General features: G+C 44.1%; 52 protein-coding genes and 1 tRNA gene (1 of these 53 running past the window's edge). 15 read left to right on the top strand and 38 right to left on the bottom strand.

What is annotated here, in order from left to right; all coding sequences use genetic code 11:
- Nucleotides 1-165: the 5' end (the start) of a BLUF domain-containing protein gene (locus H6F41_RS10560; protein WP_190403445.1), read on the bottom strand. It extends 912 nt beyond the left edge of the window; 165 of the gene's 1077 nt are visible here — the first part of the coding sequence; it begins with the start codon at nucleotides 163-165; the stop codon falls past the left edge of the window.
- A gap of 252 nt (nucleotides 166-417) precedes the next feature.
- On the opposite strand from H6F41_RS10560, the gene rpiA reads away from it, so the two are divergent.
- Entirely contained in the window at nucleotides 418-1131 is a 714-nt protein-coding gene (gene rpiA, locus H6F41_RS10555; RefSeq protein WP_190403444.1) for a ribose-5-phosphate isomerase RpiA, read from the top strand.
- A gap of 34 nt (nucleotides 1132-1165) precedes the next feature.
- Here rpiA and cbiT read toward each other — a convergent pair whose 3' ends face one another.
- The 6 genes from cbiT to H6F41_RS10525 all read right to left on the bottom strand — a co-directional run bounded on the left by cbiT (nucleotide 1166) and on the right by H6F41_RS10525 (nucleotide 6961).
- Entirely contained in the window at nucleotides 1166-1765 is a 600-nt protein-coding gene (cbiT, locus tag H6F41_RS10550; protein ID WP_190403443.1) for a precorrin-6Y C5,15-methyltransferase subunit CbiT, read from the bottom strand.
- 137 nt (nucleotides 1766-1902) lie between these two features.
- Complete coding sequence (locus tag H6F41_RS10545; protein WP_190403442.1) at nucleotides 1903-3822, bottom strand: ribonuclease J; 1920 nt, start codon at nucleotides 3820-3822, stop codon at nucleotides 1903-1905.
- 246 nt (nucleotides 3823-4068) lie between these two features.
- Entirely contained in the window at nucleotides 4069-4968 is a 900-nt protein-coding gene (gene dapA, locus H6F41_RS10540) for a 4-hydroxy-tetrahydrodipicolinate synthase (protein WP_190403441.1), read from the bottom strand.
- A 5-nt stretch (nucleotides 4969-4973) separates the two neighbouring features.
- The gene (locus H6F41_RS10535; protein ID WP_190403440.1) at nucleotides 4974-5999 is read right to left on the bottom strand and encodes an aspartate-semialdehyde dehydrogenase; all 1026 of its coding nucleotides are present in this window, start codon (nucleotides 5997-5999) and stop codon (nucleotides 4974-4976) included.
- A gap of 169 nt (nucleotides 6000-6168) precedes the next feature.
- A complete protein-coding gene (locus H6F41_RS10530) occupies nucleotides 6169-6441 on the bottom strand; it encodes a DUF3143 domain-containing protein (protein WP_190403439.1) in 273 nt (90 codons plus the stop codon).
- 37 nt (nucleotides 6442-6478) lie between these two features.
- On the bottom strand, nucleotides 6479-6961 hold the full coding sequence (locus H6F41_RS10525) for a J domain-containing protein (protein WP_190403438.1): 483 nt from the start codon (nucleotides 6959-6961) through the stop codon (nucleotides 6479-6481).
- Between the two features lie 194 nt (nucleotides 6962-7155).
- Between H6F41_RS10525 and H6F41_RS10520 the strand changes: the two genes are divergently transcribed.
- The 3 genes from H6F41_RS10520 (at nucleotide 7156) to H6F41_RS10510 (ending at nucleotide 10218) form a co-directional block, all read left to right on the top strand.
- On the top strand, nucleotides 7156-8058 hold the full coding sequence (locus H6F41_RS10520) for a phosphatidate cytidylyltransferase (RefSeq protein ID WP_190403437.1): 903 nt from the start codon (nucleotides 7156-7158) through the stop codon (nucleotides 8056-8058).
- 145 nt (nucleotides 8059-8203) lie between these two features.
- A complete protein-coding gene (locus H6F41_RS10515; protein ID WP_190403436.1) occupies nucleotides 8204-9430 on the top strand; it encodes an ABC transporter permease in 1227 nt (408 codons plus the stop codon).
- A 32-nt stretch (nucleotides 9431-9462) separates the two neighbouring features.
- Nucleotides 9463-10218 carry an ABC transporter ATP-binding protein gene (locus tag H6F41_RS10510; protein ID WP_190403435.1) on the top strand — a complete coding sequence of 252 codons (756 nt, stop codon included), beginning with the start codon at nucleotides 9463-9465 and terminating at the stop codon, nucleotides 10216-10218.
- A gap of 87 nt (nucleotides 10219-10305) precedes the next feature.
- Here the strand turns inward: H6F41_RS10510 and H6F41_RS10505 are convergent, their stop codons facing one another.
- The 4 genes from H6F41_RS10505 to patD all read right to left on the bottom strand — a co-directional run bounded on the left by H6F41_RS10505 (nucleotide 10306) and on the right by patD (nucleotide 16291).
- Nucleotides 10306-12273, bottom strand: a complete 1968-nt coding sequence (locus tag H6F41_RS10505; protein WP_190403434.1) for a S9 family peptidase — start codon at nucleotides 12271-12273, stop codon at nucleotides 10306-10308.
- A 15-nt stretch (nucleotides 12274-12288) separates the two neighbouring features.
- On the bottom strand, nucleotides 12289-13818 hold the full coding sequence (locus tag H6F41_RS10500) for an NADH-quinone oxidoreductase subunit M (protein ID WP_190403433.1): 1530 nt from the start codon (nucleotides 13816-13818) through the stop codon (nucleotides 12289-12291).
- A gap of 54 nt (nucleotides 13819-13872) precedes the next feature.
- Entirely contained in the window at nucleotides 13873-15744 is a 1872-nt protein-coding gene (locus tag H6F41_RS10495) for an NAD(P)H-quinone oxidoreductase subunit F (protein ID WP_190403432.1), read from the bottom strand.
- Between the two features lie 163 nt (nucleotides 15745-15907).
- Nucleotides 15908-16291 (bottom strand): heterocyst frequency control protein PatD, encoded by a 384-nt coding sequence (gene patD / locus H6F41_RS10490; protein ID WP_190403431.1) that lies wholly within the window; start codon nucleotides 16289-16291, stop codon nucleotides 15908-15910.
- 150 nt (nucleotides 16292-16441) lie between these two features.
- Here patD and ftsH point away from each other — a divergent pair, with 150 nt between their 5' ends.
- The 4 genes from ftsH to H6F41_RS10470 all read left to right on the top strand — a co-directional run bounded on the left by ftsH (nucleotide 16442) and on the right by H6F41_RS10470 (nucleotide 21780).
- A complete protein-coding gene (gene ftsH, locus H6F41_RS10485) occupies nucleotides 16442-18328 on the top strand; it encodes an ATP-dependent zinc metalloprotease FtsH (protein ID WP_190403430.1) in 1887 nt (628 codons plus the stop codon).
- A 246-nt stretch (nucleotides 18329-18574) separates the two neighbouring features.
- A complete protein-coding gene (locus H6F41_RS10480) occupies nucleotides 18575-19465 on the top strand; it encodes a bestrophin family protein (protein WP_190403429.1) in 891 nt (296 codons plus the stop codon).
- Between the two features lie 490 nt (nucleotides 19466-19955).
- The gene (locus H6F41_RS10475; protein ID WP_190403428.1) at nucleotides 19956-20915 is read left to right on the top strand and encodes an orange carotenoid-binding protein; all 960 of its coding nucleotides are present in this window, start codon (nucleotides 19956-19958) and stop codon (nucleotides 20913-20915) included.
- A 97-nt stretch (nucleotides 20916-21012) separates the two neighbouring features.
- The gene (locus H6F41_RS10470) at nucleotides 21013-21780 is read left to right on the top strand and encodes a fatty acid desaturase (RefSeq protein ID WP_190403427.1); all 768 of its coding nucleotides are present in this window, start codon (nucleotides 21013-21015) and stop codon (nucleotides 21778-21780) included.
- 71 nt (nucleotides 21781-21851) lie between these two features.
- On the opposite strand, the gene H6F41_RS10465 is transcribed toward H6F41_RS10470, so the two are convergent.
- Nucleotides 21852-22781, bottom strand: coding sequence for an energy-coupling factor transporter transmembrane component T family protein (locus tag H6F41_RS10465; protein ID WP_190403426.1), 930 nt, complete (start codon nucleotides 22779-22781; stop codon nucleotides 21852-21854).
- Between the two features lie 107 nt (nucleotides 22782-22888).
- Here H6F41_RS10465 and H6F41_RS10460 point away from each other — a divergent pair, with 107 nt between their 5' ends.
- Nucleotides 22889-24187 carry a TldD/PmbA family protein gene (locus tag H6F41_RS10460; RefSeq protein ID WP_190403425.1) on the top strand — a complete coding sequence of 433 codons (1299 nt, stop codon included), beginning with the start codon at nucleotides 22889-22891 and terminating at the stop codon, nucleotides 24185-24187.
- 70 nt (nucleotides 24188-24257) lie between these two features.
- A tRNA-Arg gene (locus H6F41_RS10455) sits at nucleotides 24258-24331 on the top strand.
- A 116-nt stretch (nucleotides 24332-24447) separates the two neighbouring features.
- Here H6F41_RS10455 and era read toward each other — a convergent pair.
- The 19 genes from era to H6F41_RS10360 form a co-directional block, all read right to left on the bottom strand.
- Complete coding sequence (gene era, locus H6F41_RS10450; protein ID WP_190403424.1) at nucleotides 24448-25356, bottom strand: GTPase Era; 909 nt, start codon at nucleotides 25354-25356, stop codon at nucleotides 24448-24450.
- Between the two features lie 91 nt (nucleotides 25357-25447).
- Nucleotides 25448-26005: a ribosome maturation factor RimM gene (gene rimM, locus H6F41_RS10445; RefSeq protein WP_190403423.1), complete on the bottom strand. Its 558-nt coding sequence runs from the start codon at nucleotides 26003-26005 to the stop codon at nucleotides 25448-25450.
- A 49-nt stretch (nucleotides 26006-26054) separates the two neighbouring features.
- Nucleotides 26055-26738 carry a ribonuclease III gene (gene rnc, locus H6F41_RS10440; RefSeq protein WP_190403422.1) on the bottom strand — a complete coding sequence of 228 codons (684 nt, stop codon included), beginning with the start codon at nucleotides 26736-26738 and terminating at the stop codon, nucleotides 26055-26057.
- On the bottom strand, nucleotides 26735-27679 hold the full coding sequence (locus tag H6F41_RS10435) for a pentapeptide repeat-containing protein (protein WP_190403421.1): 945 nt from the start codon (nucleotides 27677-27679) through the stop codon (nucleotides 26735-26737). Before H6F41_RS10435 ends, rnc begins: the two co-directional genes overlap by 4 nt.
- A 164-nt stretch (nucleotides 27680-27843) precedes the next feature.
- Nucleotides 27844-29580, bottom strand: coding sequence for an ABC-F family ATP-binding cassette domain-containing protein (locus H6F41_RS10430; RefSeq protein WP_190403420.1), 1737 nt, complete (start codon nucleotides 29578-29580; stop codon nucleotides 27844-27846).
- A gap of 103 nt (nucleotides 29581-29683) precedes the next feature.
- Nucleotides 29684-30322, bottom strand: coding sequence for a class I SAM-dependent methyltransferase (locus H6F41_RS10425; protein ID WP_190403419.1), 639 nt, complete (start codon nucleotides 30320-30322; stop codon nucleotides 29684-29686).
- On the bottom strand, nucleotides 30319-30771 hold the full coding sequence (locus H6F41_RS10420; RefSeq protein WP_190403418.1) for an acyl-CoA thioesterase: 453 nt from the start codon (nucleotides 30769-30771) through the stop codon (nucleotides 30319-30321). The genes H6F41_RS10425 and H6F41_RS10420 overlap by 4 nt, the downstream gene beginning before the upstream one ends.
- Nucleotides 30772-30825: 54 nt before the next feature.
- Complete coding sequence (gene aroF, locus H6F41_RS10415) at nucleotides 30826-31857, bottom strand: 3-deoxy-7-phosphoheptulonate synthase (protein WP_190403417.1); 1032 nt, start codon at nucleotides 31855-31857, stop codon at nucleotides 30826-30828.
- A gap of 169 nt (nucleotides 31858-32026) precedes the next feature.
- Nucleotides 32027-33538, bottom strand: coding sequence for a threonine ammonia-lyase, biosynthetic (gene ilvA, locus H6F41_RS10410; RefSeq protein WP_190403416.1), 1512 nt, complete (start codon nucleotides 33536-33538; stop codon nucleotides 32027-32029).
- 1070 nt (nucleotides 33539-34608) lie between these two features.
- Complete coding sequence (locus H6F41_RS19365) at nucleotides 34609-34776, bottom strand: HNH endonuclease (RefSeq protein ID WP_408962540.1); 168 nt, start codon at nucleotides 34774-34776, stop codon at nucleotides 34609-34611.
- Nucleotides 34740-35123 (bottom strand): hypothetical protein, encoded by a 384-nt coding sequence (locus H6F41_RS10400; protein ID WP_190403415.1) that lies wholly within the window; start codon nucleotides 35121-35123, stop codon nucleotides 34740-34742. Before H6F41_RS10400 ends, H6F41_RS19365 begins: the two co-directional genes overlap by 37 nt.
- A 424-nt stretch (nucleotides 35124-35547) precedes the next feature.
- Nucleotides 35548-35745, bottom strand: coding sequence for a DUF2283 domain-containing protein (locus H6F41_RS10395; protein ID WP_190403414.1), 198 nt, complete (start codon nucleotides 35743-35745; stop codon nucleotides 35548-35550).
- 29 nt (nucleotides 35746-35774) lie between these two features.
- A complete protein-coding gene (locus H6F41_RS10390) occupies nucleotides 35775-35972 on the bottom strand; it encodes a type II toxin-antitoxin system HicA family toxin (protein ID WP_190403413.1) in 198 nt (65 codons plus the stop codon).
- A gap of 3 nt (nucleotides 35973-35975) precedes the next feature.
- A complete protein-coding gene (locus tag H6F41_RS10385; RefSeq protein WP_190403412.1) occupies nucleotides 35976-36218 on the bottom strand; it encodes a DUF1902 domain-containing protein in 243 nt (80 codons plus the stop codon).
- Between the two features lie 93 nt (nucleotides 36219-36311).
- Nucleotides 36312-36581 carry a hypothetical protein gene (locus tag H6F41_RS10380; RefSeq protein ID WP_190403411.1) on the bottom strand — a complete coding sequence of 90 codons (270 nt, stop codon included), beginning with the start codon at nucleotides 36579-36581 and terminating at the stop codon, nucleotides 36312-36314.
- Between the two features lie 5 nt (nucleotides 36582-36586).
- Nucleotides 36587-36859, bottom strand: a complete 273-nt coding sequence (locus H6F41_RS10375) for a BrnT family toxin (protein WP_190403410.1) — start codon at nucleotides 36857-36859, stop codon at nucleotides 36587-36589.
- 101 nt (nucleotides 36860-36960) lie between these two features.
- Nucleotides 36961-39561 (bottom strand): bifunctional aconitate hydratase 2/2-methylisocitrate dehydratase, encoded by a 2601-nt coding sequence (acnB, locus tag H6F41_RS10370; protein WP_190403409.1) that lies wholly within the window; start codon nucleotides 39559-39561, stop codon nucleotides 36961-36963.
- 143 nt (nucleotides 39562-39704) lie between these two features.
- Nucleotides 39705-41324: a sensor histidine kinase gene (locus H6F41_RS10365; protein ID WP_190403408.1), complete on the bottom strand. Its 1620-nt coding sequence runs from the start codon at nucleotides 41322-41324 to the stop codon at nucleotides 39705-39707.
- Entirely contained in the window at nucleotides 41317-42705 is a 1389-nt protein-coding gene (locus H6F41_RS10360) for a TldD/PmbA family protein (RefSeq protein ID WP_190403407.1), read from the bottom strand. Before H6F41_RS10360 ends, H6F41_RS10365 begins: the two co-directional genes overlap by 8 nt.
- Before the next feature lie 640 nt (nucleotides 42706-43345).
- On the opposite strand from H6F41_RS10360, the gene H6F41_RS10355 reads away from it, so the two are divergent.
- A complete protein-coding gene (locus tag H6F41_RS10355; protein WP_190403406.1) occupies nucleotides 43346-43966 on the top strand; it encodes a rhomboid family intramembrane serine protease in 621 nt (206 codons plus the stop codon).
- A 39-nt stretch (nucleotides 43967-44005) separates the two neighbouring features.
- Here the strand turns inward: H6F41_RS10355 and H6F41_RS10350 are convergent, their stop codons facing one another.
- Both H6F41_RS10350 and H6F41_RS10345 read right to left on the bottom strand, forming a co-directional pair.
- A complete protein-coding gene (locus tag H6F41_RS10350) occupies nucleotides 44006-44383 on the bottom strand; it encodes a response regulator (RefSeq protein ID WP_190403405.1) in 378 nt (125 codons plus the stop codon).
- 226 nt (nucleotides 44384-44609) lie between these two features.
- Entirely contained in the window at nucleotides 44610-45761 is a 1152-nt protein-coding gene (locus H6F41_RS10345; protein ID WP_190403404.1) for a UDP-sulfoquinovose synthase, read from the bottom strand.
- A 338-nt stretch (nucleotides 45762-46099) separates the two neighbouring features.
- On the opposite strand from H6F41_RS10345, the gene H6F41_RS10340 reads away from it, so the two are divergent.
- Nucleotides 46100-47149: a hypothetical protein gene (locus H6F41_RS10340; protein WP_190403403.1), complete on the top strand. Its 1050-nt coding sequence runs from the start codon at nucleotides 46100-46102 to the stop codon at nucleotides 47147-47149.
- A 139-nt stretch (nucleotides 47150-47288) separates the two neighbouring features.
- Nucleotides 47289-47930: a hypothetical protein gene (locus H6F41_RS10335; protein ID WP_190403402.1), complete on the top strand. Its 642-nt coding sequence runs from the start codon at nucleotides 47289-47291 to the stop codon at nucleotides 47928-47930.
- 31 nt (nucleotides 47931-47961) lie between these two features.
- Here H6F41_RS10335 and H6F41_RS10330 read toward each other — a convergent pair whose 3' ends face one another.
- Both H6F41_RS10330 and ppsA read right to left on the bottom strand, forming a co-directional pair.
- Complete coding sequence (locus tag H6F41_RS10330) at nucleotides 47962-48252, bottom strand: hypothetical protein (RefSeq protein WP_190403401.1); 291 nt, start codon at nucleotides 48250-48252, stop codon at nucleotides 47962-47964.
- Nucleotides 48253-48336: 84 nt separating this feature from the next.
- Entirely contained in the window at nucleotides 48337-50775 is a 2439-nt protein-coding gene (gene ppsA / locus H6F41_RS10325) for a phosphoenolpyruvate synthase (protein WP_190403400.1), read from the bottom strand.
- A 304-nt stretch (nucleotides 50776-51079) separates the two neighbouring features.
- Here ppsA and H6F41_RS10320 point away from each other — a divergent pair, with 304 nt between their 5' ends.
- Entirely contained in the window at nucleotides 51080-52792 is a 1713-nt protein-coding gene (locus tag H6F41_RS10320) for a diflavin flavoprotein (RefSeq protein ID WP_190403399.1), read from the top strand.
- A 133-nt stretch (nucleotides 52793-52925) separates the two neighbouring features.
- On the opposite strand, the gene H6F41_RS19265 is transcribed toward H6F41_RS10320, so the two are convergent.
- Complete coding sequence (locus H6F41_RS19265; protein WP_190403398.1) at nucleotides 52926-54917, bottom strand: hybrid sensor histidine kinase/response regulator; 1992 nt, start codon at nucleotides 54915-54917, stop codon at nucleotides 52926-52928.
- A 146-nt stretch (nucleotides 54918-55063) separates the two neighbouring features.
- Between H6F41_RS19265 and H6F41_RS10310 the strand changes: the two genes are divergently transcribed.
- Nucleotides 55064-56254 (top strand): NAD(P)/FAD-dependent oxidoreductase, encoded by a 1191-nt coding sequence (locus H6F41_RS10310; protein ID WP_190403397.1) that lies wholly within the window; start codon nucleotides 55064-55066, stop codon nucleotides 56252-56254.
- A gap of 85 nt (nucleotides 56255-56339) precedes the next feature.
- Here H6F41_RS10310 and hpsJ-A read toward each other — a convergent pair whose 3' ends face one another.
- Both hpsJ-A and H6F41_RS10300 read right to left on the bottom strand, forming a co-directional pair.
- Nucleotides 56340-57167, bottom strand: a complete 828-nt coding sequence (gene hpsJ-A, locus H6F41_RS10305; protein WP_190403396.1) for an HpsJ-like protein, cyanoexosortase A-associated — start codon at nucleotides 57165-57167, stop codon at nucleotides 56340-56342.
- 73 nt (nucleotides 57168-57240) lie between these two features.
- Nucleotides 57241-57671 (bottom strand): cyanoexosortase A system-associated protein (locus H6F41_RS10300; RefSeq protein WP_190403395.1); only part of this gene is annotated, 431 nt, incomplete at its 5' end.

The following is a 57671-nucleotide window of genomic DNA, read 5'->3' as shown; positions in this document are numbered from 1 at the left end:
ATCTTCATCGCCTTCTAGGATTTGAAAGAAAATCCCACCGCAGCTCAATAAAATACCCGTAATACCATCTCTCGAATTATTAGTCTGTGATACTTTTGCGATCGCATCAATATCCTTTTTAGAAAGCGCTCGTGAGAATTTACTGATATAAGACAGCCTTTTCATAACGTTGCTATGTTTCGCTATACGCGGTAATTACTGCACCCAACCCCAAGAACTCACATAAACTCAGAATCGCCAAAATCGCGACCAGAATCGTTACCCAAATACTTTTTTGTTATATCTCGATTACATCATAGATCAAATGTATTTTACAACACATTTTCTCTTAGCAGTTTCGCATCTCCTGTTCACAGGGTGCGATAGGATTAAATTTATTGCTTTTGAATTTGCCAAGTTTATAAATAAGTATTTCCTATGAGTATTTCTGCTGAAGATATTAAAAAATTAAAACAAGAAGTGGGCATTGCCGCCGCACAAAGAGTAAAGTCGGGCATGGTAGTGGGCTTAGGTACTGGTTCAACTACTGCTTTTGCGATCGAAGAGCTAGGACGACGCATCGCCGCAGGTGAACTTACCGACATTGTTGGTATTCCTACTTCTTTTCAAGCTTCAGTGTTGGGTAAAAAATATGGAATTCCCATCCGCAGTTTAGATGATGTCGATCGCGTTGATGTAGCGATTGATGGTGCTGATGAGGTTGATCCCCATAAAACTTTGATTAAGGGTGGTGGCGCAGCCCATACTCGTGAAAAAGTTGTTGATTCTCTGGCAGCATTATTTATCGTTGTTGTTGATGAATCTAAACTAGTCGATAAGCTCGGCTCAACTTTTGCTGTCCCCATTGAAGTTTTGCCGATGGCAGTTGCCCCTGTAACTAGAGCTGTAGAAAAGCTTGGTGGTAAGACCGACCTCCGCATGGGTGTTAAAAAGGATGGGCCCGTGATTACCGATCAAGGCAATATGGTTTTAGATGTCACCTTTGCAGAAATAGCCGATGCCGCAGAACTAGAGAAAACTCTAAACAACATTCCGGGTGTGGTCGAGAATGGTCTCTTTGTGGGTGTTACTGACCTAATTTTGGTTGGTGAATTTAAGGACGGTAAACCTCAAATTCGTGAGATATCCTAATCAAAAAAGGGCGCGTTGCGCCCTTTTTTGATTTTTAAATTTTTTCGCCACTAATGATAAACATAGGACTAACAGCCGCAAAGACTTGGCGATTGCCGCGAGTCTCTAAACGGTTAACAGAGGACTGTACTACTTCAACATTTCTAGCTTGTAATTTGGCAAAACTCTCAGAAATCGCATACAAGCCTTCCAAGCTATTTGTCGTTGCGATCGCTCTGCCATCAGATTTTAAACGCTCCCAACAATATTCCAAAATTGCTGACACCGAGCGGCCACCCTCAATGCAAATGCGATCGGGCTGTGCAGTCAGTCCCGTCAAACATTCTGGCGCACTACCGACTTTAATTTCCACATTATCTACGCCAAATTTCCTGCAATTCTTGGCAATCAATCCTGCGACATCTTCATCACGCTCAATCGCCACAATTTTGCCATTAGGGCAGAGCAAGCCCGTCTCAATCGGAATTGTGCCTGTACCTGCACCAATATCCCAAAGTACCGAATCAGTGTTCAATCGCAACTGTCCAATGATTAATAGGCGAGTCTCACATTTGCTCATGGGAATACCAGGCAGTCGCTCGAACAATTCGTCGGGGATGCCAGGGGTTACATAGGACCAGATGGATTCAGACATGAGCTTGGCGCACACAATGATTAGACATGATCAATATAGCGCTTTTCCATCAAAAATTTCTAATGCTATAGCAAAACAGAGGCTGTGTCGCCCGCATAGCAGGCGGCACAGCCTCCGTTTTTAGCTTGCTTTAAAGTTTAAACTGTTGCCGCAGTACGCTTGCGTCTACCTGCACTAGTTGTAGTTGCTGTTGCAGGAACTGCGATATCAGCAGTAGTGGTGGCAGCGCCATTGCCGTTACCATTGTTACTGCCATTTTCTACTACTTTCTTAGTCGGAATCACCTTGACTGCACCTGACTTGAGAGTTACTCCCATGGCATTAGGTTTCGCCGCAGGTGCAGGTGCAGACTGGGTAGAGTTGGGTGGTGTTTGCAATAGGAAGACGATCATTGGCTTGCTCTGCATTTGTTGACGCAAAACACGGGTAAGGTCACGCTCAAGTTGACCGCGCAGACCAATCCAATCAACTTCGAGAGAACCAACGTTGCGGGCAAAGTTACCCCAAGAATTAGCGAGGGAATTATCGATTGCCTTTGCCACAGCAGCAATAATCTGTGAGCGTTCCATTGGTAGAACGACACCGCTAAGTTGAATGTCTGGAGTCGTGGATAGCTTGCCGTCAAGACCAACGGATACAGCGATCGTGAAGATGCCATCCCCTGATATTTGTTGACGATCGCGCAAGACATCGCCCTTGACCATACCATCGCGGGAAGAGTCTACTAGCTCTACACCCGAAGGAACTTTATCGACTACCTTCATGTAGTCTTGGCAAACTTCGACGACATCGCCATTCTCGGCTATGACGATATTCTCACTAGGAATACCCATAGCTTCCGCCATCTTCGCGTGCTGCTTCAGCATTCTCAATTCTCCATGGGCAGGGAAAAAGAACTTAGGACGCACCAGGGCAAGCATCATTTTATGTTCTTCTTGAGAGCCATGTCCTGAAACGTGAATGCCTTTATCCTTGCCGTAGATCACATTAGCACCGAGGGCAATCAAGCGGTCAATGGTACGAACAACAGGAATAGTGTTACCAGGAATTGGGTTTGCCGAGAAAATAACCGTATCTCCTTGACGGACTTCTAATTGGCGATGACTGCAATTAGACATGCGGGTGAGAGCGGACATTGGTTCACCTTGCGAACCAGTGGTCAAAATCAGAATTTGATCATCGCGATAATGACGCAGATTTTGCAAAGGTTGAAATAGATCATCACGGCACTTGATGTAACCAAGGTTACGGGCATGGGCGATCACGTTGAGCATAGAGCGTCCCACCACGCCAACGACGCGACCCTGCTTGTCGGCAATGTCTAAAATCATGTTGACCCGATGAACTGAAGAGGCGAAGGTTGTGATAATCACGCGCCCCTTTGCCATCATGATGTACTTTTCAAGGTTAGGATATACAGCTCTTTCTGAAGGTGTAATTCCTGGCAATTCGGCGTTAGTGGAGTCACTAATCAGAGCTAGCACGCCTTTTTCGCCATGTTCTGCGAGACGCGCAAGGTCAAAGAATTCGCCATCAACGGGAGTATGGTCAATTTTGAAGTCGCCAGAGTGAATAACCATGCCCGCAGGTGTATTAATTGCGATCGAGAAACTATCAGCAATCGAGTGGGTGTTGCGAATAAATTCGACGAAGAAGTTAGTTCCGACCCGCACGATGTCACGGGGCATTACACGGCGCAACTCAGTACGGTTGAGAACTCCTGCTTCCCGTAGCTTGTCTTCGAGCAATGCCATTGCTAGTCTTGGCCCATAGATCACAGGAATTTCAAATTGCTTCAAATGGAAGGAAATTGCGCCAATATGATCTTCGTGCCCGTGGGTGACAATCATTCCCTTGATCTTATGCTTGTTTTCACGTAAGTAGGTCATATCAGGCAATACGACGTTTACTCCAGGCATCATGTTGTCAGGGAATGATAATCCGCCATCAAGGAGCATGATTTCATCGTTATATTCAAATACCCATGTGTTTTTGCCAATTTCATGCAATCCACCGAGAGCAATAATTTTTAGAGAAGGAGAGTTAGATGTCGTCATAAGTAATTTGTTTGGTAAGTAAAAAAATAAAAGGGAAGAATTTAACTGAATAAGGCAAATGGCTCAGTTCAATTTTTAATGGAAAACTTTGTATACATAGATATTTCAGAGAGAAACTAAAATTGCTAGAAAGGTGTAATCTCCCCCATAGGTCGATGATTAGCAATATGAATAGATTGCTTGGCAGATTGCTTGGCAATGCATTTTCTAGATATTCTCTAAAAATCTTGGTTTAAAAAATCCTAATCAATCCGAAGCAAGAATGCCCACCTGTTGTAAGACAGCTTTAAGTTTTGCTTCAAGTTCATGACTACCAGCAACTAGAGGCGATCGCACTACACCAGTGTCTAATCCTAATAAACGTAAAGCTAGCTTTAGCGGAATTGGATTGCTGGTTAAAAACAAAGCCTTAAACAGAGGAAAAAGCTGAAGGTGAATCTGTAATGCCTCTTGCACTTTGCCTGCGGCAAAAGATTGCATCATAGTTTGCAGTTGGTTACCAACTAGATGCGAAGCGACGCTAACTACTCCCTTTGCACCCACTGCCATCAGTGGCAGTGTTAGAGAGTCATCTCCTGAATAGATCGCAAATTCGGCGGGTGTGAGGGCGCGAATTTGACTAGCTTGATCTAAGTCACCTGTAGCTTCCTTGATTCCGATAATACTAGGAATTTCGGCTAGCCTTGCCACGGTTTCAGGTTCCAATTTGCAACCTGTGCGGCTAGGGACATTGTAGAGAAGGATCGGCAGTTCTGGTGCAGCTTCGGCAATTGCTCGAAAATGCTGGTACAAACCTTCTTGTGGTGGCTTGTTGTAATACGGTGTTACTTGCAGTGTACCATCTAATCCAAGATGTGCGGCTTTTTGAGTCGCTGAAATTGCTTCGGAAGTAGAATTAGAACCTGTGCCTGCCATGATTTTGGCTTTACCTGCGATCGCAGTTTTTAGCACTGAGAACAACTTATATTCCTCGTCCCAACTAAGGGTGGGCGACTCTCCCGTTGTACCGCAGACAACGAGGGTATCGGTTCCTGTCTCCACTAAATGAAGAGCAACCTGTTCTGCTTTTGCATAGTCAACATTCCCCTCTCTATCGAAGGGAGTAATCATTGCCGTTAGTAAACGTCCGAAATCGATTTCACTCATACATATTATTTAATTGTCAGTAGATCCTTGGCAATCAGCAGTTCAGCGATTTGCACAGCATTCAGGGCTGCACCTTTACGAATTTGATCGCCACATAGCCATAATTCCAAACCATTAGGGTGAGAAATATCTTGTCGAATCCGCCCCACCAGTACATCATCTTTGCCACTAGCGTCGATAGGCATAGGGAAGTAGTTTTTACTAAAGTCTTCCACTAGCTTTACCCCAGCCGAACTAGACAGAATCTCTCTCGCTTTGTCTGGACTAAAGGGATGGGCAAACTCTAGATTAATAGCTTCAGAATGAGCCCGCAGTACGGGAACCCGTACACAGGTTGCTGAGATGCGGATACTTTGATCGCCAAAAATTTTGCGAGTCTCGTTCACCATTTTCATTTCTTCCTCGCAATAGGAATTGTCTGTCATTGGTGAATTATGGGGAAATAGATTGAAAGCGAGGGGATAGGGCAGAACTTCAGGGACAGCAGGCTCACCATTGAGAATTGCCTGTGATTGGATTCTGACTTCTTCCATTGCTCTCGCACCAGCACCGCTAGCGGACTGATAGGTTGCGGCGATGATGCGCTGGATAGGCTGTACTTGATGCAATGGATAAATTGCTACCGCCATCAAAATAGTTGTGCAGTTAGGATTGGCAATAATCCCCTTGTGCTGTGCGGCCGCCTCAGGATTAACCTCTGGCACAATTAGCGGTACATCGGAATGCATCCGAAAAGCACTGGAGTTATCAATCGATACGGCTCCTGCCTTTGTGGCAATTGGTAGCCACTGCTTGGAGATGCTACCCCCTGCCGACGCAAGTACAATATCCACATCGTCAAAGGATTTTGCTGTAACTACTTCAATGGTCAAGTTTTGTCCAGCAAACACAACCGACTTGCCTGCCGAGCGCTCTGAAGCCAAAAGCTTGAGTTTGTCTAGGGGAAAATTTCTTTCTTCTAGCAAAGCTAAAAGTTCTGTGCCAACTGCGCCTGTTGCTCCGAGAATGGCAACGTTATACTTCTTACTCAATGAACCTCCAAAATAAAAACGTCAAATTGGGTTGGGAAACTTGTGATCAGATGTGATCAGACTATGCAATGACTTATGTGTAGCTTCATCATCTACGTCTTGATCCTGTCTGCAATACGATGATTATGATCATATTAACAAACTTTCAGAATATTGCTAATTTTTTTAATTATGGCCCTGTAAAAATAGCATCTTCTACATCTTGGCGGCTCAAGGAATAGGGAAACGCCCGTTGGATTTCTTTACCGCCGTAGGCATCTTGAATGTATCGAACTCGAATATCTTCAACATCCATAATAATCTCGGCTTGCCAAGATGGTCTCGTCACCCGCCAGATATTCGGATTTGATTTGTCTTGATCACAGCCTTGCTCATTTAACCATGTTTCAAGGGCTGGCAGGGGATGGTTATAGAGGGGAGTAGTGGGTGCGGGGAGCGCCATAGGGACGGTGTTGATGGGAGTTAATGAGGATGAAAATTTAGGTGGTTGCGAAAAAGATTACTAAATTTGCGATCGCATCAGGAAAAAGGCGATCACCGCGTAGCCATGCGACTAAAATGACTAGAACTGTACAGGCAACTAGCGTAACACCTATTAGCAATAGTGCAAATAGTTCACCACCAGATAATGGTCGCTCACTGGGCAAGCCATCATCATCAATAGTTTGTAGATTCTTAGGGTTTTTTAGAGGTGAATTGGCGTTGTTATTTAGAGCGTTGTCATAGGTTGCATACTGAAATCGAGAAAACTGAATGCGGCGATCGTAGGCATTGCGACGTTCGGCATTGCTGAGCGTCGCATAGGCTTCATTAAGTTGGCGAAAGTTCTCAACGGCTTCATCTTTGGGGAGTTGGGTCGTATCGGGATGATAGATTTTGCTGAGGTCACGATAGGCGCGACGAATGTCAATTTCACTTGCCCAAGGTGTAAGCCCTAGAATGGCGTAGTAGGTTTTCGGCATAAATTCAACATAACTTCTACATAGCATTTACATACAGATACAATCTACAGGCAAAGTTTATTGCCACGATTCATGTAATTCGCAAATTTGCATAACGATTTTGCAGTTTCAACTGTTGATGGGATTATATTTACCCTAGTGAGTGCTTAGGATTTGCTAGTTCTCATATTCACCTTCTCTGCGACATTATTTTCATGCCTTGGACTCGGATTATCAGCGCTTTAATAGTCATTCCCCTCGCACTGGCAGCGATTGCCTTTGGAGGATGGGCTTTCACCGCAGCATTTGCGTTGCTGATAGTTTTTGGTGAGCGGGAATATTTTGCCCTAGTCCGCGCTAAAGACATTGTGCCTGCTAGTAAAATTACGATTTCTGTCAGTCTAGCATTGCTAATTGTTTCGCAGTTGCGGGTTGAGCTTGCCGATGCGGTCATCCCAATCGCAGGGACATTTATTTGCTTTTATCTACTCTTCCAGCCACGCATTGCCACAATTTCCGATATTTCCGCATCAATATTGGGTTTGTTTTATGGGGGCTATCTGCCAAGCTTTTGGGTGAGAATCCGAGGAATCGGCGATGGGATTCCTTTTGAAGTGAGCGATCGCTTGCAGCAATTCGATTTCTTTAATCAGTTACGCAACCTCGACCAATTGTCATGGTTAAGGATTACTTTCCCTGTATCGTCTGGCTGTATCTATGTGCTGATGGCATTTTGTTGTATTTGGGCATCGGATGTGGGTGCTTATATCTTTGGCAAGGTACTAGGACGAACGCGCCTGTCAGACATTAGCCCGAAAAAAACCGTTGAAGGTGCGATCGCAGGTCTTTTGTGTTGCTGTGTGACTGCGGTAATCTGGGCATTTAGCTTGGGATGGGCACAGTGGTGGGTGTCAGGCGCGATTTTAGGTCTATTAATTGGTATCGCAGGTTTGTTGGGAGATCTCACAGAATCAATGATGAAACGTGATGCAGGGGTTAAGGATTCAGGGCAAATTATGCCCGGACATGGTGGCATTCTCGATCGCGCCGATAGTTATGTGTTTACTGCACCCTTGGTATATTACTTTTTGACTTTGATTTTGCCGATTGCGCATTGATTTGCAATATAAAGAGCTAAAACCTGTGGCGCACGCGCAGCGTGCGCCACAGGTTTTAGCTCTAGTTTTTAATTCTGTCTAACTACCTATAATAGGAATCATCGCTAGTCTTCTGAGCGTTTACCAACTAGGCAACTATTAAACAATGGATACTTGGGAAAGCTTTCGGATGGCAGGAAAAACCCTTGCCGCTAATCGTTTACGCAGCACTTTAACAATGTTGGGCATCATCATTGGTAATGCTTCAGTCATTTTGATGGTAGGTGTCGGTCAGGGGGCGCAGCGCTATGCTTCGGAGCAGTTCCAATCCCTTGGGACTGATGTAATTTTTGTGATTACGGGGACTGACAATGCAAGGCGGAATGTAATTGCGCCACCAAATCGGCTTGTTTTGGCGGATGCGGATGCGATCGCAGAACAAGTCCCGACGGTGCGGAGTGTTGCTCCACAGATCAATGGTTCCGAGTTGGTAATTGCAGGCAACAACACCAAACGCGCCACTTTAATTGGTACGACCAGCGACTACACGATTGTGCGTAATGCAGATGTGAGTGCGGGGCGATTTTTTAGCAAAGAGGATGTGAATCGTAATGCCAGAGTATTGACAGTGGGGGCAGCGATCGCCAAGGAATTGTTTCCCAATGGCACAGCAATCGGACAAACGCTGAGAATTCGTGGCACTGGCTATGAAGTAATTGGAGTGATGTCTGAGAAGGGGGCATTTTTGGGGACGAACCAAGATGACACCATCTTTTTACCAGTTACCACAATGACTAGCCAACTTACGGGTAAAACCTCGCCCTATGGTATTGCCGTGCAGGTGATCAATGTCTCAGCCAAAAGTAATGCCGATGTTGACGCGGCTCAGTTCCAAATTGCCAACCTGCTCCGACTGCGCCACCGAACTTCAGACATCAATGCCGATGATACATTTACGGTTCGCACCCAACAGGATGCGCTCGAAATTGTTGGCAATATCACCAATGCCCTCACAGTCATGTTGGCGGCAATCGCGGGTATTTCGCTGTTAGTGGGAGGCATCGGCATCATGAATATCATGCTGGTGTCGGTGACGGAACGCACACAGGAAATCGGACTCCGTAAGGCGATTGGGGCTTCGCCCAGCGATATTCTCACCCAGTTTACGATTGAGGCAGTAATCCTGTCATTGCTGGGTGGGGCGATCGGCACAGGCATCGGTGTGGGTGGCATTTTGTTGATCGCAGCGGTTTCGCCTCTGCAAGCAGGGGTATCTCTGGGAGCAATTGGCTTAGCCGTTGGCGTTTCTGGGGGGATTGGGCTATTTTTCGGTATTTTCCCAGCGCGACAAGCTGCCCGCCTTGATCCCATTGTGGCTCTGCGAAGTATTTAACAACTGATTAATAACTAAATTAATAACTGCCCATGATTACCACTAATGCGATCGCAACTTTAGCCACAACTGCCGATGAGAGGCGGGAAATTGTACGGCTGAATAATGTCTGTAAGTTTTACGGTGAAGGCGATACGCTCGTCAAAGCCCTCGATGATGTCAGCTTTGTGATTAAAGAAGGCGAATATTGCGCGATCATGGGGGCATCGGGTTCGGGCAAGTCCACCTGCATGAATATCATTGGCTGTCTCGATAGCAGTACATCTGGGCAATATTTCCTAGATCAGCAAGATGTGTCGGGAATGCAGGAAAAAGATTTAGCGCATGTGCGGAATCTCAAAATTGGGTTTATCTTTCAGCAATATCATCTGTTACCGCAGCTATCGGCATTGGAAAATGTGATGCTGCCCATGGCATACGCTAATATTCGCCCCAAAGAACAACGCGAAAGAGCTGCTGCCGCGTTGGAACGGGTGGCGATGGGGCATCGCCTTAATAATCGACCAAACCAAATGTCGGGCGGTCAACAACAGCGGGTTGCGATCGCAAGGGCGATTGTGAATCAGCCTGTAATGTTACTAGCCGATGAACCGACAGGAGCGCTCGACTCGCATACGACGGCTGAAGTGATGGAGTTATTTGGTGCGCTCAATGCTAGTGGGATCACGGTGGTGATGGTCACCCACGAAGCTGATGTGGCGCGGAATACCCAGAGAATTATTTGGTTTCGGGATGGACAAGTAATTCATAATCACCTGTCACCATCGGATTTGAGTAATGTGATTTAAAAGCCATAGCAATTTTTAAGCCAGTGATGTGTATAGAGATTTGTTTATCGCCGAAGGCAGGAAACAAATCTCTATACGCCATAGGTTTTAGGTATTTGTATGATTTTCGATCGCAATTGGCTCGATCGCATCCGCAGTGGTAAACCCAAAAATTTGAGCATAGAAATAAAATTCGCCATCAAGCGCCCGCTTGATATTTTCTGACTTACGGAAGCCGTGCTGCTCACCCTCAAAGGGAACATAGGCAACGGGTAAACCCTTTTGGCGGAGAGCATCCACCATCATTTCCGCTTGATTGGGCGGCACAACTTTATCTTCTAGCCCTTGAAAAAATGCGATCGCACAGGAAAGCTTATCGGTGAAATGAATTGGCGATCGCTGGATATAAATTTCCTTGTGTTCGGGATATTTACCAATCAAACTATCGAGATAGCGAGATTCAAATTTATGGGTATCTGTAGCGAGGGCTTCGAGGTCACAAATGCCATAGTGGCTCGCCCCAGCCTTAAAGTCATCGCGGAAGGTTAACGCGCAAAGAGTCGTATAGCCACCTGCACTACCGCCCGAAATCGCCAGACGATTTTCATCGACTAATCCCTGATCGGCTAAGAACTTAGCCCCATTCGCACAGTCATCGACATCGACAATGCCCCAATTTCCCTTGAGGCGATCGCGATATTCTCTGCCATAGCCTGTACTGCCACCATAATTAACATCGAGTACCGCAAAGCCGCGACTCGTCCAATATTGAATACCAAGGCTGAGACTGCCCGAGGTGGAAGCCGTGGGGCCGCCGTGACTTTTAACTAGTAGTGGTGGTTTTTCGGTTGCCTCAGCCTGAAAATCTTTATTTTTAGGTGCATAAAATAAACCATAGGCAGTTTTGCCATTTTCGGTGGGAAACTCCAAGGGCTGGGCGGCTGAGATGTATTCAGGGTCAAGTTGTAAATCGGATGCGACCCGTATTTTTTGCCAAGCCTTAGTCGTTACATCGAGCAAAACAATCGCCGTGGGTGCGGTCGCTGAGCCGCCATGGAAAACAGCCTGATCGCCTTTGCAATGAATTCCTGAAATGCTCGTAAATGGTGTGGTAATTTCCTGTAAACCGACCTCAAGATTACTAGGATCGAGAATTGCTAAGTGGGAAATACCCTGCTGGGTATAGGTGCAGAGAATTTTGCCGTCACCTGTAAAGCCATAGGTGGACATCCCAAATACCCATTGGGGTAATCCAAACTCAGCTTCCATGGGGCAAAGGGGCTGGATTGCATCGAGGTTTGTTAGGTCAGTCCTATATAAATTCCACCAACCTGTGCGATCGCTCACAAAGTAAAGCTCGCCACTGGGTGACCATGCGGGTTGAAAAATGGACTCGTTGACTCCCCCTGCAATTAAACGGGGATTTGCGATCGCTAATACTCCGATCTCCGACTCCACTAAGTCCCCAACCCATAATTCCGTGCCATCCCAAGGCATGTTTGGATGATGCCAACAAATCCATGCCAGCTTGTTACCATCGGGATTGAGTCGGGGCGAAGCGTAGAAATCTGCACCATTGACTAACACTTGAATATCTTCACCATTGCTGGTATTCACCGCAACAATCGTATTTACTGGTTCGCCGCCGCCCGTATGATCTTCGCGCACACAGATTAACTTGCCATAGTCACGACTCCATGCAAAATCAGCATAGCGATAGTCATTGACGGCTGTGAGGGGCTGTGGTGCATTATCACCAATTTGCCGATAGATACAGCGATCGCTAAAGTTAGTGAAATAAATGCGCCCATCCTGTACCAAATATTCGCCGCCGCCATACTCATGGACTTGCGATCGCACATTTAAACCTGCGGGTGTTAGCTCTCTATAATTTTCCGCACTATTTCCTGCATTGTCATAGCGCATCAGTAGGTTACGCCCACCCTCTGTCGGTCTCCCCTCATTCCAGTAGATATTGCCATTGTCAATCGCCGCCGAGCCAAGGCGAATGCTGCTAGAGACGATTAAATCAGAGCTAATTGGTGATTTCCAAGAACCGTAGGGAGCGACAGACATAGAATTTTTATGGGGTTAAGGTTTAAGGTTTGCAGCCAAGGCGATGGGTTGCAACTGAAGATGATTAGGGGCAATCGCACTTGCCGAAATTTCGATCATCTTCGTGGCAAAGTTGGGTAACAATCCGAAGAAAACAATGATTAAGGCTAAGGCAATCGCAGGGAATTTTTCCTGCCATTTGGCAAAAGGAAAAGTATTGCTCACAGCTTTACTGGCAGCTTTTTCTACAGACAGACGACCGAAAAATACGCGATCGATCAGGATTAAGAAATAGACTGCCGTTAATCCTGTCCCAATCATACAAAGCAGAGTTTGGATCGGGAAGATGGCAAAGCTGCTGCGGAAGATCACGAACTCAGCAATGAAACCAATCATTCCAGGTGTGCCTGCGCTTGCCATGGCGGCCAAAATCATCAGCGAACCTGTAATCGGTAAGCCCCGTTCAGGATTGAGTAAGCCATTCAGAGAATTAATATCACGAGTACCCGTTTTCTTGTAAACGATCCCTACCAAAATAAAGAGCAGTGCCGAAATCAGACCATGGCTAATCATTTGAAAGGTCGCGCCCACTAGAGATAAAGGCGTTGCGGCGGCGAGGGCCAGCAGGATATAGCCCATATGACCAACGGAACTATAGGCCACCATTTTTTTCATGTCGGTTTGGGTGATGGCGGTGAGGCATCCGTAGATGACACTGACCACAGCCCAACCCGCTAGAAATGGCGCGATCGCTTGCCATGCATCGGGGAGCAGACCTAAACCAAATCGCAGTAAGCCATAAGTTCCTAGCTTCAGTAGCACTCCTGCTAGCAATGTGGAAACTGGTGTAGATGCCTCAACGTGGGCATCGGGTAACCATGTATGCAGTGGCACGATCGGAATTTTGATGCCAAAGCCGAACATTAGCAATAGCAATAAGATCCCTTTTGTGGTTTTCGATACGCCATCAAGATTGAGGTCTTGATAGTTAAAGGTAAAGCCAACCGCGTCGCCACTGCCAAAAATTGCCATCCCAAAGAAGGCGGCAAGGATCAGTACACCTGAGATCGCGGTATAGATTAAAAACTTGGTAGCAGCATAACCCCGCCGTTCTCCTCCCCAGATGGCGATTAGGAGGTACAGCGGAATTAATTCTACTTCAAAGAATAGGAAGAAAAGCAGTAGGTTTTGGGCAAGAAATGCACCATTAACGCCACCACCAAGCAAGAGCAGGAGCGGAAAATAAAGGCGTGGGCGTTGAGTGTCGTAGCTGATGTAAATCGCGACCATTAGCAATAGCCCGTTAAGTAGCACCAGTGGGAAAGAAAGCCCATCGACTCCCAAGCAATAGGTTAGTCCAATGGGATCTAGCCAAGCTAGGGATTCACCTAGTTGGAGTGTTGCTAGACTCAGGTCAAATTTAGTAATTAAAAATAGCGACCAAGCAAATGTTGCGATCGCAATTCCGAGGGATATGCGCCGTAGATTTTGGAAGTCGAGGACTCCTCCCAGTAGGGTGATCAGCAGTGCGCCTGCGATCGGAAACCAAACTAATGTACTAAGCATTTTTTATGAAAGTCATGAAATTTTTTTGTAAAAACCTATGGAAAGGTAAGGCAATTAGTTCAATCCATAGAAAGCCGCAAATCCAATCAAAATCAGACCGATCATGATCGTCAGTACATACTGCTGCAACCTACCTGTAACCGTGTATTTAAGGCTCTCACCGCTAAATATAGAAGCAAAGCCAACAAAGTTGACTGAGCCATCAACAAGATAGCGATCCACCCAAGTCAAAACCTTAGAACCGCCACCGACAATTAAGACCACCGTATACTTATAGATGGCTTGAACATAGAGGTCATAGGCGAGCAAGTCCTGCACCGCTTTCCATGCCTGACGAGTTGCCTTGGGTAACATGGGTACTGAGCTGCCTGTTTCGTAGGGCTTGACATAGATATATGCACCAATGCCAAAGCCGAGTAATCCTGAAGCAGCAAGTACAGCCGTACCCCAAATATCGACAGTATCTAAGTCAATATCCACAAATTCCCATGATGGCAATAGAATCGGCACAATCAAAGTGATAATCGTCAGGGCAACTAGGGGGATTGCCACTTGCCAAGCCACTTCGGGAGCGCGACGGGTTTTTGGTTGCACTGGTCCTAGAAATACCAACGCAAACATTCGCATTAGTCCAAAGGCAGTAATGCTATTTACTAATAATGCGATCGCAATTAGCCAAGGATCACTATTCCAGAAGGTTTCTTCCCAGCGTAACAATGTCCAAAATCCGCCGAAGGGAACCATGGCAACTAGTCCCAGTGATCCCACAATAAAGCCGACCAGACTGGCGGGCATTCGTGTTTTGATGCCACCCACCTCGGTCAGGTCTTGGGTCATCGTCGTCATCATCACTGCCCCAGAGCTAAGGAATAGCAATGATTTGCTGATGCCATGACTAAACAATAAGCCTAATGCAAGGTCGGGTTGTTGCATCCCTACGGCAATAAAAACTAGACCAAGATAAGCACTGGTGGAGTGGGATAGGGCGCGTTTCATATCAATTTGGGCAATCGCCACCAAAGATGCTCCAATTGCCGTAATTGCGCCAATGATCACCGATACTTCAGCCGCCACGGGAAACAGCGATAACACAGGCTGAAACTTGATCAGCACATAGGCTCCTGCACCGACAACCACTGAGTTTCGCAAAATTGAAGCAGGGTTGGGTCCCTCCATAGCTTCATCGAGCCATAGGTGCAGTGGAAACTGAGCGCATTTGCCCAAGGGGCCTGCAATTAGAGCTAGTCCTAATAAAGTGCCAAATTGTTGATGGTTGGTGAAATAGGCGATCGTCTCTGGTGCATTTGCCCATAATTTGAGATCAGAAAAGTTGAGGCTATCGGTCAGATTAGAGAGCGCAACTACACCCATTAGCAAAAAGAGATCACCCACTCGCTTTGTCCAAAATGCATCTCTCGCCGCCGTCACGACTAGGGGCTGGGCATACCAAAAGCCCACTAATAGATAAGTAGAGAGCGTGAGCATTTCGAGCATGGCGTAGCTAAAAAACAGGGAATCACTAAAGGCAATACCTGTAATTGCAGCTTCAAAAAAGCCAATTAGGGCGCAAAATCTGGCAATTGCCCAATCGGTTTCCAGAGAGCCTAGTCCATATACCTGTGAAATTAAACTCATCACCGCGATCATCACCGAAGCCCCTGCACTGATCGTGGAAATCTCAAAGGAGCATCTCAGGGTGAGATCGAGGGATTGAAACCAAGTAAACTCAATTTGCTGTGCGGGCGCACCCCACACCGAGGTCAATAGCCAACAACTATGCACGAGGGCAAGGGTGGTCATTAACATATTTAGGTAAACCGCAGGGCGGGGACCAGTACGTCGAATTATCCTTAATGACCAAGGAAGTGTCAGCCCTGCGCCCAGTAGACCATAGCAAGGAAGTAACCAAGCTGTTTCTAGGATCATTGATTCTACTATAGAGTTTTTACTATGTTTATCTTAAAAAGTATCAAATATTCTAAAAGTTTACATCAAAACGTTTCGTGCCTAAACTTGCCCGATTGATACAGCGCAAAGCGCTTTATGAAAATTTTTCTGGACGACTGCAAAGGTCAACAGGCTTAAAGAATCAGTGCATTTGAAAATATTTGTTTAGTAATACCAAGCGATCGCAAATTTGTTGATGTCGCTTTTGCCATGTGGTGGGATTACGGGCAGCCCGTAACATACTCAAATCCACGCCGAACATCTTTAATTGCTTGTCGATTTCCACCTGTAGAGATAAATGTTGGGGCTTGATCTCCATCTCAATATTCACAATTTGATCATGGAAAAATGCTTGGATTTGACTTTGAGATCGCAACCAGTCACTCACAATTGCGGGTGCAGGTTCTGATTGATTTGCGATCGCTGTTTGCAACACTTCTAACTGGCGCTGCAAGTCATGAATTAAATCTAAATATTGCTGTGACAAGGCTTTAAATACTCTGAAATCAATACAAAATATACTCACGCAGACTATCAGCTTGCATCGCAGTCAAGCTCAAAATAACGGGTGCTTTACTTTGGGTAGATATTTGCGATCGCGCGATCCCATTGATTAAGGATCATGGTAAGTTAAGTTTAGTTAAGAAATTATTTTGAACATCAGGCTCTTTGCTATATGAAATCCTCTTGGAGAACTGCACTGCTGTGGTTACTGCCCATAGCGATTATCGGCTTTTTTGGCTGGCAGACATTAGTTGCCCGTCCTGTCCCTAGTCGGCCCACTGTAAATGCGGCAAATACTCGTATCGCCTACGGAAGATTCCTTGAATACCTCGACGAGCATCGAGTACGCAAGGTTGATATTTTTGATGGTGGTCGCACGGCGGTAATCGTAGCAAGCGATCCCCAAATTGAGGGTAAAGAGCAACGCGCTAGGGTTGACTTGCCCCTATACGCACCTGAGTTGATGGATAAACTCAACGAAGGCGGCGTAGACTTGGCAATTTATCCCCCTAGCAACAATGGCGCAATCTGGGGATTTATTAGTAATCTGATTTTCCCTGTCGCTCTGATTGCAGGTTTATTCTTCCTCTTCCGTCGTTCCAATCAAATGGGCGGCCCCGGACAAGCGATGGATTTCGGTAAGTCCAAAGCTAGATTTGCCATGGATGCTCAGACTGGCGTAATGTTTGATGACGTTGCAGGTATTGAAGAAGCGAAGGAAGAGTTGCAGGAAGTTGTGACTTTCTTGAAAAAGCCCGAACGCTTTACGGCGGTTGGCGCAAAGATTCCTAAAGGCGTTTTGCTAATTGGTCCTCCTGGGACTGGTAAAACTTTGCTTGCCAAAGCGATCGCAGGTGAAGCGGGTGTACCTTTCTTCTCTGTATCTGGCTCAGAGTTTGTCGAAATGTTTGTTGGTGTCGGTGCATCCCGTGTGCGCGACCTGTTTAAGAAAGCCAAGGAAAATGCCCCTTGCATTATCTTTATCGATGAAATCGATGCAGTCGGTCGTCAGCGTGGTGCTGGTATCGGTGGCGGTAATGATGAACGCGAGCAAACCCTTAACCAAATCCTGACGGAAATGGATGGATTTGAAGGTAACTCTGGCGTAATCGTGATTGCGGCAACCAACCGTGCTGATGTCCTTGACTCTGCATTGTTACGTCCCGGCCGCTTTGATCGTCAAATTGGCGTTGATCCACCTGATATCAAAGGTCGTTTGCAAGTTCTCAATGTTCACGCACGTGACAAAAAGATTAGCCCTGAAGTTTCTCTAGAAGCAATCGCCAGACGCACCCCCGGTTTTGCTGGTGCTGACCTTGCTAACCTCTTGAATGAAGCTGCAATTCTGACTGCCCGTCGTCGTAAGGATGCGATGACAATGGCAGAAATCGATGATGCCGTCGATCGCGTCATTGCTGGACTCGAAGGCAAAGCCCTTGTCGATAGCCGCAACAAACGCTTAATTGCCTATCACGAAGTTGGTCATGCGATTGTCGGTACATTGCTCAAGGATCATGATCCAGTTCAAAAAGTGACCCTCATTCCTAGAGGTCAGGCTGCTGGTTTGACATGGTTCACTCCCGATGAAGAACAAACCCTCGTTTCCCGTGGTCAAATCCTCGCCCGTATCACGGCAGCTCTCGGTGGTCGTGCTGCCGAAGAAGCCGTATTTGGTTCTGCGGAAGTGACTACTGGTGCTGGCGGTGACCTCCAACAGGTGAGCGGTATGGCGCGTCAAATGGTCACTCGTTACGGGATGTCTAATATCGGTCAACTTGCCCTTGAGGGTCAAAGTTCGGAAGTATTCCTTGGTCGCAGCATGGGTGGCGGTTCTCAATACTCCGAAGATATTTCCGCTAAGGTTGACCAACAGGTTCGCGAAATTGTCCAGAAGTGCTATCACACAGCACTACAAATTGTGTACGAAAATCGTGCAGCAATTGATCGTGTTGTGGATTTACTAGTGGAAGCCGAAACTCTAGATGGTGATGAGTTCCGCCGCATCATTGGTGAATACACCACTGTGCCTGTTAAGGAACGCTTTATTCCTCAAATCTAAAATTCTATTCCAAACTCAAAAAGTAAAGGCGGCGCGATGCGCCGCCTTTACTTTTTGAGTTTGGTTTTACTCCTTTCGCAGTCAAGAAATAGGGGTGTGCGGCAAACCCGCACACCCCTATTTCTTGTGTTTACAGGTCGATTTCTTCGGTGAGAAGGGAGTAGGTATAATTAAAACCCAAAGCTAAAACCTGTGACGCACGCTGTACCACAGGTTTTAATTGTAACCAGATACTTAAAACTGTTAATGAAAAAAAAGGATGGATGGTTTTATATTGCCCTGAGTTGGCGAGGCTCAGTTGTCCCAGAAGTATTGCCCCGCTCGATATTATGCGGATTATTTGGAGGTATCGTTTATATAATGCATCTCTACCAAATCCAAGTTTCTCTCCCCATTCTTGGCAGTCTAATTCCCAATATTGTTTTAGGTTTATTACTTGTCTTTCGCACTAACACTGCTTATGAGCGATTTTGGGAAGGTCGCAAAGCATGGGGAAGTCTAGTCAATACAGTTCGCAACCTATCTCGCCAAATCTTAGTTGCCATTTCCGAAAATGAACCTTGCGATCGCAAAAACAAAATTGCCGCTGTTAAGCTATTACCAGCTTTTGCGATCGCATTAAAGCTCCATTTGCGATCGCAGCCACTCAATGCTGAACTTGAAGCCAACCTATCCCCAGAGAAATTTGCGCGACTGCGATCGATGAATCATCCTCCCCTCGAAATTGGATTTTGGATTAGTAACTATTTGCAAAAGCAATATCGACAGGAAAAACTCAGCCATTATCAACTAGTGGACATGATTCAACTGCTCAATCAAATGGTGGATGTTGTTGGCATTTGTGAACGTATTCTTAAAACGCCCATTCCTCTCGCCTATTCAATTCACCTCAAGCAACTGTTATTAATTTATTGCTTATCATTGCCTTTTCAGATGGTCGATCAATTGGAATGGATGACAGCTCCGATTGTGGCATTGATTAGTTTCACTCTTTTGGGGATTGAAGAAATTGGCATTCAGATAGAAGATCCCTTTGGGCATGACCCCAATGATTTACCTCTAGATAATATTTGTAATGCTATGCTTCGCAATATCGAAGATTTAATTATCGTTAGCATCGATCAGTACGAATCATAGTTTCAATCAGACATCAATATGCAAATAGTTGTATTTAATGAATTACTTTTTGGATTTAACAAAAATTTAGTTGCAAATTAAACATGAAGATTAGATATCAAAATTACTGATGATAACTATATATTAAAAATAATCATGGGTTTAATGCACTACAGTAATATGCTTTTGAGATTTTGAGGTCTTAATAGAATTTTAATATCTACCTTTAGAGGTTTTGAGTTGATCACCATAATGTGGGTATATATATGTAGGCAAATCAAAACATCAACAATAAAAAAGTTATTGCGATTTCCTAGCTTGCTAATCATTAATCCTAATCAAAGTTTTTAATTGCAAAGTCAGCAATATCTTTAAATTGGGTTTTTGATTGAGTCTTGGCTTTTAATAGAGCAGAAAATACAAACTCAGTTTTACACTTTAAGGTTTGTAGGTTCCTTCTATACACAAAGCACTAGTTTAAATTTTCCAGTCAAAACCTAAAGAATCTCCCATGACCTACACAATTAACTCAGCCAGAAGCATTTTCCCTAATACCCTAGCTGCCGACGTTGTACCTGCAACTACAGCCAGATTTAACCAACTAAGTCCCGAAGATCAACTCGCTTGGATTTGGTTTACTTACTTGGAAATGGGCAAAACTGTGACTATTGCCGCTCCTGGAGCCGCCAGTATGCAATTGGCTGAGTTGACCTTGAATGAAATCAAGAAAATGAGTTTCCAACAACAAACTCAGGTGATGTGTGACTTAGCCAATCGTGCTGACACTCCTATTTGCCGTACCTACGCCATTTGGTCACAAAATATCAAACTGGGCTTCTGGTATCAACTTGGGCAATGGATGGAACAGGGCATTGTTGCCCCAATTCCTGAAGGCTATCGCCTCTCTGCCAACGCTAATGCTGTGCTAGAAACCCTCAAGAGTTTAGAACCTGGTCAACAAATCACAATTTTGCGTAATTCAGTTGTCGATATGGGCTATGACCCCAACAAACTGGGTGACTATGTACGTGTTGCAGAGCCAGTCTCGCCTCCAAAAGAAATGTCTCAGCGTACTCAAGTCGCCATTGAAGGTATTGACAATGCCACTGTGTTGTCCTACATGAACAACCTCAATGCCAACGATTTTGATGCTTTGATTGATCTGTTCCTTCCCGATGGTGCTTTGCAACCTCCGTTCCAAAGACCAATTGTTGGTAAGGATGCAGTGTTGAAGTTCTTTAAAGAAGAATGTCAGAACTTGGTACTCGTACCAGAAAGAGGTGTTGCAGAACCAGCAGATGGTGGCTATACCCAAATCAAAGTTACTGGTAAAGTACAGACTCCTTGGTTCGGCTCTGGCGTTGGTATGAATATTTCTTGGCGTTTCTTACTCGATCCTAGCAACAAGATTTTCTTTGTCGCCATCGACTTACTCGCATCTCCAAAAGAACTGCTAAATCTAGCCCGCTAGATCAGGTTTGACCTTTAGAAATTAAAAGCGGCGCATTGCGCCGCTTTTAATTTCTGGGTTCTCGTTAGGTTCTGAACAATTACTATCTTTTGAGAATATGCTGCAAACATTTAGTGCATCACCAAGAACATTTGAAGTAGATGATTGGATAGGGTTATTGGTGGTGGCAGTTATCGTGGGGCTATGGTTTGCCAGCTTGTTAGGACTTCTATTTATCCCTAATGTCAGCTTTAATTTTCTCGCATTAATCTTGGCTATTTTAGGCAGAGCCTATCTCCATACAGGAATGTTTATTCTTGCCCATGACGCAATGCATGGCAATTTAATTCCCAATCATCGCCGATTAAATAATTTTATTGGTCGGGTTGCCGTCACTGTCTATGGCTTTTTACCTTACAATCTCTGCCATAGTAACCATGCTAAGCATCATCGTTACACCTCTCAAAGTGATGATCCTGATTTTCATGGCAGTAATCCTCATCCCGTATTTTGGTTTTTCAAGTTTATTCGCGAATACTTTCCATTGCGATCACTGCTCATTTTTATGATCAATATGAGCGTGATTTTTTGGGGATTAATGCTGATTTTCCATGTATCAATGGTTAATTTAATCTGCTTTTGGATTTTGCCACTAGTGTTGAGTTCCCTACAATTATTTTATTTTGGAACTTATTTACCCCATCGCCAAATCCATCGCAATCCTAATTTTCTACCCCGTCCGACTAGCAATTCCTTGACAATTTTATGGTCATTTTTGAGTTGCTACAATTTTGGACATTATCATTGGGAACATCACGAATATCCCAAAACTCCTTGGTATCGTCTGCATAATGTCCACCGCATCGATTACAGCGCAAAGCGCTGAATTAAATTTTTTGTCGCTATGAAATAGTCGATTCCGAAATAATCCTCGATTAACAGTAACAGCTTCTGAAGTTAGACCTGATTACCAAATAAGATCCTGACTCCCCACAGGGTAATTAGGAAGATTAATAGGAGGATGTCTTTGGGGAAAAACTTGAGCGGATTCCAAACAACAAGGTGAGTATTGGGGCTGGTAAAACCCCGCACTTGCATCGCACTGGCGGTTTGCTCAGCCCGAATAAATAGATTATCAATCAGCCTTTCCGCAAGAATTAGCCAAATTTGAGTAGTTCTTTTAAATCCAAGTCTTTTCCAATTAATCGAACGAGTTCGCATCGCCCTACCAAGGTTCTGGACTTCTTCTAGAACTAAAGGCACAAAACGTAAGGCAAGAGTGAGGGTTAAGACAATTTCCACGACGGGAATTTTGATCCATTTTAAAGGTGCAAAAACGGAAGCGATCGCAGCAGTGATTTCTTCGGGGGCAGTGACTAGCAAAAATAGGGTAGGTGCATAGAGATAGGTGAAAATCAATGTGCATACGCGCCCGCCCAAGTCTAAGGATTTGCGAGTAATCGTGATATTACCTGCTTTCCAAAGTACATAACTATAGGAGGTAGGCTGAGGCAGCTTTAGGGTGAGTGGTGCGGTATTAACTGCGGGATTGGTGACTGTGGTGTTATTGATTTCGGGGATGGGGCGACGGGGTTGGCTATTGACATTAAAGCCATCGGGCGAAAGTGTTGCGATCGCAAATGTCATAAAAGCGAGTAATAGCAAGATCCCCATTTGCTGCTTCCAAACGCGCATCGGAATATTTGAAGAGAAGGTGAGGACAATTAATGAAACTGCGATCGCAATCCGCCAAGTCTGATTAGCTTGAATTGGTGAGAGTAAAACCGTGAGTAAGCCAAATAACTTGATCCTTGGATCGAGTCGATGTAGCCATGTGATCGGCTGTTCGAGATAAAGTCCAATGGGAAGCGATCGCAGTATATCCACTATGTTCTGATGTTTTTCGGGGATTTGATTCTAGCAACTTACAATATAGCAAGAGAAGAGGCAGCACTTAAAAGTGCTGGCAAACTACAGCCCCTAAATCAATCCCCATGACTCTTAACCCTGAAGAATTATTAGATCTTGCCCTCAAATCTGGTGCCGAAGCCGCAGAAGTATACGTATCCACATCAGTCTCCCATCCCGTATTCTTTGAAGCAAATCGGCTTAAGCAGTTAGAAAGTATTGACTCGTCAGGGTTAGGCTTAAGGGTTTGGCAAGATGGACGCATGGGGCTAGTCACTGCCTATGGTGATGTAGAACCAGAGAACTTAGTACATCAAGCCCTTGATCTCAGTGTTTTAAACGAGCCTGTCGAGATTTTATTGCGCGATTCAACGGTTACTGACTATCCCAAGCTGTATGGACAGGAGGTGAGTGTTGAGCAAATGATCGAGTGGGGGAAAATTGCGATCGCAACGGTGCTTGAGCGCTATCCTGATGCAATCTGCACCGCAGACTGGGACTGTAGCCGCGAGACAATTCGCATCATCAACAGTAAAGGCTTAGACTGCGGTTATACCGATATTACGGTGGATGGTTCGCTGAGTGCTGAATTAACGCGAGGTGACGATTTTCTCAATGTTTGGTATGGACAATCAGAACGGGGTGATGTGCCGCCCGATGCGATTGCTCAAAAAGTATTGCAATATTTAGATTGGGCGAAACAAAATGCCCCTGCCCCATCGGGCAAAGTACCTGTGATTTTTACGGGAAAAGCCGCAGATTTGTTGTGGGGAGTGGTCGCAATTGCCATGAGTGGGCAACAGGTGCAGCAAAAATCAACACCTTGGTTGGACAAAATTGGACAGCCCGTCATTTCTGAGTTGCTAACCGTTACCCAACAGCCAAATTTCGGTATTTATAGCGCTCCCTTTGATGACGAAGGGACACCGACCCAAAACATAACTTGGATTGATCGCGGTGTTTTACAGGGCTTTTATGGTGATTTGCAGACTTGTCAAGATCTGGGCATAGCGGCGACGGGCAATGGTTTTCGCGGCGATCTTGGTAATTATCCCAGTCCCGCCCTGTTCAATTTTGCGATCGCAGCCAGCCAAACGATTCAGGGTGATATTGTCGAGCTAGCCGCTACCCTCAAAAATGGTCTGATTGTTGATCAAGTTCTTGGTGATGACACTGATATATCAGGCGACTTTTCCATCAATGTGGATTTGGGATATCGGGTTAAAAATGGCAAAATCATCGGTCGCGTCAAGGACACGATGCTATCAGGTAATATCTATCAAGCACTCAATCAAGTCATCGCTGTCGGTAGCCATAGACATTGGCATGGATCACTCTATGTACCTGCAATGATTATTGAAGGCTTATCAGTTACCAGTCACTAGTAATTGCTATAATAATCACGGCATAGCAAAGCTAAAAATAGCGTTGCTATTTTTAGCTTTGAAAATCATTGGAACCGTAGCTCAGTTGGATAGAGCGAGCGCCTCCTAAGCGCTAGGCCATCGGTTCGATCCCGATCGGTTCCGTTACTCGAATCATACTCCCTTCCCACCCAAGAAATAGCGATGCGCGGAGCAGCCGCGCATCGCTATTTCTTGGTTTTATATGTCCTAAGCAAAACTTTTTTGCTATATTTTTCTGATTATTCGACTCTGTAACCAAGGTCAGATAATTGAAACCTTGAAGAGCGCCATTTAGGTTGAACTTTAACGAAGATTTCTAAATGAACAGAACCCATTATTAACTTCTGCATTTGTTGCCGCGCATTTGTGCCTATCTCCTTCAGCATTTGTCCCTTCTTGCCAATCAAAATTCCTTTCTGAGAATCCCTTTCCACATGTACCGTTGCCATGACACGAGTGATTTTGGGTTGTTCGTCCACTTGATCAATGCTGACGGCAACTGAATGGGGAATTTCTTCGCGAGTTAGTAAAAGAATCTGCTCTCTGATTAACTCGCCCATAATGAAACGTTCTGGCTGATCGGTGACTAAATCAGGTGGGTAATAGTAAGGCCCAAGCGGCAAGCGATCGCACATCATGGCTTGTAATGATTCCAATCCTTCGCCAGTCACCGAAGAAAACTTGGCAACTTGCCAACCATGCTCAGTGGCAAATTCCTCATAACTAGCAAAAATTTCTTGGGCATTGTCGCCCAACATATCAATCTTATTGATTCCCAAAATAGCAGGCACTTTACTTTGGAGAATCGTTTCCGCCACAAAACGATCACCTGTTCCCATGCGCTCATTACCACCAACCACCAACACCGTAGCATCTACGGAAGAAATTGCGCCGATCGCATTTTTGACGATTGTTTGACCTAATAAATGGTGGGGTTTGTGAATACCGGGGGTATCGACTAAAACAATTTGAGCTTCGGGCAAGGTCAAAATACCCCGCAGACGATTGCGCGTCGTCTGGGCAACGGGTGAAGTAATGGCAATCTTTTGACCAATGAGTGCGTTGAGCAAAGTAGACTTGCCGACATTAGGTCGTCCAACTAGTGCCACAAACCCCGATTTAAACCCTTCGCCCGATTCTGGAATCATGATTATTTGTAAATTAGTTAAAATCTTTGCAGAGCAAAGTTAAAAGCCTTGCAAAGTAAGGCTTTTAACTAATTATACTGCCTATTGTCGATTATTCTGACAGGGGAGATTCTAACCACTTGTCAATGAGTCCCTTGGGAGGAGTAACTTCAATTCTTTTTTGCTTGATATCGACAAATGGAACAATTACTTCCACAAATGGAATTAACTCAATTTCGTTATTATACGAATTGCGAACTTCGAGTAAATCATTTCCTGCGGCGATGATACTAATCACTTCACCCAATAGCTTACCCGTGGTTTGATGGTAAACTTGGCAGCCTACCAAATCGGCAATCATATACTCGTTATGCTCTAGATAGGGACGATCGCTAGTGGGAATAAACATCAAATAATTACGCAGAGCCTCAGCGCGATCGCAATCATTAATACCTTCCAACCTAACCACAAATAGATTTTTTTTGCCTGCCACCTCTCGCCCCGACAACATCATAATCTCTTGTGGCTCGTCCTTCTCCGAAGCAGCAATCCAACGTTTACCAGCGTTCTCAAAACGTTCAGGAAAATCTGAATAGGACAAAATTCTCACTTCACCTTTTAGTCCTTGTGGTGAAACAATCTTGCCAATCATTAACCAATCTTCAGTCATATATTTCATCCTTGGCTTGCTAATTCCCTTAAAATAGGAATTAAAAAACCTATAACATTCTTTCTATTTGTTCTAAGGCATCGAGCGCGGCGGCTCGTTCTGCTTCTTTTTTACTAGAAAAATTTCGCAGACTCTGACCATATAGGCGATCGCCAACATATACTTTAGATGCAAATTCGGGTATGTGATCGGTTCCACCCACTTTTTCAGTGACGTACCTTGGCAAAATATGCCCAATATAGGACTGTACCCATTCCTGTAAGCGATTTTTGGCATCGAGATCGGCACGAATGTTGACTAATTCTGCTGGTACTGACTCAAATAAAGTCTCCACCGCAGGACGCAATGCCTCCACATCACAGTGGCAGTCTAAATAATAAGCCCCAACTATTGCCTCAAAAGCACAACTCAATAGGTTGTCACTTTTATTGCCGCCATCTCTCAAAGCCCCTTTACCCAGTAATATTTGTTGGTCTAAGCCAAGTGCGATCGCAAAATTTGCTAACTGCTTTTCATCCACTAAGGCAGCACGGCGGCGCGTCAGTTCGTCTTCACCTAATTCAGGATGTTGGCGATAAAGATACGATCCACTCAAGAAATTCAAAATTGCATCACCTAAAAATTCTAAACGCTCATTATCTGAGCCAGCCGTAGGATGCTCATGGACATAAGAACGATGGGTTAGAGCCATCCGTAATAAATTGTCATTTTTAAAGGTAAAGAGATTTTTCATAGACGACAAGCTCGTTGGGAAATTGAACCATCAGGCAAAGTCGTATTGCAGATAATGGTTATTTTCATCCAACCAACATCCAAGGCTGCATGTTTTAAATTAGCACCTGTGAGGTTTGCACCTGTGAGGTCAGCACCTGTGAGGTCAGCACCTGTGAGGTCAGCATCTGTGAGATCGGCATTCCATAGATTTGAGCCATTAAAACAAGCTCCGCGTAAAATTGTGCCACTCAAGATCGCCTTGCTTAAATTGCTGCCGATAAATCGGACATGGCTAAGGTTAAGACCACTTAAATTCGCTAAACGTAAATTAATTTGACTAAAATCAACCCGATCTAGATCCGCTTCCCGTAAGTCTACTTCACTAAGATTTGCCCCTTTGAGGTTTGCTCCATGCAGGCTGGACTCACTGAGATTCGCTTCGCTAAGGTCAGCATTTTCTAAATTAGCGCGACTTAAGTTAGCCCGAAATAGAAAAGCATGATGCAAATTTGCGTCACGCAAGTCGGTATTAGATAAATTTGTCTCAATTAGATAGGCTTTTTGGAGATTTACTCCCCTAAAATCCTGACCATGAAAACTGGTGCAATTTAAAATAGCTGTCCTCAAATTAGCGCGAACCAAACTAACATTTGTGAATTGCGCCCCACTCAGACTAGCGTGATCAAAGTTGGTGCGGGTAATATTGGCATTGCTGAGATTGGCATCTAATAAAGATGCACCAGACAGATCCGCATCGGATAAGTTGGCACCTGATAGATCCACATTACAGAGAGTTGCCTCCCATAGATTTGTAAAAACTAGATTTGCATTGCGTAAAATTGCGTAACTTAGATCAACTTTACTTAAATCTAATCCTTCTAAATCTGCTCCCTCAAAGTTTCGTTCTCCTTGGGCATAACGTTCTATCAAATTGCGTTTTCTGGCAATATGATTCAACATAAAAGAAAGATGTCTGTGTCAAAAAGAACGGATGCGTCTCTCTCGTTCGTCAATCTCTGGTGAAACCCTCGCGAGGGATAATACTCACTCAAAACAATCTTTAATGATCATTTCAGGATCATATCGTAACTCATGCCAATGATTCCACCATAGATGATTGCATATTACTTTGCTTTCGCCTTTTGTTGTTGCTTTTCTTGACGTTTTTCTGCTTGCTTGGCTTTTTCTTTTTCTCGTTTTATTGCTTCTTTGGCGGCTTTGGCTGCTAGTTCAGCCTTGTGCTTAGCTTCTCTAGTCTCCTCTTCCCTCTTTTCTTGGTAGTAGGCATAATCCCCTGCGTATACGCAAAGATCACCATCTCGGATCTCTACAATTTTATTGGCGACTTGGGAGATAAAGTAACGGTCATGGGAGATCACTGCCACAGTGCCTTCGTACTCTCTTAGAGCGGCTTCCAGCATTTCCTTGGCAGGGATATCAAGGTGGTTAGTCGGCTCATCGAGAATCAAAAAGTTAACGGGGGTCAGCAGCATTTTGGCAAGGGCAAGCCGCGCTTTTTCGCCACCACTGAGGTCGCGCACACTCTTAAATACAGTGTCGCCACTAAATAGAAATTTGCCCAATACGCCGCGAACTTCTTCATGGGTCATCTTGGGAAAGTCGTCATGGATGGTATGAAATACGTCTTTCTTAAGGTCGAGAGCTTCAGCTTGATTTTGTTCAAAGTAGCCCACAAGCACATTATGACCGAGGACAATTTCGCCTTCGTTATAGGCTTCTTTGCCCACTACCATTTTTAAAAGCGTCGATTTACCTGCACCATTGGGTCCCAAAAAAGCAACCCGATCCCCTCGTTCAATTTCTAGATTTGCGCCTAAAAACAAGATTTGCTCCCCATAGGCATGGGTAAGATCTTTGATTTCAACGGTGACACGTCCACTCCGCGAGGCTGGGGGAAAGTGGAATTTGAGGGTGCGGACATCGCTTTCGGGAGCTTCGATGCGATCAATTTTGTCCAGTTGTTTTTCGCGACTCTTGGCTTGGGTACTGCGGGTGGCACTGGCGCGGAAACGATCAACGAATACCTGTTGTTTTTCAATATATTTCTGTTGCCGCTCAAAGGCAGCTCCCTGTGCTGCCTTTGCTTCAGCTTTTTGAGCTAGGTATGATGAATAATTGCCTAAATAAGTGGTGGATACGCCACGTTCAGTTTCCACAATGGAGGTGCAGAGGCGATCTAAAAATTCGCGGTCATGGGAGACAATTACCATCGGTGTACTTAGCGATCGCAAATATTTTTCCAACCACTCAATTGTTTCTAAATCCAAGTGATTGGTCGGTTCATCCAGCAATAACAGATCAGGGGATTGCAGCAAAATCTTGCCCAAGCCCATCCGCATCTGCCAACCGCCGCTATATTCGCTCACAAAACGCTCACCATCTTCAGCTTTAAACCCTAAATCTGGCAGGAGTTTGTCAATGCGACTTTCGAGTTCATAGCCATTGTGGTCTTCAAACTGACGCTGGAGGCGATCCATCTTCTTAAGAATCGGCTCATAGTCTTCACCATCTTGCAAGTTTTCGAGGTGATGATGGACGATTGCTAATTTCTTTTGAATTTCGCGTACTTCCTGAAAGGCTTGCCACATCTCCTGCTTGACCGTGCGCGTCTCTTCAATGTCAAACTCTTGACTAAGATAGGCAATTTTTAAGCTCGAAGGTCGCACAATTTGCCCTGCGGTCGGTTCGATTTCCCCTGCAATAATTTTGAGCTGTGTTGATTTCCCCGCACCATTGACACCGACTAAGCCGATACGATCACCTGTTTTGACTTCCCAGTTAACGTCTTTGAGGACTTCGCCAGTGGGATAAATTTTCTGAATATGTTCAAGACGAAGCATAGATTTAGGGGAGCAACAAAACTTAACTTTTTATTAAGATTATCATTTTTTTGTAACAAATGCAGCAAATCCGCGAAAAAGGAACAGCAATGCTGTTCCTTTTTCACGACTGTTCGCCAACTTTGACCGATCGCAAAACCTGTAGACTCCCACCCGCATAGAGTTGGCAAGATGCGACCTCAAATCCAGATTTAGCTAAAAGTTGGGTGAGATCAGTTTGGAGTAATTCCCATGCGGTTTCCGTTTCAAATAGCCACAAAAACGTGGCAATCGGCAGCCAGAAGAGAGGATTAGTGGGGCGATGGAAGTCAATGATGATGAATTGACCGTTGTCAGCCAAAACTCGATGCACTTCTTGAATGATTTGTCGTAATTGTGCCGCATCCATTTCATGCATTGCTGTATTCGTGATGACGAGGTCAAAACTGCGATCACAAAAGGGCATTTTTTCCGCAAAGGATTCGACATACTCAGCTTGCGGTACATTTTGCTGGGCGCGTTTAATGGCTATGGGTGAAGCATCTAAGCCCGTGACATGCTGAAAATGTTTGACCATTTCCCTTGTCGCTTGCCCTGCACCACAGCAAAGATCAAGCACTTTCGCATCGGGATTAATTGTCAGATCCTTTAAGAACAAACGATGAAATCTCTTTTCACCACCAACACTAAGTGCCGCCAGCGCTGACACCGTATCGTAAAACCACTGATAGCGATAACTCCAATCACGCAAAATTGTTGTCATTTAGTAAGTTCTATCCATTTCAAAAGTTCCTCAGAAAGATTGCACCGTTTTCTGGTGTTTGGGTCGATGCAAGTATGTTTAGTTAACGCCTTGGCAATTGCCGCTTTTTCTAATTGCCCTTTAGTCCCATCAAGATTCACTTCAAAATCAGCAGCGAAATACAACTGATATTCAACTTGAAATGAATTGGCACTGGTTAAGGTCGGCTGTAGCAGAACCGTAATGCGATCACCGCAAAACATTGGCTTAAAAAAATCAATACTGGCATGGGTGATCGGTACTGCGATCGCAATGCCACGAAAAAAGTCCTGAAGTCTAATACCTGCACTTGCCAGTGAGTTTTCATAGGCTTCATGGCATATGGATAGACCATTTGCAAAATAAACAACTCCTGCGGCATCTGTGTCACGAAAATGAATATTACGATCGTAGCGAAAAGATCGATTCATATGGTTCTGCTGCTTCCTAGAGCAAGGATTCGCTTTGCGAATCCTTGCTGATAATTAACGTTCCATTACCTTAGCCATGTGATTAACTTTGAGCATGAGTTGATCAAAATCCTCAAAGGTCAGTGATTGCGGGCCATCAGACAAGGCTCTCTTAGGATTAGGATGCACTTCGATCATCAGTGAATCTACCCCCGCCGCAATGGAAGCCAAACTCATCGATGGCACATATTCTGACCAGCCAGTACCATGGCTCGGATCAATCATGATCGGCAAGTGGGTCAGCTTTCGTAGCACAGGAATCGCGGACAAGTCCAAAGTGTTGCGAGTATATTCGCGATCAAAGGTTCTAATTCCGCGTTCGCAAAGAATCACATTGGGATTACCTTCCGCGAGAATATACTCCGCAGCCATCAGCCAATCATCAATGGTGGCTGCAAGCCCCCGCTTTAACAGAATTGGTTTGTTCTGTTTGCCAACTTGTTTCAAAAGCGAGAAATTTTGCATATTTCTCGCCCCAATCTGCAACACATCAGCAACTTCCGCAATCTTCTCAATATCTGCCGTATCCATTACTTCGGTAATAATTCCCAATCCGCTCGCTGCCCGCGCCGCCGCCAATAACGATAGAGCGCTTTCGCCATGCCCCTGAAAAGCATAAGGGGAAGTGCGAGGTTTATAGGCTCCCCCCCTAAGAAACTGAGCACCTGCAGCTTTTACACGCATGGCAGTTTCCACAATCATCTCTTCATTCTCAACAGAGCATGGCCCCGCAACGACTACAAGGGGATAATGCTCACCGATCGCAATATCCCCATTGGGTGTAGGCACAATCACTACACTCGATTCATTTTGACGATATTCGCGGCTAGCCCGTTTAAAGGGGCGCTCCACTCGCAAAACCGTCTCAATCCAAGGGCTTAATTCTTCAATTCGATGCAGATCGAGGCTAGCAGTCTCGCCAACTAAACCCAGTACAACTTTATGTTTTCCCACAATTTTTTCGGGAGATAATCCCCAACTAGATAGTTCATCGCATATCCGCTCAATTTCTGTGGCGGGTGTTCCCATCTTGGTTACTACGATCACGGCTAGTCTCCTTTGCTTGTGATTTAGCAATTGATATTGCTATAAGTTCATTCCTACATCTTATCGTAAAGAAGCAAGAAAGGGATTACGATCAATGTTGTATCCACTCTTCCTTGAGAATGATATCTCAATAAAAAGACTGACACTTGATATCAATCTTTTATTGGTTTTATCCTAGAAATAGCTTGTAAACAGGGTTTTGACTTTCATCCCAATATCGATAGCCAAGGGTGTCGAGAAATGCTTGCCATGCTTCCATTTCTGAAGGAGGAACTTGTACCCCAACCACAATCCTTCCATAATCTGCACCATTATTCCGATAATGGAAGAGGCTAATATTCCAATTAGGACTCATTGAACCGACAAATTTCATCAACGCACCCGGCCTTTCAGGAAATTCAAAACGATAGAGAAGTTCATCATGGGCAAGGGGTGAGCGCCCACCCACCATATGCCGCAGGTGCAGCTTTGTTAGTTCATCATCGGTAATCTCGATCGCAGTGAAGCCATTTTCGGCAAAAGTCTTAGAGATATTGGCAGCATCGGCACGATTGACAATCTGGACACCGATAAAAATATGGGCAATTGATTGATCAGCAATTCGATAGCTAAATTCGGTCAGATTGCGATTACTCATATGTTCGCAGAATTTGCGTAAACTGCCCGATTGTTCAGGAATAGTGACGGCAAAAATTGCCTCGCGATGTTCTCCAAGTTCGGCTCGTTCAGCAACAAAGCGCAGACGGTCAAAGTTCATATTTGCCCCACAGGCGATCGCCACGAGGGTCTGACCTTCAATACCTTCTCGCTCGACATAAGCTTTTGCACCAGCGATCGCCAGTGCTCCCGCAGGTTCTAAAATTGAGCGCGTATCCTCAAAAACATCTTTGATCGCGGCACAAGTATTGTCAGTATCGACTAGCAAAATCTCATCAACATATTGCTGACATAGCCGAAAAGTCTCTTGCCCAACTTCGCGGACTGCCACACCATCGGCAAATAAACCAACCTGATCAAGACGGACTCGATGCCCTGCCCTTAGAGATTGCGACATCGCGTCAGAATCCACTGGTTCTACACCAATAATCTTGATTTCAGGTCGTAGGCGCTTGATATAAGCTGCCACGCCCGAAATTAGACCACCACCACCAATCGCCACAAAAATTGCATGGATGGGCTTTTGATATTGCCGCAAAATCTCCATGCCAATTGTGCCTTGCCCTGCAATCACATCGGGATCATCGAAGGGATGGATGAAGGTAAGATTTTTTTCAGCTTCAAGTTGCCTTGCATGGGCATAGGCATCATCATAGGTGTCGCCATGTAAAACCACTTCACCACCACGCATTTTAACGGCATTCACTTTCACCAATGGTGTGGTCACGGGCATGACAATAATTGCCTTTGTGCCTAGTTCGCGAGCGCTGAGGGCAACACCTTGGGCATGATTTCCCGCCGATGCGGCGATAACACCTTGAGATAGCAAATCGGGCGGTAGTTGCGCCATTTTGTTGTAAGCACCGCGCAATTTAAAAGAGAAAACCGATTGCATATCTTCTCTTTTGAGGAATAGCTGATTATGCAATCTTGCTGATAAATTTGGCGCTAGCTCTAGTAGCGATTCTTGCGCGACATCGTATACACGAGCCTTGAGGATTCTTTCTAAATAGTCAGATTGCACGGCGACATCAACTCAGTGATCAATTGGGCAGTCTTCAATTTTACTCTCTTTTGCGATCAGGAATTGCTACTACTCGCTTCTTATCTAGGGCAACCGCACATGTTCATGAATAAATAACGAAACTAAAGAAGGCAAAGTAAAATGACCAATATAACTACGCAAATCTACAATTACCGCCTCATTCGTCTGAGATTGAAGAACTCCAGACTGGTATTCAGCTAAGCCTTCGCGACATTCTTCAAGGATTTCTTTTCTTCTTACCTCATCATTTCTTTTTTGAGAATATCAATCAAGATTTCTTGCTGCTCTATTGATAATTGACTTACGGCATCAAGCACACTTTCAAATGTAAGCCTAGTAATAATTTTAGTCACTAAAAATTAGAGTGAATTCTAATTTTTTTTATCATCACGACCAGAAACTTCTATTTGCTTGCTTAATCGCCAATCCATCCCATAAACAGCGATCGCCTATCTAAAAAATCAATCAAACAGCGATCGCTCCTCAAAAAAAACAAAAATAATGTGATCACTATCCCTGAATTTATATCTAAATAGGGTTAACCGAATAAATATGACGGCTTACCGTAATTGAATAGATCCAGAAAAAATTGATACTGTATACACAACGTCGAGGAGATTTGGAATAGCATCCATTACCAAAAAACTTGGTAGCAAGCCTTTATCAAGCTTCACATATGCCAGCTAACAGCGAAGGGTTTGTAGGTTATTTAACCTATCTTCTTTCGGATACAATCATGAGTAAGTTGCCAATTGTAATTGCTCTGGTCAATGTAATAAGTAGTATGGTCGGAGTGGCATTTATGGCGGAGTCGCCACGAGCGAACGCTACTACTAACTCTTTGTAAGCTGACATTAAAGAATCTTAGGTATATTATCAAGGTAAATGCTAGGGGTTCGATCCCCTCTCCGCCGCTTTAAGGTTAGAGTGTTTGCTCAGATTTCCAACTTTCTCAACGCAAATCTAGCGACCGCTTGTCAAATCTTCGCAACCAGTGATCAGCGATCACCTATTCATTAAAAAGTTTTTAAAAGATTTAAGCAAAGCGTTTATTGAATATTCGCTCCCTTACTCCTATTGCAAGCCTCACACAAAAGTTCGATATTTCTAGTAGTGTTACTGCCACCCTTAGAAACAGGAATTATATGATCATATTCAAGATTTTCTCTACTACTACACTTTACACATTGACCAGAATCTCGTCTCCAAACTTCAATTCTAACTGCTTCGGGAATAGCAGGACGGGGAATGCTTCGTCTTTGTTCTTATTTAAAGTTTCAAGTTTATTTTTAAGTTTCTCAAAATATATTCTCTCTTCATCAAAGTCGTCTAATATCAGCAGCTTAACTTGCTCATCCGAAAAAACAATATTCTTTTTCAGTGAATAAGAATTGTTTTTAAAAAGCCACCATCCAGCTTCTGTTTTGACTGGCGATATATCCGATTCAGAAGCATAGAAAGATAACTTTTCATACACTTCATCAACTGAAGGAACCTGTTCTAATAGCTTTACCTTTGAGTCTCTACTAGCATCCCGCAATTTACGCCAGAACTCGTATGACATATGATATGGAAGCCAATTTCAATCGTGGTTACGCGGAAAAACAGCTTTTAATATTGGATGGTTTTTATAAATTCTTTTTGATTCCTCATCTTTGTCATCTTTACAAGTAATTGTGTTATCTCTCATGCATTTAAGTTCTTTTTTAGTTGGGAGATTCTTGTTCTCTAAAATAAAATCTTTTTGGATGAATTTAGGGCTTCTTGGCATAACGTGATGGAGTTACTGATATAAATGTGAAACATTTTACTAAGGTGCGTTCATGAAATGTAATGCACATTTTTCATGAAATCAATAAGCGATCATACACCTGTCAAAAAGCAATTAAGCGATTTTATCCATGAAATGAATAGGCGATCGCCACACTCACAAACCTATCAATAAGCAAGAAGCGATTTTACCTATGAGATGAAGGGCGATCGCCATTCTATGCAGCAATCTCTTGATAATCAATCTCTGGAATACCTACCCTTTCCTTAGCATGTTCAATTGTCATACTGCAAAGCTGACCATCCTCATCTAAATCCAACAAGGTATTCTCATTTAAATCCCGTGTTTCCGCAGGTGTTTTCTGAGAAAAGACGATGTAAAAAGTGTCAGTATCTGCAAAATATCTGATTTTCATGCTTTTGTCTTTCAAATTTTGGCGATATATTAAAACGCCTTTACTAACCCTGCTTGCTTTAAAACGGCATTAGCCGTATGTCGAGACTTAATCGCATTATCGACAACAAACCGTCGCTCTGTAATTGGACTATACCAAATCTCATGATCTCCCTTCCCGTGACGCTCAAAGTAGCAATTTGCCTCTAGAAGCAGTTTCTTTAATTCGGGAGTAAAAGAACTTGCCATGTTTTAAGCCACCTGAATTAGTTCTTGCCGATGAGTTACTAATTCAAACGAGATCACTTTTCGTTGATCATCAGTAGCCATGTGATGATTAGCAGCAAGTAATTCAGGAATCATCTGTTTAAGTTTATTAGTCAGGTGATCGAGATTATCAGCTTCCGTCACCAAGCCAAGAATATCTGAGCTTTCAGCAACCCAGACCTGAGCCTCTTGATCCCAAAACGCCTCTATTTTGTAATGACTTGTCATGCACAACAACCGATTAACTTAGTTTTTATTATAGCTATTGATGAAGACGCGATCGCCACACTCATAAACCTGTCAATAAGCAAGAGGCGCAATTTATCTTTTTTCAACTAACTCACCTTGTAAATATTTATGAACAATATCTTGAACAAAACTAGATACAGAAATACCAAGTTGATTCGCTAAACTATAAATTTTGTCAGAATCTTGAGTTGACATCTGCAATTCAATGTTTTGCTTTAAAATTTGCTGCTTCGCCATATTTTGAAAACGGGATAATTCTTCTTGTTTATTAGCAATACTCACCCATTCATCATTCTCGATACTTTCTAGTAATTCCTGTTCTTCTATATCTAAATGTTGCATAGTTCCTAATCTCCTAAATATATCTTTTTCATTTTACGGCTAGGAAAAATTGTTTTTAGAAAAACACCTGATTCGCTCTCAACATAAGGTACACAATACACATATCCTTTAACAGCGACTATGAAAACTGATTGATTTGAGTACTTATCAGAATTAGGATGCTCGATACTGTCTAACAAATATCTATCAGCGATCGCTTCCACAATATCTTCAAAAGATATACCTCTTTCCTGTTGGAGTAATTTGTTTTTTTCATCACTCCAAATAAACGCTTTCACAATGTAAACCAAAATATCTCATAATGATTCTCTTGCAAATGGTAAAAACTAGGGCAAGCCCTTTACAGACTCACCCTAAATATTATACGCAAATCAATTAACTACTTCGCCGCCATAGGCATACCCAAGATGTCCTCAATGCGAGGCATATCCTCTAAGGCAATCACTCGACCTTGATCTTCAAAATTGCTAATCTGATCGAAGTTGAGATAGCGATAGAGTTCACTGGCAAAAGGATCGATCTTCTTAGTGACGATCGCTTGATACTCTTCCACGGTTGGAATCTTGCCTAGCAAGGCACAGACTGCTGCGAGTTCAGCAGAACCGAGATAGACTTGAGCGTCCTTACCCATACGATTATTGAAGTTGCGGGTGGAAGTGGAGAACACTGTCGCACCATCAGCAACACGGGCTTGATTACCCATGCAGAGAGAGCATCCAGGGACTTCGGTTCTGGCTCCAGCCACACCGAAGGTGCTGTAAATTCCCTCTTCTTTTAGTTGGAACTCATCCATGCGGGTAGGTGGTGCAACCCAGAGACGCGCTTTCACGGCAGCTTCCTTTTCGAGAACCTTGGCGGCGGCGCGGTAATGTCCGATATTGGTCATACAAGAACCAATAAAGACTTCATCCACGCGATCGCCTGCTACTTCTGAGAGCAACTTCACATTGTCAGGATCGTTAGGTGCTGCAACAATTGGTTCCTTGATCTCATTGAGATCGATCTCGATGATTTCCGCATATTCGGCATCAGGATCGGCTTCCATTAATACAGGATTGGCGAGCCATTCTTCCATTTTGGCAATACGGCGCAAGAGGGTCTTGGCATCGCTGTAGCCACGAGCGATCATGTTCTTCATCAAGGCGACATTCGATCGCAAGTATTCGGCAACTGTCTCGGTGCTGAGCTTAATCGTGCTACCAGAGCAGGAACGCTCGGCAGTGGCATCAGTCAATTCAAAGGCTTGCTCAACTTTGAGATTGGGCAACCCTTCGATTTCCATAATCCGACCTGCGAAGACATTCTTTTTGTTCTTCTTCTCAACGGTGAGTAATCCGCGTTGAATCGCAATATAGGGAATCGCATTAACGACATCGCGCAGGGTGACACCTGCTTGTAATTCGCCAGTAAAGCGCACTAGAACCGATTCAGGCATATCCAAAGGCATGATTCCCAAGGCGGCGGCGAAGGCGACTAATCCAGAACCTGCGGGGAAGGAAATGCCTAAGGGAAAACGGGTATGGGAATCGCCACCAGTGCCAACGGTATCGGGCAAGAGCATTCTATTTAACCAAGAATGGATAATGCCATCGTTGGGACGGAGGGCTACGCCGCCACGATTGGAGAAGAAGTCGGGAAGTTCTTTATGGGTTTTGATGTCGGTGGGTTTGGGATAGGCAGCAGTATGGCAGAAGCTCTGCATTACCAAGTCGGCGCTAAATCCTAAGCAGGCGAGTTCTTGCAACTCATCGCGAGTCATAGGTCCCGTTGTATCTTGAGAACCAACGGTGGTCATTAAGGGTTCACAGGAAGTGTAGGGACGCACACCAGCCACGCCGCAAGCTTTGCCGACCATTTTTTGAGCGAGGGTGTAGCCTTTGCCTGTGTCGGCGGGAGTGGCGGGAAGGATGAACACATCGCTGGCAGGGAGTCCTAAAGCTTGACGGGTTCTGGCGGTGAGACTACGACCAATCAAGAGAGGAATCCGTCCACCTGCGCGAACTTCATCGGCGATCGTGTCGGGGGTGAGACTGAAAGTGGATAGGGTTTCACCTGCGGCGTTGGTGATTTTGCCCAAGCGCGTGTGGATCGTAATTACATCGCCAGTTTCCAATTTGGTGACATCGCACTGAATTGGTAAGGCTCCTGCATCTTCGGCAGTGTTAAAGAAGATCGGTGCGATCGTGCTTCCTAAAATCACGCCGCCCGATCGTTTGTTGGGAATGAAGGGAATATCGTTGCCGATGTGCCACAGCACCGAGTTAATCGCAGATTTGCGCGAAGAACCTGTTCCCACGACATCACCAACGAAGGCGACGGGATAACCTTTTTGCTTGAGTTCCGCAATAGTTTTCAATCCCGTAGGCATCATCGACTCCAACATACAGAGCGCATGGAGAGGAATGTCAGGACGCGAGAAGGCTTGGGATGCAGGCGAGAAGTCATCGGTATTGATTTCACCTGTGACTTTAAATACGGTTACGGTCACGGTTTCAGGCAAGGCGGGGCGACTGGTAAACCATTCGGCATTTGCCCATGAATCGATGACGGCTTTGGCTCTGGCGTTAGTTTTTGATAATTCTAAAACTTGATTAAAGGCATCAAATACGAGCAGGGTCTTCTTGAGAGCTGTCGTCGCCAAGTCGCCTAAGTCATCATTGGTGAGCAAATCAATTAAGGTCTGCACGTTATAGCCACCGACCATTGTGCCGAGCAGTTCCACCGCATAGCTAGGGGATACTAGGGGCGATCGCAATTCCCCCTTAGCGATCGCTGTTAGCCATCCTGCTTTTACATAGGCAGCTTGATCGACTCCAGGGGGGATGCGATCGCGTAGTAACGCTAGTAAAAATTCCTCTTCGCCTGCGGGGGGATTTTGCAATAGCTCACACAGGGCTGAGGCTTGCTGAGCATTGAGAGGCAAAGGGGGAATTCCTTGGGCTGCACGTTCGGCAACATGGTCACGGTAGGCTGACAACATACTTCGTTATTTCTAATTCTTTACAAAAACTTAACCTATTATCGATCCTATTAAACTTTGGCGCTTAAAATATGTTTGCTGTGATGCGATCGCAAATTTATTCGCCAAATATTTAGATTAATGTGCCAGTTATGGGTTTGAGTTTAGGCTGGCACAATAAAATGGAAACTCGTGCCGACATTGCAGGATAGATCTAAATTCGCGCTAAGTTGCTTAGTCAGAATATCCACTAATCGCAATCCTAGAGATGCTGTAGCTTGAAAATTAATTCCTGCGGGGATACCCACACCATTGTCACGGATAATTAAATGGAGCTGGCTTTCTTCCTGCTCTGGTCTATATAAAATCACTTCAATTAGCCCCATATTGCTATCGGGAAAGGCATATTTGAAGGAGTTAGTTAATAATTCATTGACGATCAAGCCCAGTGAAATTGCAGCATCAATATTTAAGATCGTGGGCTTTAAATCTAGCTTTAATTCGATTTGCCCAGTATTAAAATTGGTGGAACTATAGAGATTAACAACTAAGCGATGTAGATATTCGGAAAAGTCAACTTTGTCAACACCATGATGCGATTGATAGAGTTGCTCATGAATCAACGCCATGGTATGAATACGGTTTTTGCTGTCAGAAATTGCCTTTAGAGCCTCAACATCATCGATGTAACGCGCTTGCATGGATAACAAACCATCAATCACGCTGAGATTATTTTTAACCCGATGATGAACCTCTCTTAATAGCACTTCCTTCTCCGATAGAGAAGATTGCAATTTTGTTTCTACTTCCTTTAATTTGGTGATATCCGAGGCTGCACCAATAGTCTGCTTAACTTTCCCTTCGCTATTCCATAGAAATACAGTTTCTTGACTGTAAAACCATTTCCATCTGTCATGGATATCTTTCATGCGGTATTCAAAGACAAATAGATCTTCGACACATTCTTCAGGATTAATATTGCGAACAAGCTCGTAATGTTCTTTAACCTTGCTAAGATCATCAGGATGTATAACCTTGTCGAGAACTGATTCTCCCATGTTTTGCAGTTCCCATGGCGTATATCCTAACAGGTGCATAATTGCTTGATTACAGTAGATATTGCAATGTTCTTCGAGGTCGTAAATATAGAGAATACTAGGGGTCGTATCCGCGATACGTTGGATAAATTGTTGACTTTCTTTGAGTGCTTGTTCAGTTTGTTTGCGCGTGAGTGCGATCGCAATATAGGTCAAGATAGTTTGGATTAACTGCACCTCCTCTTCGTTAAATTGTTTAGGCGCATCAAAGTAAGTGACAATATCCCCTAAATGCCTTCGCTCATATTCTAATGGGAATACGGCTAATGCGCCAATACCTTCATTATGAAGTAGGCTTTGTAACACCACATCCTTCGGTAAGATAGCGTAGTAGGGAAAAGACTTCAACCTTTTGTCTGGTTGATTGCTAGTATCCGCAAAAAAATCTTCAATTGATTGTTTATATACCTCACTTAGACCAATGGCAGCTTGATACTTTAAACCTTCATTGGGTTTGGTAGTAATGATGGCAGCCCTTGTCGTTCTCAATGCGGGACAGATTCCATTTAAGGCAATTTGATAAATCTCATTAATCGATTGAGCCGCATTCAATGCTGACACGAAGTCATACATCAACTTCAGTCTTGTCAGTTGCAAATTTAAACGATCTTCAGTGATTTGTTGTTCGGCGATCGTTTGTACTAATTGGAAATTAACTTCCTTCAGCTCTGTTTGTGCTTTAGGCATTAGCATCACCTCCAATCATCGCATTTTTGATCCTTAAACTTGGCGCACCGCAACCGACGGCTAAACCGCTTTGACCACCTTTACCGCATCCTCCTGACTCATCCCACATAAAGTCATTGCCGATCGCTTCAATATCTGCCAAGGTTTCAAAAGCATTACCTGACAGTGTGACATCCTTAACAGGTTCAGCAATTTTGCCATCACGAATCATCCACGCTTCGCCTGCGGTGAAGGTAAACATTTCGCCATTGGTCATGCCGCCTTGCCAGTTTTTGGCATATACCCCCACAGGAATATCCGTAAATAAGTCGGATACAGAAGTGTTGCCACGACCAATCCATGTATTGGTCATTCTCACAATCGGCGGGTAGTGATAGTCCAAACAACGTGCATTACCCGTTACTTGTTCGCCCAACTTACCTGCGGTCTCACGAGAATGTAACCTTCCTACTAATACACCATCGGCGATTAGTTGTGTTGTCGTCGCAGGTACACCTTCATCGTCATAGAGATAACTGCCGCGATGGTGAGGATGGGCAGCACCATCGAAAATTTGTAAATCAGTTGAGCCAAATTTCCGCCCGATACTCATAGTTTCTAGCATGTCAGGATTTTCATAGAGCATATCCGCCTCAGAGAGATGTCCAAAGGCTTCGTGGACAAATAATCCTGCCAAAATTGGATCGATGACTACGGTATAGCTATTGCCTTCTACTGTGGGCAAATCAAGCGCCGTGACCGCCCGTTGGGCGGCTCCCATGACGCGCTCATCTAAATTGAGCAAATCCTGATAGGCAAGACGCGAACCAAAAGTTTCTCGACCAGTTTGGACGGCATCCCCATTTCTGGCGATCGCCGAACATCTTAACTCCCAATCTGCCCATTCCTGTTCAATCATTGTTCCTTCAGAGTTAGCAAAGAGGACTTGCTGCGTGCAGTCGCCATAGCGGACTGCTGTGCTAACCACCCTGTCTGAACACGATCGCAAAATCTCGGTGTAATGACTGCATAGATCCTTTTTGATATGGAGGGACACCTGATGCGGATTGTCTTGAATTAATGACACTTTGGTTTGAACAGGCTCAACTTCTGCCAATACCGTTTCTTCGTTACCGACCCATTTTGCCGATGCAATTGCTTCTTGCAGCTTACTTTCTAAACTATTTAAATCATTAAAGCTGGCAAATCCCCACCCGCCACGGTGACAAGCTCTCACTTGTCCACCAATCGAAATTCCTGTGCTTAGTGTTTCCACCTTGCCACTGCGTAAAAAAATATCTGCCCCTTGTAAGCGTTCTACCCTAATAGAAAAAAAATCAGCATGGGACTTGTATTTATTTACTAAGCTGGAAATACGATCATTAACTTGCCATGAAGTCATAGATAAATCTCTATATAATTTTTTAGCTATGCGGAACTACTTTATTGCCAAAGAGATAATGTTACAGGGGAAACAATATCGCGTAGCACAGCGTTGTTATATCTCATACAGGATTGTTGCACAAAAATATGATTTTCGTGAAAAAGAATATTTGCAGATTTTCAACAAACTGATGTCCTAAAATCTTGATATCAAATTGCGATCGCAATCTCCCCACCCGCAGATCTGATCACCTATTTCTCCAAAACAAAACAGAAATCATTAAACAATATTTCTGACTGTAATCAATCAAATTCAACAGCGCTGAATTTAGGATTTGACTTTGCCTTTTTAATTTTACGCCGCAACTCATTTTTGGGGTTTATCTCCTAAGCAAAGCTTTCATTGATATATATAGATCTATCCAAATTTACTCCGAATTGACATGGAACTCATTGGGGCGTTGATAGTTGTTGGTTGCTTATGGGTTTCTCAGATTTTAAATGAGAATCAACGCAAACAAGAACAAGAGAAGGCTAAACAGGCTCAAGCAAAAGCTCAAGAAAAGCCGAAAACCTAACCAACTGCCAAGGCTTCTTTGATTGAGTAGCATCGAATAGGCTTGCTATAGTTGAGTAAGTTTACTCTGTAGCAAAAAATCGTGAAACAGAATCTACAAACCATCGGCAGCGAACTCAAGACCCAAATCAAAACCTTGGCAGCATTCGTAGCAATTTTGTGGGTCGTCTTTATCCTTAATGAATTTATCCTTGAGAAAATTTTAGTCATTGCTAATGGCTGTGGCTTACGTCGAGGACTGAATGCATTAGGGATTGTGCCACATAGTTTTATTGGTTTACGCGGTATTTTGTTTGCGCCATTTTTGCACGGCAGTTTCTATCACATCGTTTCTAATACAGTCCCATTCATTATTTTTGGATGGCTGATTATGATTCGCAATATCAAAGATTTTTACTTTGTTTCCTTTATGGCAGCTCTGGTGGCGGGCTTAGGGACTTGGTTAATTGGTAGGCCATGCACCACACATATTGGCGCGAGTGGTGTGATTTTTGGCTACTTTGGCTATTTACTATTTCGTGGCTACTTTGACCGCAGTTTTGTTGCGATCGCAATTTCAGTGGCGATTGCCGTTACCTATGGCAGTCTGCTCTGGGGAGTGTTGCCAACGCGATCATATATTTCGTGGGAGGGGCATTTATTTGGGTTTATTGGTGGCATTATTGCCGCAAAGTTATTATCCCCCACTAAACCAACTACATAAAAATGGGTGATGCTTTCGCATCACCCATTTCAAAAAGTTTTAAGCAACACTTTTGATTGCTTCAAGTAAACTGCGAGTGCAAGCGCCCTTGTCGCAAAAAGCATCAATCATTGCACCATTAGAAATTGCTTGGGCTTTACCACCATCAGCGGCAGAGTAGGCGACTATTTTAATGTGAGGAAATTCTGTTTTGATCGTGCTAGATGCTGTCCAACCATCCATAACAGGCATGTGCAAGTCCATAACGACAACGTCGGGTTCATGTTTATGAACCTGTGCGATCGCTTCTTTGCCATTAGTTGCAACTTCTACATTGCTAATGCAAGATTGTAGGGAGAGTGCCAATTTTAGGGTACATCGGGTCAGTTCGTGGTCATCCACCACCAAAACGCGCAAGGTTTTTGTAGAAGCTGTCATGGTAGGTTCGGTAAGAAGGGCTTGACAATTCTTTAATGTAACTAACGATACCTCTTTTCTTTCTTTAAATCTTCTACCGCAGGGACTAAACCTCTACATGCAAAAAGATAGGCGACACCAAATGTCGCCTATCTTTTTGTGAATTTGGATAGCTAGTTATAGTTAAAACCCAAAACCAGAACCTGTGGCGCACGCGCAGCATGCGCTACAGGTTCTGGTTTTATATTTAATTGCGCCATTTGACTTTAGGTAAAATTTGCTTTTGGTCGATGCGATCGCGATATTTGATGGCAAAGTTGAGCAATGAGTCGATCAGCGCATCTGATAAAAAGTGAGGTTGCAAGCCAAGATCAAGGAGATTGGTGTTTTTTGCGTTGAAATAATGTTCTTCTAGCTCAACACGAGGATTTTCGATGTTGTTGACTTCCACCTTGATACCAAGGGTTTGCCCAGCTTTCTGCACCATAAAAGCAAGATCTCGAATCGAGAAAAGCTCTGTAAATTGATTAAAGACACGCATCTTGCCAGCTTCGGCGGGAGTTGCGATCGCAAGTTCAATGCAGCGGACAGTATCACGAATATCGAGGAAACTGCGAGTTTGTCCACCACTACCATAGACCGTCAAAGGATGCCCAACTGCGGCTTGAATGCAAAAACGATTGAGGGCAGTACCAAATACACCATCGTAATCGAGGCGGTTGATCAGCATTTCATCACTACCAGTCTCTTCGGTCAGCACACCATAAACTACGCCTTGGTTAAGATCGGTAGCCCGTAAGCCCCATGTTTTACAAGCAAAGTGGATATTATGGCTATCATGCACCTTACTGAGGTGATAAAAACTACCGGGTTGTTTAGGATAGGGCAAAGTATCTTTGCGACCATTATGCTCAATAGTGATATAGCCTTCTTCAATATCAATGTTAGGCGTACCATATTCACCCATCGTACCGAGCTTGACGAGATGGCAGTCAGGATTATGCTCTTTGATCGCATAAAGCAAGTTTAATGTGCCTACCACATTGTTGACTTGAGTCATGACGGCATGTTCACGATCGATCATCGAGAATGGTGCTGAGCGCTGTTCGCCAAAGTGAACAAGGGCATCAGGCTCAAAACTACGGAATGTCTTCTGCACAAACTCGTAATTAGTAATATCGCCAACAAACAATTCAATTTTCTGTCCTGAAACCGCTTGCCATTTGTAGATGCGCTCTTGAATAGATGCGATCGGGGTAAGAGTTGCCACACCTAACTCATTATCCCAATGTCGGCGAATTAAACTATCTAGTACACCAACTTCATATCCTTTATTAGCCAGATGTAAAGCTGTCGCCCATCCGCAATAACCGTCGCCACCAATTACCAGTACTTTCATGAATTCTGTGGATTACAAAAGATTTGAGTTACAGTTTCCAAACTAACCCTATCAGGATTTATCTCCTTTGTGATGTACAAGATTGAAATTTATTCATACTTAGGTATCGAGAAACACATAGAGAATAGGGGTTATAGCGCGTGGCATGGTTGCAGACCGATTAGACCGATTAGATTGTTATGCTTAATGACAACATTTAAGTAGATGCAATCACGCAATTTAGCCGATCGCAGCCCTTAGGAAATAGGTGTAGTGTATATGCAATAAGATGAAACAAAATAACAACCAGCAATAGTTAAATCTATTCATGGGTTAGTTTATTAGGAAGACTAATCAATATGCTTTCGATTGCCAAGTTTACCCATCACAGAGATCCCGATGCGATCGCAAATATCCTGCGTCAAGATTTGCAGCCTCTAGGGATTGAGAAACTCAGCGTTGAGGTAAAGATTAATGACAGTCGATTAGACATACAAATTCGGACAAATTCAGCCATTGACAAAGAAAAACTGCTGACATTAGTGCGTAACCAAATCCAAAACTTGCATGTAGAATCAGTTGCAAAATTTAGGATTCATTATTGGCGTAACGATGAAGAAAGGCAAGAGCAACACCTACTATGGACGGAGCAGTTTATGGTAGAGCAATCAAATCCATCCTTACAGTCTTCTGACCTGCTTGCAGAAGAAATTGGTACGCGCTTGCCAGAACCACAGCTTTCCAAGCAGTCAGTCCTCCAAAGAGCGATCGCAAAAATTTATCAAAAGAATCAGCTTGTCCCAATCAATAACGAGCCTGTCGTAGACCCACATGCTCCCAAAATCGACCTGAATAAGTTGCCAAATTTAGCACTTGCACCCCACCAAAGCAGTCGCTCAAGGCATTCCCACCGCCATAGTCAGGTCAATTACTGGCAGCTAATGACCATAGGACTATCGATTGTGTTACTAGGCTTAGGCATCGGTGTAACCGTTAGAGCCTTGACTAATAAAAATACGATAGATTCAAATTCTTTGGCTACTTCGCCATCGCCTCAAGCAACAATGTCAATCAAGAATTCAGCCCCAGTCAAGGCAAACCAGCCTAATGAGAAACTGCTAAAAACACCAATTAACGGTAATTCTGGCGCTGATCAGCTATTGAATATTGATACAGAGATACCTCAAGAAGAGCGGCTGATTACCTTAGATAAATTCAACCGCATTCAAAAAGGAATGAGCATTGCCCAAGTAGAGAAGATTTTTGGGGTGTCAGGTAAAGTTATTGCCGAAAATAGCTCAGGAGAAAGTATTGGTCGCGTTTATTCTTGGCAAAACCCAGAGGGTAGTAACGCCATCATTGAGTTTAAAGATGGTCAAGTTGTGGCAAAAGCTCAAGCTGGTTTATAAACAACCACTCGCAATATCATCCACAATGTAAATGGCTGTAGCGATATTGCTATAAAATGACACATTGGGTAGGTTGTCTAAATTTTTAGGTTTAGATCGCTAATCATGCCCAGTAAAAGCCGAGTGGGAGAAGAATTTTTTGGGTATCGATTTACGCAGCTATGTCTATTTAGACAATCTTCAGAAGCAACATGCTGCTTATTTAGGAACGATCGCACAAGGATTTTTGCCACTCCCCGGTGACACATCTCTCTGGATCGAGATTTCCCCAGGCATTGAAATTAATCGCATCACTGATGTTGCACTCAAATCAACTTCGGTAAGACCAGGTGTCCAGATTGTCGAACGCTTGTATGGTTTGTTAGAAATCCACTCGGCAAGTCAGGGGGAAACACAAGCGGCGGGTAGGGCAATTTTGCAAATGTTGGGAGTTTCTGAAGAGGATCGCATTAAACCAAGATTGTTATCTAGCCAAATTATTCGCAATGTGGACGCACATCAGACACAACTGATTAATCGTTTTCGGCGTGGTCAGATGCTTTTGTCTGGTCAAACTCTGTACATTATGGAAGTAGAGCCTGCCGCCTATGCCGCACTTGCTGCCAATGAAGCCGAAAAAGCGGCTTCGATTAATATTTTAGAAATTGTGGCGGTGGGCAGTTTTGGCCGCTTATATCTTGGTGGCGAAGAACGGGATATTATGGCAGCAGCGGCGGCGGTATTGAATACAATCGAGAATATTAAGGGTCGTGATGTTTATGGAGTCGATCGCAAAGAGTAAATAATTTAGCTTTACTATATTGCTCTATTGCTCACTCATCATCTTCCCAACCGCAGCACTTGCATCGCCATTGTTCTGGAGGTAGGCGCATTCTTGAAAATGGGGTGCGGCATTCAGGGCATTTCCCCGTAAAGATGGGATGCCAACCGCATTCAGATTCCATGGCAGGATCGTAGATTTTGGGGTCGTCGGGCTCCCATAGCTCGGCTGAGGCAAAGTCTGCACAAATTCCCCATTGTGGCCCATAGGGGTGAACTGCACAGACTAAAAGTTGACTGTGGGAGTAAAAATTACAGCGATCGCAAAGGGATATTTTTGCCATATTTGATGTTGTTGTTTTGCTGAATGCGATCACCTTATGATTTTTAGCACAAAAAAGGCAGCGCTTAAGCGCTGCCTTTTTTGTTTACATTTTCGCCAGTTCTAGCATCGTCTTTAAGACAGAATCAGGATTAAGACTAATTGAGTCAATGCCCTGCTCAACAAGGAACTTGGCAAATTCAGGATAATCGCTCGGAGCTTGACCACAGATACCAATCTTGCGATGGTTTGCTTTCGCCTTTTGAATGACAGTACGAACCATAGACTTAACTGCTTCATTGCGTTCATCAAAGATGTGGGCAACAAGGGAAGAATCACGGTCTAAGCCCAGAGTCAACTGGGTGAGGTCATTAGAACCAATGGAGAAGCCGTCAAAGACTTGTGAGAATTCATCCGCCAAGATCACGTTACTGGGGATTTCGCACATCACATATACTTCTAGACCATTTTCGCCACGTTTCAAGCCATGTTTTTCCATTTCTGCAAGTACCTTACGACCTTCTTCGGGAGTGCGACAGAATGGAATCATCGGAATCACGTTAGTTAAACCCATGACATCGCGGACGCGCTTCAGAGCTTGACATTCCAACCCATAGGCTTCGCGGTATTTCGGATCGTAGTAGCGGGATGCGCCACGCCAGCCGATCATCGGATTTTCTTCGGTAGGTTCAAAAGCGCGACCACCGAGTAAGTTGGCGTACTCGTTGCTCTTGAAGTCGGACATTCTGACTACAACGGGTTTGGGATAAAATGCGGCGGCGATCGTGCCGATACCGTGAGCCAACTTGTCTACAAAGAAATCAGCCTTATTTTCGTAGCGGGCTGTCAGTTGCGAGATTTCCCATTTTGCGGCTTTGTTTTCGAGGGTGTCGAAGTTCATCAAGGCGAGGGGATGTGCTTTGATGTGGTTAGCGATGATGAACTCCATACGGGCTAAGCCAACGCCATCGCAGGGGATGGAAGATAAGCCAAAGGCTTCTTCGGGATTGCCCACATTCATCAAGATCTTGGTAGAGAGTTTAGGCAAATTATCAAGGGAAGTTTCTATGACTTCAAAGGGGACTAGCCCTTCGTAAACTTTGCCTTCTTCTCCTTCTGCACAGGAAATCGTGACTTCTTGCCCTGTTTTGAGAATGCCTGTGGCATTGCCACAACCGACGATCGCAGGAATACCCATTTCTCGCGCAATGATGGCGGCGTGGCAGGTGCGTCCACCTTGGTTCGTGACGATCGCACTAGCCTTTTTCATGATTGGTTCCCAGTCGGGGTCAGTCTTGTTGGTGACTAGCACTTCACCTGCTTGAAAATCTTCGATGTTATGGACTTCCAAAATCACATTCGCCTTGCCTTGACCGATCATCTCGCCCACAGCGCGACCTGTAATCAGCACATCACTAGAACCATTCAGCTTGTAGTTCTTGAGAATGTTGCCTGACTTTTGGGACTGTACAGTTTCAGGTCTTGCCTGAACGATGAACAATTCCCCAGTGCGTCCATCTTTTGCCCATTCAATATCCATCGGCGAGAGCTTGCCGCGTACTTCTGAATAATGATCTTCGATGATGCAAGCCCATTCTCCAAGTTTGAGAATCTCTTCATCGGTAATTGCGAACTTGACTCGTTCCGAAACTGGGACAGGAATATTCTTGGTCAGCTTACCGCCACCAATGTCATAGACCATCTTGATTTCTTTGGTGCCGAGGCGTTTTTCGAGAATCGGACGGAAGCCTTGTTTGAGAGTTGGTTTGAAAACGAAATACTCATCTGGGTTGACTGCACCCTGCACCACGTTTTCACCTAAGCCATAGGCGGCAGTGATTAACGCTGCATTTTTGAAGCCTGTCTCGGTGTCGATGGAGAACATCACACCAGAGGCGGCAAGGTCGGAACGTACCATTTTTTGTACGCCGACGGAGAGAGCGATATCGAAATGATCGAAGCCGTTGATCGTGCGGTAGGAAATGGCGCGATCGGTGAATAGGGAAGCAAAACATCGATGGCAAGCATCGACAACTTCATTCGCACCGTAGACATTGAGATAGGTTTCCTGTTGCCCTGCGAAACTGGCATCGGGTAAGTCTTCAGCCGTGGCGCTAGAACGGACAGCAACATCAGCTTCTTTACCGCAGGATAATTCGCAGTCGCAAAGTCTTTGATAGGACATAGCGATCGCCATTTGTAGATCGTCGGGGAATGGCGTGCTTAGAACTAAAGCGCGTGCCATGCGACCGCGATCGCGCAGATTATTCATGTCATCAATGTTCAGATCGGCGAAGAGTTCGCGCAATTTGACTTCTAGACCTGCTTTCTCAATGAAATAACGAAAAGCGTAGGCAGTGGTTGCAAATCCATTGGGAACATTCACACCTTTGGGTTGAAGTTGTCGAATCATTTCCCCTAGTGATGCATTTTTTCCGCCCACAAGCGGAATATCGGCAATCCCCACCTCTTCAAACCAAAGTATCAATGCTTGTTCTTTGGGAACGGTTCTCGACAGTTCTGTAGCCAAAAATGAACTAGTCATGATGTAACTTCCTCGTCAAAATCAGAAGAATTGCATCTAGGTTTTCGCTATATTTAGAAGAACCTTGGACGCATTCTCATTATACTGACGGAGCCGCAGCCGCATAGGAATGGTATTACATTTATTCACCAAGCTTTATAAAGATTGACAATGGTTGATTTTTTGCCGCCCGCTACGAGGGTGCAAAAATTTGGTTGGAATTTTTAACTATGCTGAACTCCTGAAAACCTTAAACTCTATATCCTCTCGCAATCAATAATCAGTAAACTAGAACCATCAGTCTATAATTTTGGAGAGTGCGATTGTGAATAAGACTAAACCCCGTGATGTCCAAGCAATTTATATTGCTGACGAAACCTTTGCGTTGCGATCGCGTAGTTGGAATCGTTTACGGTTTGAAGTTGAATATGCCCTTGAAAAAGGGACTACCGCCAACTCTTTTCTCATTCAAGGGACTTTACAAGCGCTAATTGATCCACCAGGGGAAACTTTTACAGAAATTTATCTGAATGAATTACGTAAACGTATAAATATTCTCGATATTAGCTATGTGATTTTGGGGCATGTCAACCAAAACCGCATTGAAACCCTCAAGGCGTTACTAGCCATCAATAATCGTATTACTTTTGTTTGCACAAATGCGGGTGCGATCGCATTACGTCAAAACCTAGAGGAAAAATTTGGCGATCACCTTAAAATCCAAGTCGTGCGCGGCGAAGAAAATCTTGATCTGGGCAAAGGTCACATTCTGCGGTTTATTCCCACATCCACGCCTAGACAGCCCGATCAAATGTGTACCTATGATGTCAAGACGCAGATTCTCTATACAGATAAGTTCTTTGGGGCGCATATCTGTGGTGATCAGGTCTTTGATGAGGGTTGGAGTCATTTGCTAGGTGATCGCCGCTATTATTTCGATAGCACCATGGCGAACCAAGTCCGCCAAGTGGAATCTGCCCTCGATAAAATTGCGGATATCCCTGCTGTGTTTTATGCCCCTGGTCATGGGCCGATGTTGCGTTATGGATTGCGTGAATTAGTGAATCTTTATCGTCAATGGAGTGAAGCTCAGAAGCAACAAAATATTTCGGTAGCATTGTTGTTTGCGTCTGCCTATGGCAATACCACAACGATTGCCAATGCTCTGGCAAAGGGAATTACGAAGGCAGGGGTGGCAGTTGAGCTAATCAATTGTGAAAATGCGGAGCCAGAGGAAATCAAAATTGCGATCGAGAAGTCGTCAGGTTTCTTGATTGGCTCGCCTACCTTGGGAGGTCATTTGCCAACTCAAGTGCAAACGGCGCTAGGTATCGTTTTATCAACAGCAACTAAAAGTTATCAAGCAGGTGTTTTTGGTTCCTATGGCTGGAGTGGTGAAGCCGTAGATATTATTGCTGGCAAACTTAAGGACGCAGGTTATACCCTCGCCTTTGAACCAATCAGGATTAAGTTTACGCCCACTGAAGCGACCCTCCAGATGTGCGAAGAAACTGGCACTGACTTTGCTCAAGCTTTGAAACGAGCGAAGAAAGTGCGAACAACGCTTAATCCCGGCAGCACTGTTGAGCAAGCTGTAGGTAGGATTGTGGGTTCTCTTTGTGTACTGACTGTTAAGCGCGGCGAAATCTCATCCGCCATGTTAGCTTCGTGGGTATCGCAAGCGACCTTTAATCCTCCCGGCTTAACAATCGCAGTGGCGAAGGATCGGGCGATTGAGTCCTACCTGTACGAAGGCGATCATTTTGTTTTGAATATTCTTGAACAAGGGAAACAGATTCGCAAGCATTTCATGAAAAAGTTTGCACCTGCAGAAGATCGGTTTAAGGATGTACAGGTGGAAGCAGGGCAAGGAGGTTTAATTCTTACGGAGAGTCTGGCATATTTAGAATGTCGTGTCGCGCAAAGGATGGAATGTGGCGATCATTGGATTGTCTATGCGACTGTGGAGAATGGCAAACTATTACAGTCCAATGGTTTAACGGCAATTCATCACCGTAAAACCGCTAGTAATTATTAGCAATACAGTAGAAAATCGCTCCTTCGGAGCGATTTTCTACAAACGATTAACCTGTGCCACCCAAACAGTGGAGATTAAAAATTGAATATAGGGGCAATTCATGAATTGCCCCTATATTCAATTTGCGTAAGTCTTAAATTGGTAATAACACTTCAAACTCACTACCAATCGTCACATCACCTTTGTAATTGAGATAGGGAGATCGCAAAATTATTTTGCCGTGATGTTGCTGCGTAATCACCTGATGACATACTGCTAAACCCAAACCAGTCCGCTTGTTATCCCCCTTGTTAGTAAAGAAACTATCGAAAATATGATTTTGCATGTCTGACGGAATGCCCATGCCATTGTCAGCAATCTTAATCGATACCCAATCACGATTATCAATAGTTGCGATCGCAGAACTGATCATTACTAAAGGCTGCCATGTGGTTTCCACATCAGTTTGCACGTTACTATATGCTAAACCATCCTCAAAACGCGCATCTTCACGCAGGAGCATATGCTCACGTTGCTCGATTAGCTCAGGGTGTAACTTCAAATCTAGCAAGGCATCAATAGCATTACTAATCAAATTAATAAATACCTGAATTATGCGATCGCAAAGTCCATTTACTTGAGGAACCTCACCATATTTTTTGACAATTTGAACTCCTTTGGTGCGTCCACTCAAGATTGTCAAACTACTTTCCACACATTCGACGATACTAAGTGGGCCTGGGGTCGAGTGATCTTCCATATGAGAAAGAGACTGCAATGTATCTACCAATCGATTCAAATACCTCGAACCCGAACGAATTCCCTGCACAACTTGAGGTAAGTCCGCACGAATTAATTCCCATTCAACTTCTTCAAGCATTTTGCTAATTGTCGGTGATTTCGTGCCATATTCCTTCTCATAGGTTCTCAAGATCTTCATTAATCCATCGATATAGGTCACAAGGGATTCGGTATTATTATGGATTTTTACGGCAGGATTACGGATATCATGGGAAACCTCCGCCACAATTTGTCCTAAACTTGCCATCTTTTCCGTTTGGAACATCGTAGTTTGAGCTTGTTCGCGCAAAAGCTTAGTGGCTAGCTCATGGATATGTGACTGTGACTGTAAAAGGCTATGCACATCCAGCACTGCATGTTGATCATCAGCAAGACGAACGATCACAGGTTCATAGATTTCATCATCAGGACGACTTAAGGCTAATTGTGATGCCGTCACAATTGGCATATTCCCATCTAGTTCCAGAACCTCGACATTAACTTGCTCATATAGAACCCGCAAAGGTCTCTTAGTGAATAACTCAAGGGCATAGGGACGGCTCAAACATTCTAAAAATCGCCGCCGCGACAGCATACCCACATACTCATTGCGATCGTAGACAATAAGGGCGGGCAGAATCGGATTATCTTTAAATAGTTGTTTTGTAAAGGCTCCTGTTTTATCTAAATCAACATGAGTATCAAAAAGATCTAATTCAGCAATATTCGAGTCTAAAGCCAGTTGCTTTTTTGGATTCAGTAATGGTTTATCTTCATTTAGTTCAATTTCAGGCTCATTTGCCATCACCATCAAAGGAATCATCGCCATTTTGCGCGCTAGCTCCTGCGTCGCAGTTTGACGAATATTTTTGCCTTGAATCGCTCCTTTATCAGCATGTTGCTGTTGACGTTGAATATTTTTAATGACACTAGTTAAAACTTTGGGTTTTACCTCAATCTCTAAGGCTCTAGCGACAGTTACAAAAGCAGAACTTAAATTCTTGGCAGATATTTGCGGCAACAGGTCGATCGCCCCACGACGAATTGCCCACTTTTTCTCAACTTCCTTAATTTGGGATTGACGCGGATTAATCAACAAAACCTTCATTTGTGGTACATAATCAGCACACCACTTACAAAGCTCTGTTGCTAGTAACAGTCCGCTGCCACCTGGTCTAATCCCATACATGTCAGAGATCACTAGCTGAGGCAAGCCTTGATTAGAGGTCCGCTTCTGCTCCAACATATGCAGTAAATCCTCTGATTCATGGAATGCCCACACTTCGATTTTATGAGCTAGCAAGACATCGTGCCATATCAAGGATTGTTCTTGCGACAGGTGAGCCAGTAAGACGGATTTAATCACACAAACCCCCAATAGTAAAAATATTGTTAAACACAACAATATCGAAAGGTAACAAAGGGATGCAAGCGAGTATCAATAACCTGTGGTTAACCAAAATTTAACAATGGTGCTTACTATAAAATAAAGAAAACAAACTGGATTTTCTGATGACACGAATTTGTATTCTTGGTGGTGGTTTTGGCGGATTGTATACTGCACTTAATCTCGCTCGCCTACCTTGGGCGATCATGCCTGAAATTATCCTTGTTGATAAATGCGATCGCTTTGTATTTACCCCATTTCTCTACGAACTAGTCACTAATGAAATGCAGGAATGGGAAATTGCGCCCACATTTACGGAGTTATTAGCAGACACGGGCATTCAATTTGTGCAGGGACTAGTTACGAATATTGACTTCAATACCAAACAAGTAGAAGTTAATATTGGGCAAAAAAGCACATTGACCTACGATCGACTAGTCTTAGCAATTGGCGGCGAAACTCCAACCAACCTTGTGGATGGTGCATCCGAATATGCAATTCCCTTTCGTAATCTCAATGACTTCTATCGCCTCAATAGTAAGTTAGAACTATTAGAAGCCTCAAATCGCGACAAAATTCGTGTCTGTATCGCTGGTGGTGGCAGCAGTGGTGTCGAACTTGCCTGTAAAATCGCTGATCGACTTCAGGATCGTGGTCGAGTGCGCCTAGTCGATCGCAATGACAAAATCCTCAATGATTCCACTGCTGCAAATCGCAAGATTGCTGAGACGGCTCTCTCTAAACGTGGCGTTTGGACAGACCTCAATACAAGGGTTTCGCAAATTAGCGATGGGGAAGTTACCCTTGACTATGCCGATGGTAGTGACACCTTACCCGTTGATATTGTGTTATGGACAGTGGGTAGCACCTTCTCAAAAATGTTGCAAACCTTACCCGTTGAGCATAGTCGTCAAGGTGCGATCGCAACTGAGCAAAACCTAACCGTCAAAGGTCAAGCCGATGTATTTGCGGTTGGCGACTTGGCAAGCTGTTTGGACTCCAATGGTAATGTAGTTCCCGCTACCGCACAGGTTGCCTTCCAGCAGTCTCAATATTGTGCATGGAATATCTGGGCAAGCCTCAATCAAAAATCCTTAGTCCCCTTTAGTTACATTCCCCTCGGCGAATTTATTAGCTTAGGTATTGATGGTGCAACCGCTTCTATTTTTGGCAAGTTTACCATTGATGGAATGCCAGCCCATGCAATGCGCCGCATTGCCTATTTATTAAGAATGCCGACATTACAACATCAATGGAAGATCGGCACACATTGGTTAATGCAACCTTTAGTCGCTTTATTGAGAAAATCTGTCTAAATAAAAAAGGTGATGCTGTGTTGCAGCATCACCTTTTTTATTTAGACATAGCTATATCTCCTAAGCAAAACTTGAATTGCTATATTTACTCAGGACGTTCTTCTGATGGCGAGTCAGAATTTTCAACATTATCAGCATTAGTTGTAAGTGTTGGTGCGCTGGCAATATCGCCCAAGCTAGTCGGAGTTTTAGAACCTTTTTTCTTACGCCGCACAGCCGCAGTTCTTGCCCATTTGGTCTGACTCCAAATACCAAACAAGATAAAAGCAGATACAATCGCCTCAAAATACCATTTACCCGCTTGTTTAATTAGCTGACGAAAAGCACGGTTCTGACCATCTTGAATATTACTTCTAATTCTTTCTTCACTCCTACCAATCTCTGTTTCAATCTGTTGCCTCAATAGCACTGGATTTGACTTGTCTAGAGGTACATTTGGCGATTGTCTTTCGAGAAATTCTGCGGCTCTTAGTAAGTTAGCATCATTAGTATTTTTTAAATTTTCTTTGGCAGTATTAAACTGGGCAACCTGTTGCGATAGGGTTAAACTTGCTTGGGCATTGTTGTTATTATTAATCCGAATTGCTGCACTAATACCAATTAACAACATCAAAACATAGAGAATACTCAAAAACAAAGATATCCATGACAGAAATTTGAGGATTTTCTTGCCAAAGGCTGACCTTGCGGCTGACTCACCATAAAACACTAGAATCAAACCAATAATTGGTACAGGTGAAGTACCGACTAATTTGCCTAAAGCTGTAAATTCCCATGTCGGATCTTGCCCAAATCTTGGTGGGATTAAAGCATCGGCAAAATTAGAAATTGTTAGTAGTAACAGTCCATAACCAGCAAAACGAAGTAAATTAGCAGTGATTACCTCGGTAGAATTTGAAGGGGAATTGCTCATATTTTCAGTATGGAATGGCTAAATAGCTTGTTTGTAAACGTTTTATAAATGTATAGACCTAGAAGCATTAAACCTAGGGTTGGGGGAACCGAGGTTGCCACCATTCATACCACAAAAACCAGATCTTCTCTAATTTTCGATTAGTAGTTTCTAGATCACTATTTGTATTTAATGGTGTGGACATCAAAGTCCATAAACATCTGCGATCGCGAAGATCTTTCTGCCCCAGCAACCAACTGACGATCACCTCACGATCCATCGCTCGATCGCTTGCATTGTCATTAAATTGCTCTTGGGTGACGGTCGATATACCGCGTGGATTAATGCAAGCGGTTAAATAAGCACGATTTTGGTGTGTGAAGGTAGCGTAATAGCCCACAGGGTCTTTGCGAACTGACTTTTGACGTAATTGATCTTCACTAAGCTGAATATCCGTAATTCCTTTGAGATAATAGTAAATACTCCCTTCTGTACCAACCGCATACCTTAGATTGATCTCTATAG

The organism is Pseudanabaena mucicola FACHB-723, from assembly GCF_014696385.1.
Taxonomy (GTDB): Bacteria; Cyanobacteriota; Cyanobacteriia; order Pseudanabaenales; family Pseudanabaenaceae; genus Pseudanabaena.
Note: the sequence above shows the minus strand (reverse complement) of the source record. Positions and strands in the feature narration are given on the sequence as shown.

Coding starts and splice junctions, on each gene's coding strand:
- rpiA (WP_190403444.1), top strand. CDS start 418: ATGAGTATTTCTGCTGAAGATATTAAAAAATTAAAACAAGAAGTGGGC.
- cbiT (WP_190403443.1), bottom strand. CDS start 1,765: ATGTCTGAATCCATCTGGTCCTATGTAACCCCTGGCATCCCCGACGAA.
- H6F41_RS10545 (WP_190403442.1), bottom strand. CDS start 3,822: ATGACGACATCTAACTCTCCTTCTCTAAAAATTATTGCTCTCGGTGGA.
- dapA (WP_190403441.1), bottom strand. CDS start 4,968: ATGAGTGAAATCGATTTCGGACGTTTACTAACGGCAATGATTACTCCC.
- H6F41_RS10530 (WP_190403439.1), bottom strand. CDS start 6,441: ATGGCGCTCCCCGCACCCACTACTCCCCTCTATAACCATCCCCTGCCA.
- H6F41_RS10525 (WP_190403438.1), bottom strand. CDS start 6,961: ATGCCGAAAACCTACTACGCCATTCTAGGGCTTACACCTTGGGCAAGT.
- H6F41_RS10520 (WP_190403437.1), top strand. CDS start 7,156: ATGCCTTGGACTCGGATTATCAGCGCTTTAATAGTCATTCCCCTCGCA.
- H6F41_RS10515 (WP_190403436.1), top strand. CDS start 8,204: ATGGATACTTGGGAAAGCTTTCGGATGGCAGGAAAAACCCTTGCCGCT.
- H6F41_RS10510 (WP_190403435.1), top strand. CDS start 9,463: ATGATTACCACTAATGCGATCGCAACTTTAGCCACAACTGCCGATGAG.
- H6F41_RS10505 (WP_190403434.1), bottom strand. CDS start 12,273: ATGTCTGTCGCTCCCTACGGTTCTTGGAAATCACCAATTAGCTCTGAT.
- H6F41_RS10500 (WP_190403433.1), bottom strand. CDS start 13,818: ATGCTTAGTACATTAGTTTGGTTTCCGATCGCAGGCGCACTGCTGATC.
- H6F41_RS10495 (WP_190403432.1), bottom strand. CDS start 15,744: ATGATCCTAGAAACAGCTTGGTTACTTCCTTGCTATGGTCTACTGGGC.
- ftsH (WP_190403430.1), top strand. CDS start 16,442: ATGAAATCCTCTTGGAGAACTGCACTGCTGTGGTTACTGCCCATAGCG.
- H6F41_RS10480 (WP_190403429.1), top strand. CDS start 18,575: ATGAAAAAAAAGGATGGATGGTTTTATATTGCCCTGAGTTGGCGAGGC.
- H6F41_RS10475 (WP_190403428.1), top strand. CDS start 19,956: ATGACCTACACAATTAACTCAGCCAGAAGCATTTTCCCTAATACCCTA.
- H6F41_RS10470 (WP_190403427.1), top strand. CDS start 21,013: ATGCTGCAAACATTTAGTGCATCACCAAGAACATTTGAAGTAGATGAT.
- H6F41_RS10460 (WP_190403425.1), top strand. CDS start 22,889: ATGACTCTTAACCCTGAAGAATTATTAGATCTTGCCCTCAAATCTGGT.
- era (WP_190403424.1), bottom strand. CDS start 25,356: ATGATTCCAGAATCGGGCGAAGGGTTTAAATCGGGGTTTGTGGCACTA.
- rimM (WP_190403423.1), bottom strand. CDS start 26,005: ATGACTGAAGATTGGTTAATGATTGGCAAGATTGTTTCACCACAAGGA.
- rnc (WP_190403422.1), bottom strand. CDS start 26,738: ATGAAAAATCTCTTTACCTTTAAAAATGACAATTTATTACGGATGGCT.
- H6F41_RS10435 (WP_190403421.1), bottom strand. CDS start 27,679: ATGTTGAATCATATTGCCAGAAAACGCAATTTGATAGAACGTTATGCC.
- H6F41_RS10430 (WP_190403420.1), bottom strand. CDS start 29,580: ATGCTTCGTCTTGAACATATTCAGAAAATTTATCCCACTGGCGAAGTC.
- H6F41_RS10425 (WP_190403419.1), bottom strand. CDS start 30,322: ATGACAACAATTTTGCGTGATTGGAGTTATCGCTATCAGTGGTTTTAC.
- H6F41_RS10420 (WP_190403418.1), bottom strand. CDS start 30,771: ATGAATCGATCTTTTCGCTACGATCGTAATATTCATTTTCGTGACACA.
- H6F41_RS10400 (WP_190403415.1), bottom strand. CDS start 35,123: ATGTCATACGAGTTCTGGCGTAAATTGCGGGATGCTAGTAGAGACTCA.
- H6F41_RS10395 (WP_190403414.1), bottom strand. CDS start 35,745: ATGAAAATCAGATATTTTGCAGATACTGACACTTTTTACATCGTCTTT.
- H6F41_RS10390 (WP_190403413.1), bottom strand. CDS start 35,972: ATGGCAAGTTCTTTTACTCCCGAATTAAAGAAACTGCTTCTAGAGGCA.
- H6F41_RS10385 (WP_190403412.1), bottom strand. CDS start 36,218: ATGACAAGTCATTACAAAATAGAGGCGTTTTGGGATCAAGAGGCTCAG.
- H6F41_RS10380 (WP_190403411.1), bottom strand. CDS start 36,581: ATGCAACATTTAGATATAGAAGAACAGGAATTACTAGAAAGTATCGAG.
- acnB (WP_190403409.1), bottom strand. CDS start 39,561: ATGTTGTCAGCCTACCGTGACCATGTTGCCGAACGTGCAGCCCAAGGA.
- H6F41_RS10365 (WP_190403408.1), bottom strand. CDS start 41,324: ATGCCTAAAGCACAAACAGAGCTGAAGGAAGTTAATTTCCAATTAGTA.
- H6F41_RS10360 (WP_190403407.1), bottom strand. CDS start 42,705: ATGACTTCATGGCAAGTTAATGATCGTATTTCCAGCTTAGTAAATAAA.
- H6F41_RS10350 (WP_190403405.1), bottom strand. CDS start 44,383: ATGACAGCTTCTACAAAAACCTTGCGCGTTTTGGTGGTGGATGACCAC.
- H6F41_RS10345 (WP_190403404.1), bottom strand. CDS start 45,761: ATGAAAGTACTGGTAATTGGTGGCGACGGTTATTGCGGATGGGCGACA.
- H6F41_RS10340 (WP_190403403.1), top strand. CDS start 46,100: ATGCTTTCGATTGCCAAGTTTACCCATCACAGAGATCCCGATGCGATC.
- H6F41_RS10330 (WP_190403401.1), bottom strand. CDS start 48,252: ATGGCAAAAATATCCCTTTGCGATCGCTGTAATTTTTACTCCCACAGT.
- ppsA (WP_190403400.1), bottom strand. CDS start 50,775: ATGACTAGTTCATTTTTGGCTACAGAACTGTCGAGAACCGTTCCCAAA.
- H6F41_RS10310 (WP_190403397.1), top strand. CDS start 55,064: ATGACACGAATTTGTATTCTTGGTGGTGGTTTTGGCGGATTGTATACT.
- hpsJ-A (WP_190403396.1), bottom strand. CDS start 57,167: ATGAGCAATTCCCCTTCAAATTCTACCGAGGTAATCACTGCTAATTTA.